Origin of the sequence: Hyphomicrobium denitrificans 1NES1, assembly GCF_000230975.2 — a bacterium.
In the GTDB taxonomy this organism is placed as follows: domain Bacteria; phylum Pseudomonadota; class Alphaproteobacteria; order Rhizobiales; family Hyphomicrobiaceae; genus Hyphomicrobium_B; species Hyphomicrobium_B denitrificans_A.
The window spans coordinates 805,934-861,168 of the sequence record NC_021172.1; the positions used below are offsets into that span (position 1 = coordinate 805,934).

The 55,235-nt window shown below is 59.1% G+C and carries 59 protein-coding genes and 1 pseudogene (1 of these 60 cut by a window edge); 30 read left to right on the forward strand and 30 right to left on the reverse strand.

Features of this window, described 5'->3' with window-relative positions:
• Positions 1-784 precede the first annotated feature (784 nt).
• From HYPDE_RS03725 to HYPDE_RS03750, 5 genes are all read right to left on the reverse strand, one after another.
• Entirely contained in the window at positions 785-1,417 is a 633-nt protein-coding gene (locus tag HYPDE_RS03725) for a tyrosine-type recombinase/integrase (protein WP_041319930.1), read from the reverse strand.
• A gap of 881 nt (positions 1,418-2,298) precedes the next feature.
• Entirely contained in the window at positions 2,299-3,600 is a 1,302-nt protein-coding gene (gene fabF, locus HYPDE_RS03735; protein ID WP_051111963.1) for a beta-ketoacyl-ACP synthase II, read from the reverse strand.
• Between the two features lie 84 nt (positions 3,601-3,684).
• Positions 3,685-4,140, reverse strand: a complete 456-nt coding sequence (locus HYPDE_RS03740; RefSeq protein WP_015597028.1) for a nuclear transport factor 2 family protein — start codon at positions 4,138-4,140, stop codon at positions 3,685-3,687.
• Positions 4,141-4,203: 63 nt separating this feature from the next.
• On the reverse strand, positions 4,204-4,869 hold the full coding sequence (locus HYPDE_RS03745) for a glutathione S-transferase family protein (RefSeq protein WP_081625078.1): 666 nt from the start codon (positions 4,867-4,869) through the stop codon (positions 4,204-4,206).
• Positions 4,870-4,918: 49 nt separating this feature from the next.
• Positions 4,919-5,482 (reverse strand): TetR/AcrR family transcriptional regulator, encoded by a 564-nt coding sequence (locus HYPDE_RS03750; RefSeq protein WP_210162344.1) that lies wholly within the window; start codon positions 5,480-5,482, stop codon positions 4,919-4,921.
• Between the two features lie 201 nt (positions 5,483-5,683).
• On the opposite strand from HYPDE_RS03750, the gene HYPDE_RS03755 reads away from it, so the two are divergent.
• Complete coding sequence (locus HYPDE_RS03755) at positions 5,684-5,893, forward strand: hypothetical protein (RefSeq protein WP_015597031.1); 210 nt, start codon at positions 5,684-5,686, stop codon at positions 5,891-5,893.
• Positions 5,894-5,961: 68 nt separating this feature from the next.
• Here HYPDE_RS03755 and HYPDE_RS03760 read toward each other — a convergent pair whose 3' ends face one another.
• The 3 genes from HYPDE_RS03760 to HYPDE_RS19285 all read right to left on the reverse strand — a co-directional run bounded on the left by HYPDE_RS03760 (position 5,962) and on the right by HYPDE_RS19285 (position 8,177).
• A complete protein-coding gene (locus HYPDE_RS03760) occupies positions 5,962-7,146 on the reverse strand; it encodes a thiolase family protein (protein ID WP_015597032.1) in 1,185 nt (394 codons plus the stop codon).
• 213 nt (positions 7,147-7,359) lie between these two features.
• Complete coding sequence (locus HYPDE_RS03765; protein ID WP_041319932.1) at positions 7,360-7,944, reverse strand: TetR/AcrR family transcriptional regulator; 585 nt, start codon at positions 7,942-7,944, stop codon at positions 7,360-7,362.
• Between the two features lie 83 nt (positions 7,945-8,027).
• Positions 8,028-8,177, reverse strand: a complete 150-nt coding sequence (locus HYPDE_RS19285) for a hypothetical protein (protein WP_187290861.1) — start codon at positions 8,175-8,177, stop codon at positions 8,028-8,030.
• A gap of 254 nt (positions 8,178-8,431) precedes the next feature.
• On the opposite strand from HYPDE_RS19285, the gene HYPDE_RS03770 reads away from it, so the two are divergent.
• From HYPDE_RS03770 to HYPDE_RS03850, 18 genes and pseudogenes are all read left to right on the forward strand, one after another.
• Positions 8,432-9,568 carry an efflux RND transporter periplasmic adaptor subunit gene (locus HYPDE_RS03770; protein WP_015597034.1) on the forward strand — a complete coding sequence of 379 codons (1,137 nt, stop codon included), beginning with the start codon at positions 8,432-8,434 and terminating at the stop codon, positions 9,566-9,568.
• The gene (locus HYPDE_RS03775; RefSeq protein ID WP_015597035.1) at positions 9,565-12,660 is read left to right on the forward strand and encodes an efflux RND transporter permease subunit; all 3,096 of its coding nucleotides are present in this window, start codon (positions 9,565-9,567) and stop codon (positions 12,658-12,660) included. The genes HYPDE_RS03770 and HYPDE_RS03775 overlap by 4 nt, the downstream gene beginning before the upstream one ends.
• A 29-nt stretch (positions 12,661-12,689) precedes the next feature.
• Entirely contained in the window at positions 12,690-13,535 is an 846-nt protein-coding gene (locus tag HYPDE_RS03780; RefSeq protein ID WP_015597036.1) for an alpha/beta fold hydrolase, read from the forward strand.
• Positions 13,536-13,864: 329 nt separating this feature from the next.
• A complete protein-coding gene (locus HYPDE_RS19790; protein WP_432263865.1) occupies positions 13,865-14,119 on the forward strand; it encodes a YdeI/OmpD-associated family protein in 255 nt (84 codons plus the stop codon).
• A 423-nt stretch (positions 14,120-14,542) separates the two neighbouring features.
• Positions 14,543-14,752 carry a DUF3489 domain-containing protein gene (locus HYPDE_RS19545; protein ID WP_244437770.1) on the forward strand — a complete coding sequence of 70 codons (210 nt, stop codon included), beginning with the start codon at positions 14,543-14,545 and terminating at the stop codon, positions 14,750-14,752.
• A gap of 1 nt (position 14,753) precedes the next feature.
• On the forward strand, positions 14,754-15,197 hold the full coding sequence (locus HYPDE_RS03790) for a DUF2924 domain-containing protein (RefSeq protein ID WP_015597038.1): 444 nt from the start codon (positions 14,754-14,756) through the stop codon (positions 15,195-15,197).
• Positions 15,194-15,602: pseudogene (locus HYPDE_RS03795) on the forward strand (recombinase family protein); the annotation flags it as partial. The gene HYPDE_RS03790 and the pseudogene HYPDE_RS03795, both read left to right, overlap by 4 nt.
• A 336-nt stretch (positions 15,603-15,938) precedes the next feature.
• On the forward strand, positions 15,939-16,484 hold the full coding sequence (locus HYPDE_RS03800; RefSeq protein WP_015597040.1) for a hypothetical protein: 546 nt from the start codon (positions 15,939-15,941) through the stop codon (positions 16,482-16,484).
• A gap of 305 nt (positions 16,485-16,789) precedes the next feature.
• Entirely contained in the window at positions 16,790-18,049 is a 1,260-nt protein-coding gene (locus HYPDE_RS03805; RefSeq protein ID WP_015597041.1) for a hypothetical protein, read from the forward strand.
• A gap of 419 nt (positions 18,050-18,468) precedes the next feature.
• A complete protein-coding gene (locus HYPDE_RS03810; RefSeq protein ID WP_015597043.1) occupies positions 18,469-18,723 on the forward strand; it encodes a hypothetical protein in 255 nt (84 codons plus the stop codon).
• 900 nt (positions 18,724-19,623) lie between these two features.
• Positions 19,624-20,853: a tyrosine-type recombinase/integrase gene (locus tag HYPDE_RS03815; RefSeq protein ID WP_041319937.1), complete on the forward strand. Its 1,230-nt coding sequence runs from the start codon at positions 19,624-19,626 to the stop codon at positions 20,851-20,853.
• Positions 20,854-21,193: 340 nt separating this feature from the next.
• Positions 21,194-21,490, forward strand: a complete 297-nt coding sequence (locus tag HYPDE_RS03820; protein ID WP_051111965.1) for a PepSY domain-containing protein — start codon at positions 21,194-21,196, stop codon at positions 21,488-21,490.
• Positions 21,490-22,056 (forward strand): cytochrome b/b6 domain-containing protein, encoded by a 567-nt coding sequence (locus tag HYPDE_RS03825; protein ID WP_015597047.1) that lies wholly within the window; start codon positions 21,490-21,492, stop codon positions 22,054-22,056. The genes HYPDE_RS03820 and HYPDE_RS03825 overlap by 1 nt, the downstream gene beginning before the upstream one ends.
• Positions 22,057-22,101: 45 nt before the next feature.
• The gene (locus HYPDE_RS03830; protein ID WP_015597048.1) at positions 22,102-22,803 is read left to right on the forward strand and encodes a VIT1/CCC1 transporter family protein; all 702 of its coding nucleotides are present in this window, start codon (positions 22,102-22,104) and stop codon (positions 22,801-22,803) included.
• A gap of 345 nt (positions 22,804-23,148) precedes the next feature.
• Positions 23,149-23,385, forward strand: a complete 237-nt coding sequence (locus HYPDE_RS19795; protein ID WP_432263866.1) for a helix-turn-helix transcriptional regulator — start codon at positions 23,149-23,151, stop codon at positions 23,383-23,385.
• Entirely contained in the window at positions 23,361-24,044 is a 684-nt protein-coding gene (locus HYPDE_RS03840) for a ParA family protein (protein ID WP_015597050.1), read from the forward strand. The genes HYPDE_RS19795 and HYPDE_RS03840 overlap by 25 nt, the downstream gene beginning before the upstream one ends.
• Positions 24,041-24,319, forward strand: coding sequence for a hypothetical protein (locus HYPDE_RS03845; protein WP_015597051.1), 279 nt, complete (start codon positions 24,041-24,043; stop codon positions 24,317-24,319). The genes HYPDE_RS03840 and HYPDE_RS03845 overlap by 4 nt, the downstream gene beginning before the upstream one ends.
• A gap of 4 nt (positions 24,320-24,323) precedes the next feature.
• Positions 24,324-25,460, forward strand: a complete 1,137-nt coding sequence (locus HYPDE_RS03850) for a hypothetical protein (protein WP_015597052.1) — start codon at positions 24,324-24,326, stop codon at positions 25,458-25,460.
• Positions 25,461-25,623: 163 nt separating this feature from the next.
• Here HYPDE_RS03850 and HYPDE_RS03855 read toward each other — a convergent pair whose 3' ends face one another.
• A complete protein-coding gene (locus tag HYPDE_RS03855) occupies positions 25,624-26,157 on the reverse strand; it encodes a hypothetical protein (protein ID WP_015597053.1) in 534 nt (177 codons plus the stop codon).
• A gap of 174 nt (positions 26,158-26,331) precedes the next feature.
• Here HYPDE_RS03855 and HYPDE_RS03860 point away from each other — a divergent pair, with 174 nt between their 5' ends.
• The 5 genes from HYPDE_RS03860 to HYPDE_RS03880 are packed head-to-tail and all read left to right on the forward strand — an operon-like array spanning position 26,332 to position 34,899.
• The gene (locus tag HYPDE_RS03860; protein WP_015597054.1) at positions 26,332-28,467 is read left to right on the forward strand and encodes a type I restriction-modification system subunit M; all 2,136 of its coding nucleotides are present in this window, start codon (positions 26,332-26,334) and stop codon (positions 28,465-28,467) included.
• 3 nt (positions 28,468-28,470) lie between these two features.
• Positions 28,471-30,267 carry a GmrSD restriction endonuclease domain-containing protein gene (locus HYPDE_RS03865; RefSeq protein WP_015597055.1) on the forward strand — a complete coding sequence of 599 codons (1,797 nt, stop codon included), beginning with the start codon at positions 28,471-28,473 and terminating at the stop codon, positions 30,265-30,267.
• Positions 30,249-31,679 carry a restriction endonuclease subunit S gene (locus HYPDE_RS18430; RefSeq protein ID WP_081625080.1) on the forward strand — a complete coding sequence of 477 codons (1,431 nt, stop codon included), beginning with the start codon at positions 30,249-30,251 and terminating at the stop codon, positions 31,677-31,679. The genes HYPDE_RS03865 and HYPDE_RS18430 overlap by 19 nt, the downstream gene beginning before the upstream one ends.
• Entirely contained in the window at positions 31,676-34,618 is a 2,943-nt protein-coding gene (locus tag HYPDE_RS03875; RefSeq protein ID WP_015597057.1) for a type I restriction endonuclease subunit R, read from the forward strand. The genes HYPDE_RS18430 and HYPDE_RS03875 overlap by 4 nt, the downstream gene beginning before the upstream one ends.
• Positions 34,619-34,623: 5 nt before the next feature.
• A complete protein-coding gene (locus HYPDE_RS03880; RefSeq protein ID WP_015597058.1) occupies positions 34,624-34,899 on the forward strand; it encodes a hypothetical protein in 276 nt (91 codons plus the stop codon).
• 143 nt (positions 34,900-35,042) lie between these two features.
• Here the strand turns inward: HYPDE_RS03880 and HYPDE_RS03885 are convergent, their stop codons facing one another.
• The gene (locus tag HYPDE_RS03885) at positions 35,043-37,772 is read right to left on the reverse strand and encodes a TrlF family AAA-like ATPase (RefSeq protein WP_144061178.1); all 2,730 of its coding nucleotides are present in this window, start codon (positions 37,770-37,772) and stop codon (positions 35,043-35,045) included.
• Positions 37,773-38,001: 229 nt separating this feature from the next.
• On the opposite strand from HYPDE_RS03885, the gene HYPDE_RS03890 reads away from it, so the two are divergent.
• A complete protein-coding gene (locus HYPDE_RS03890; protein WP_015597060.1) occupies positions 38,002-39,528 on the forward strand; it encodes a DUF2779 domain-containing protein in 1,527 nt (508 codons plus the stop codon).
• Between the two features lie 7 nt (positions 39,529-39,535).
• Here the strand turns inward: HYPDE_RS03890 and HYPDE_RS03895 are convergent, their stop codons facing one another.
• The 11 genes from HYPDE_RS03895 to HYPDE_RS03945 form a co-directional block, all read right to left on the reverse strand.
• A complete protein-coding gene (locus HYPDE_RS03895; protein ID WP_015597061.1) occupies positions 39,536-40,078 on the reverse strand; it encodes a hypothetical protein in 543 nt (180 codons plus the stop codon).
• Positions 40,079-40,505: 427 nt separating this feature from the next.
• Complete coding sequence (locus tag HYPDE_RS03900; RefSeq protein ID WP_015597063.1) at positions 40,506-41,111, reverse strand: CHC2 zinc finger domain-containing protein; 606 nt, start codon at positions 41,109-41,111, stop codon at positions 40,506-40,508.
• Between the two features lie 243 nt (positions 41,112-41,354).
• On the reverse strand, positions 41,355-42,266 hold the full coding sequence (locus HYPDE_RS03910; protein WP_015597064.1) for a replication-relaxation family protein: 912 nt from the start codon (positions 42,264-42,266) through the stop codon (positions 41,355-41,357).
• 82 nt (positions 42,267-42,348) lie between these two features.
• On the reverse strand, positions 42,349-42,672 hold the full coding sequence (locus HYPDE_RS03915; RefSeq protein WP_015597065.1) for a hypothetical protein: 324 nt from the start codon (positions 42,670-42,672) through the stop codon (positions 42,349-42,351).
• Positions 42,665-43,438, reverse strand: a complete 774-nt coding sequence (locus tag HYPDE_RS03920; protein WP_015597066.1) for a Mov34/MPN/PAD-1 family protein — start codon at positions 43,436-43,438, stop codon at positions 42,665-42,667. Before HYPDE_RS03920 ends, HYPDE_RS03915 begins: the two co-directional genes overlap by 8 nt.
• Before the next feature lie 10 nt (positions 43,439-43,448).
• Positions 43,449-43,841, reverse strand: a complete 393-nt coding sequence (locus HYPDE_RS03925) for a hypothetical protein (protein WP_015597067.1) — start codon at positions 43,839-43,841, stop codon at positions 43,449-43,451.
• Between the two features lie 88 nt (positions 43,842-43,929).
• A complete protein-coding gene (locus HYPDE_RS18435; RefSeq protein ID WP_015597068.1) occupies positions 43,930-44,904 on the reverse strand; it encodes a HesA/MoeB/ThiF family protein in 975 nt (324 codons plus the stop codon).
• A 4-nt stretch (positions 44,905-44,908) separates the two neighbouring features.
• Positions 44,909-45,058, reverse strand: a complete 150-nt coding sequence (locus tag HYPDE_RS19290) for a hypothetical protein (protein ID WP_187290862.1) — start codon at positions 45,056-45,058, stop codon at positions 44,909-44,911.
• Positions 45,059-45,158: 100 nt separating this feature from the next.
• Entirely contained in the window at positions 45,159-46,505 is a 1,347-nt protein-coding gene (locus HYPDE_RS03940; RefSeq protein WP_015597070.1) for a TraM recognition domain-containing protein, read from the reverse strand.
• A 13-nt stretch (positions 46,506-46,518) separates the two neighbouring features.
• On the reverse strand, positions 46,519-46,734 hold the full coding sequence (locus tag HYPDE_RS19035) for a hypothetical protein (RefSeq protein WP_015597071.1): 216 nt from the start codon (positions 46,732-46,734) through the stop codon (positions 46,519-46,521).
• Positions 46,731-47,213 (reverse strand): hypothetical protein, encoded by a 483-nt coding sequence (locus tag HYPDE_RS03945; protein WP_015597072.1) that lies wholly within the window; start codon positions 47,211-47,213, stop codon positions 46,731-46,733. Before HYPDE_RS03945 ends, HYPDE_RS19035 begins: the two co-directional genes overlap by 4 nt.
• Here HYPDE_RS03945 and HYPDE_RS19040 point away from each other — a divergent pair.
• Positions 47,197-47,379 (forward strand): hypothetical protein, encoded by a 183-nt coding sequence (locus HYPDE_RS19040; RefSeq protein WP_144061180.1) that lies wholly within the window; start codon positions 47,197-47,199, stop codon positions 47,377-47,379. The genes HYPDE_RS03945 and HYPDE_RS19040 overlap by 17 nt on opposite strands.
• Before the next feature lie 102 nt (positions 47,380-47,481).
• On the opposite strand, the gene HYPDE_RS19295 is transcribed toward HYPDE_RS19040, so the two are convergent.
• Positions 47,482-47,667: a hypothetical protein gene (locus HYPDE_RS19295; RefSeq protein WP_015597073.1), complete on the reverse strand. Its 186-nt coding sequence runs from the start codon at positions 47,665-47,667 to the stop codon at positions 47,482-47,484.
• Positions 47,668-48,057: 390 nt separating this feature from the next.
• On the opposite strand from HYPDE_RS19295, the gene HYPDE_RS03955 reads away from it, so the two are divergent.
• The gene (locus HYPDE_RS03955) at positions 48,058-48,363 is read left to right on the forward strand and encodes a hypothetical protein (RefSeq protein ID WP_015597075.1); all 306 of its coding nucleotides are present in this window, start codon (positions 48,058-48,060) and stop codon (positions 48,361-48,363) included.
• Positions 48,364-48,377: 14 nt separating this feature from the next.
• Here the strand turns inward: HYPDE_RS03955 and HYPDE_RS03960 are convergent, their stop codons facing one another.
• The 6 genes from HYPDE_RS03960 to HYPDE_RS03985 form a co-directional block, all read right to left on the reverse strand.
• Entirely contained in the window at positions 48,378-49,121 is a 744-nt protein-coding gene (locus HYPDE_RS03960; protein ID WP_015597076.1) for a hypothetical protein, read from the reverse strand.
• Positions 49,121-49,447 carry a PadR family transcriptional regulator gene (locus HYPDE_RS03965; protein ID WP_015597077.1) on the reverse strand — a complete coding sequence of 109 codons (327 nt, stop codon included), beginning with the start codon at positions 49,445-49,447 and terminating at the stop codon, positions 49,121-49,123. The genes HYPDE_RS03960 and HYPDE_RS03965 overlap by 1 nt, the downstream gene beginning before the upstream one ends.
• 120 nt (positions 49,448-49,567) lie before the next feature.
• The gene (locus tag HYPDE_RS03970; protein WP_015597078.1) at positions 49,568-49,909 is read right to left on the reverse strand and encodes a DUF6527 family protein; all 342 of its coding nucleotides are present in this window, start codon (positions 49,907-49,909) and stop codon (positions 49,568-49,570) included.
• The gene (locus HYPDE_RS03975) at positions 49,906-51,312 is read right to left on the reverse strand and encodes a HesA/MoeB/ThiF family protein (protein ID WP_015597079.1); all 1,407 of its coding nucleotides are present in this window, start codon (positions 51,310-51,312) and stop codon (positions 49,906-49,908) included. Before HYPDE_RS03975 ends, HYPDE_RS03970 begins: the two co-directional genes overlap by 4 nt.
• A complete protein-coding gene (locus HYPDE_RS03980) occupies positions 51,309-51,716 on the reverse strand; it encodes an E2/UBC family protein (protein ID WP_015597080.1) in 408 nt (135 codons plus the stop codon). Before HYPDE_RS03980 ends, HYPDE_RS03975 begins: the two co-directional genes overlap by 4 nt.
• Positions 51,713-51,970: a multiubiquitin domain-containing protein gene (locus HYPDE_RS03985; protein WP_041319950.1), complete on the reverse strand. Its 258-nt coding sequence runs from the start codon at positions 51,968-51,970 to the stop codon at positions 51,713-51,715. Before HYPDE_RS03985 ends, HYPDE_RS03980 begins: the two co-directional genes overlap by 4 nt.
• Positions 51,971-52,168: 198 nt before the next feature.
• Here HYPDE_RS03985 and HYPDE_RS03990 point away from each other — a divergent pair, with 198 nt between their 5' ends.
• Together HYPDE_RS03990 and HYPDE_RS03995 are read left to right on the forward strand one after the other, a co-directional pair.
• On the forward strand, positions 52,169-52,489 hold the full coding sequence (locus tag HYPDE_RS03990; protein WP_015597082.1) for a helix-turn-helix domain-containing protein: 321 nt from the start codon (positions 52,169-52,171) through the stop codon (positions 52,487-52,489).
• Positions 52,447-53,043, forward strand: a complete 597-nt coding sequence (locus tag HYPDE_RS03995) for an ImmA/IrrE family metallo-endopeptidase (protein ID WP_081625083.1) — start codon at positions 52,447-52,449, stop codon at positions 53,041-53,043. The genes HYPDE_RS03990 and HYPDE_RS03995 overlap by 43 nt, the downstream gene beginning before the upstream one ends.
• Before the next feature lie 123 nt (positions 53,044-53,166).
• Here the strand turns inward: HYPDE_RS03995 and HYPDE_RS04000 are convergent, their stop codons facing one another.
• The gene (locus tag HYPDE_RS04000; protein ID WP_144061181.1) at positions 53,167-53,412 is read right to left on the reverse strand and encodes a hypothetical protein; all 246 of its coding nucleotides are present in this window, start codon (positions 53,410-53,412) and stop codon (positions 53,167-53,169) included.
• A 13-nt stretch (positions 53,413-53,425) separates the two neighbouring features.
• Positions 53,426-53,905 carry a hypothetical protein gene (locus HYPDE_RS04005; RefSeq protein ID WP_144061182.1) on the reverse strand — a complete coding sequence of 160 codons (480 nt, stop codon included), beginning with the start codon at positions 53,903-53,905 and terminating at the stop codon, positions 53,426-53,428.
• 395 nt (positions 53,906-54,300) lie between these two features.
• Between HYPDE_RS04005 and HYPDE_RS04010 the strand changes: the two genes are divergently transcribed.
• Positions 54,301-55,235, forward strand: partial view of a hypothetical protein gene (locus HYPDE_RS04010; RefSeq protein WP_015597086.1) — the 5' portion only. The gene runs 277 nt beyond the window's last position; 935 of the gene's 1,212 nt are visible here — the first part of the coding sequence; it begins with the start codon at positions 54,301-54,303; its stop codon lies beyond the right edge, outside the window.

Genomic DNA, 55,235 nt, shown 5'->3' on the forward strand with positions numbered 1-55,235 from the left:
ATAACGCGAACACTAGTTAGCTTTAGAATTCGCCAGTCTAGTAATTGTAGGCTCCATGTCGCCAAATGTCCAATCATATTCTTGCTCTTACGCAGAACATAACGCGAGCATTGGCAGCAATTGGGGTGGTTATCTGAGGCTGACGGACAGAAAGTTAGGCCAGTTCCTATTCTCATGCCGGCCGTTGATTGTTGGCCCGCCGTTACGCCTCGTGCATGAATGGGTGGCCTGTATCGCCTCGATCCGAGGAAGTTTGCACGCATTCGCTACGCCGAACGAGGGCGGTACTAATCTACAGTCGGACAGGTAACCTTCGTGCGGTCCAAGAGAGCACAGCGCAGTATCTGGGAATCGAAGTCGACGATGCGATCGAGATCGCCGAGAAGATCGACATCTGATGGCGTCACGCTCTACCTCCGATTCCAGACGTGATCGGCGTCGCCGATTGCCAGTCAGCTGATGGCCGCTAATGGGATAACCGGCTTTGCTGCAAACGACGATGCTTCGGTCCGCATGCCTGTTTCTGGCCCTGAACGCCGCGAGCTGAACGGCCGCTAACTGATCATTTCGTCGATCGCGGTTCGGTACGGCTTCAGTTCTTGCCTGGACCTAGCCAGCAGCTTCTAAAATTGTTTCTTGGCGCAGTACGCTACCCGACTCCGGGACATGTTTCAAAATGATTCTATAGCAGATCAGTCCTATTAGCTGCCATGGTGTAGCAGAGATCGGCGACGCAGGGAGCGCCGCCGACCACGTCCGGTATCGGAGGCAGAGCGTTAGTCGCTCAGATATCGATCTTCTCCGCGATCTCGATCGCGTCGTCGACCTCGATGCCGAGATATCTGACCGTGCTTTCGATCTTGGAATGCCCGAGCAAGAGTTGGACGGCCTGGAGATTTCCTGTTCGCCGGTAGATGAGTACGGCCTTCGTCCGCCGCAGCGAATGCGTGCCAAATTTTGCCGGGTCGAGACCGATGCTAGCGATCCACTCTAGCACCAGCCGCGCGTATTGCCGCGTTGTCAGCCCACCTCTGTCGCCACGGCCGGCGAAAAGGAACTGGCCCGGCTTGCGCTCCGTCAGACGCAGGTATTCGTCGATGGCCTGTCGAGTCTGATCGGTCAGTTCGAAGCGAACCGGCCTGCCGGTTTTCTTTTGCCGAATGGTTGCTCGATCCATTGAGTATCCGCTTGGAGCAACGTCATCGACGCGCACGGTGACAATATCGCAGCCGCGAAGTTTGCTGTCGATCGCTAGGTTGAAGAGTGCAAGATCCCTCTTCTTGCCCTCGATTTGCAACTTGGTTCTAATCGACCAGACATGGCTCGGCCTCAGCGGCGGTTTTGCGCCGACAAGTTTCCCTTTGTTCCACGGCACGCGAACTGGCTTGATAAGCGAATTGGCATGTTCCTGTTCCATGGTCTGTCTCCTTTCTAGAGAGACGAACGACCATGCGCTCGCGACGGCCGCGCGGATCAATCTAATGGTCGCTATCGGCCCAATTCTTCCTTGGCTTGGTTAGCGGTCCACGATTTTGACCCAAATCGGACACGCATCGATGGCCATGCCGTGCGCGCGGAGAGTCATAAATCTCATTGCGGAAAATATCTGTGCCGGCAACGGTCCTTTACTTGGCAACCGCCAAGCACTCGACTAGCGTTCGAGTAGATTTGTTCTTACGGGGGTTGCAATGCAGGTTTTCAAGTTAGGCTTCGCGGCCGCGGTTATGGTGTGCGCACTTTCGGCGATGGCTCAGGCGGCCGATTGTACAAGGGTCGCAGCCATTGGCGATAACATCACCCACGATTTGGCGGTCCTGTTCTCCACAAACGCACTTAAGAATACGATCGCCGGGCGAGGGCTTATAGGGAAGGGGCCAGTGAAAACCAGCTGCAAATCGGCGTCGGCGATGATTGAGTGTTACTCCTCGCAGATGGCCTGCAAGGGCGGAACGCCCGCGACCTGCTTGGGCCCCTGGCTATGCTTCTGAACCCGGCACTAGACGTGCCCTCATCTTGAATCTGTTCTTGCGGCTCGAACCTCGCAGTTATGCCGGGCACCATCCGAAAAGATGCATCGGGCGCTTCTGGCCCGTAACGCCGCCCGCCCGACTGAAGCTAACGGATCGGTTCACCTCCGGGAAGCAGTAGCCAGGAGGCGTCGGCGTCTGGGCAGAGCCGACGGTCGGTCCCAAAAGCGGTCATTGACCCTGCCGGTTAGCGAGAGCAATCCACATCCTTAGAGTTGCGTGCTTTCAAGAGCAAAGCGGACGCAGTCCTGGCCACGCAGAGGCACGATGCTCACCCATGGGCACTTCGATCAGTCTCACGGGCGAGAGCGTCCGACCATCGGCGGAAGACGATGCTGGCATTGACGCCGCCGAAGCCGAAGCCGTTCGATATTGCGTGCTCCATTCGAAGGGATCGGGCCTGTTTGCCCACGAGATCTATGCCTTCAGCGGCCGGATCGGGATTTTCCAAGTTGAGCGTCGGCGGCGCGACCTGATCGCGCAGTGCAAGGATGGTGAATATTGCCTCGAGGCCTCCTGCTGCGCCGAGCAGGTGGCCCGTCGCCGACTTGGTAGCGCTGACGGCGATCTTTCCTTCCCGTCGAAATACGGCCTTGATGGCTTCGAGCTCACCCAAATCGCCGATCGGAGTCGATGTGGCATGAGCATTGAGGTGCTGGATGTCGAACGAACTGAGATCCGCTTGTCTAAGCGCGATCTCCATGGCCCGGCGAGCGCCTTCGCTATCCTCCGGCCCAGCTGTCATATGGTAGGCATCTGCCGTCGTGCCGTAACCGACGATTTCCGCAAGAGGCTTGGCCGCGCGAGCGTGTGCGTGCGCGAGGTTCTCGATCACCAGAATGCCCGCGCCTTCCCCCATGACGAAGCCGTCCCGGTCTCGATCATAAGGCCGTGACGCACGATCCGGCGTGCCATTGAACCCCGTGGAAAGCGCACGTGCAGCGGCAAAGCCGCCAAGGCTGACCAGATCAATGCAGGCTTCGGCACCGCCGCACACCGCCACGTCCGCTTCTCCGGATCTGATAAGACGCGCGGCATCCCCTATGGCCTGAACGCTTGCGGCACAGGCGGTCACCGGCGCACCGATTGGCCCCTTGTAGCCGTGGCGGATCGAGACATGGCCGGCCGCAAGGTTGGCCAGGAACGAGGGGACGGTGAAAGGTGAAAGGCGGCGGACGCCGCGGTGATCGGTGGTGCGCACTGCGTCGACGATAGCGGGAAATCCGCCGATGCCCGTTGCGATGACGGTTGCGGTCTTCTCAAGAGCTCGCGCATCGGCGGGCGTCCATCCCGCCTGCGCGATGGCCTCCGCCGCAGCGACAAGCGCGAACAGGATGAAGCGATCCATCTTCCGTTGGTCTTTGGCAGGTACGGCCAGGATCGCATCGAAGCCGCCGTTGGCATCCTCGTCTTTGCCCGGCACAATTCCGGCTACTCTTGCCGGGAGAGAGGCCGCCCATTCAGGCAATGCACGCAATCCGGACTGGCCGGCGAGAAGTCGCTTCCACGCGAGTTCTGCCCCACATCCCAAGGGCGACACTACTCCCAATCCCGTCACAACAACACGACGCATGCACACACCCTAGCCACTTTTGGTGACGAAACGTGTCCGAGGGCCAAGGGCCTTGATGGAGGCTAGCCCGCCTACCTGCTTCCGTCAGCTTTCAATCGGCTTTGCGGCAGCCTCTTGAAGGCCAGACGCCGCCTGAGCGGAAAGACCACGGGCCGCTTCCTGTGAATCCTGGAATTCCTCGAGCGCATAGAGTCTGCCCCACCGCAAAGTAAAAACGTGAAGACCACGGTTGATGTAGGGGCCGCCGTTGAGCAGCGTTGCGGTGGCGTCCCATTCGGCAAACGCGGTCGTATGCCAAGGCCAGCCTGTGATCCAAATATTGTTGACCTTAATACGTAGGTTGGGAAGAACGCGGCCTGCGCGCTCAAGCCAGAGCCGAAGTGCTTCTTTGCCACGTCGCTCGCCAGCAAGCGCGTGGGCGCCGGCAACACGGTGGTGAATATTCGGCGCGGCTGCTTTCACGGCCTCAGCCCAGCGATGGTTGTTCATGTCGTCGAAAGTCTGTCGGATATTTTTCTCTACGATATAGCTGTATAGCATCTGATGTCTCTCGCTGGTTTTGCTGTTTCCGGATTGGGTGGTCAGCTCGCATCAATGTTGCAATCAACACTTTGCCATTGCGCGGGAATGGGCGGGCCGGGCCCTGAGACCTTCGATCCAAGAGCGTATTGCGTCTCGCCCTTCGAGCAGACCGATATCCAGAGCCCACCCCATCATGGAACCGTTGAGAATGTCGGCTGCCGTAATTTTGTCGCCCAATAAGAAAGATCGCCCCGTCAGGTACCGCTCCATGAAAGCAGCGACATCATCAAAGGGTGTCAGCGAAGGTCCGACGCTTAGGATGGGTATTTTGCGAGCTCTGGCTTTCGCCACTCTCATCTGTTCCAATATGGCCGGCTCCAGCGTCCCAGCCGAGAACGCCATCCAGGTGCAATAGTCCGCCCTGCGCTTTTTATCCGCTAGCGGAGGCGCCAGATCTGCCTCTGGAAAGCGATCTGCAAGATAGAGAGAGATGCCCAGCGACTCGAAGATGATCGTTTGGTCGATTTCGAGGGCCGGCACCTTGCCGAGCGGATGAACAGCCAGGTAACGTTTTCTTTTGTGCTCGCCTAGCCAAAGACTGACAATGCTCAGCTGATAGGAAACGCCGATTTCTTCTAGCTGCCAACGCACTCTCGCCGCACGAGTGCCGGGCGCAAAATGCAGCCGGATGATGCCAGACTCAAATGTGGACGGCAATGAAGCTGGCGCTCGTCCTTTATCGCTCATCTCATCTGGCCCGATGCTGTTTCATTTGCATGCTCCGTGCGACGCTACGCTACTCCAGCTGGCCTGCACTGCGGCCCGCCGAAAGGATTTCTGCGCGAAGTTCTCCGCTGCCGACGGCGCGCGCCATAACGACCGTACCAACAAGGTTGATAAGAAGTGTGAGGGCTTTGGCTCTTTGCTCGGCGGGCACACCAGTTTGAGCCGCCGATAATTTCTCGATCAGACCTTGCGTTCCGTTTGCGAATACCTGCTGCAGGGATGCGTGCTCTCGCGCGATTTCGCTCCCGAGCGCCACCATCGGGCAGCCGATTTCAGGCTCCGCCACATGCGTTTCCGAAAGATAGTCGGTCACGTACGCCTCTACTGCCGACCTGGGTCCCCCACTCTGCAAAACCATTTCGAGACGGCTGAGGAGCTCGCCGTAGGCCTGTTCGGAGGCTTCGGCAATGAGAGCCTCCTTCGATGCAAAGTGACGGTAGAATCCTCCGTGCGCGAACCCCGCCGCTTGCATGATGTCGGCAACGCTCGTGCCGGAAATGCCGCGCTCGCGAAGGATCCGGGAACCGATCGCAACGATCTCCGCGTGATGTTCGGCCTTCGCCTCTCGTGACATGCGCATCTGAGCTGGTTCCATTTGGTTTGGGCTTCTTAATTTAGATTATATATAGCATCTTATCGTACGACACAATCGCCGCCGTCGAAATTTTGCAAACTCCGCGCTTGACGTTTTAGATTTCTATCAGCATCTATATGGATAGATGATTGTCATCATCTAATGTGAAGTATCCAACCTACGGTCAAATGGAGACACGCTATGAAAGCTCTGATTATCGCTGCCATGACCACTGCCGCGCTTTCGGCCGGCGCCATGAGCGCCCAGGCTCAGGATGAAACCGATCGAGCCATGCGCGCCGGCTCTTATGTCAATCCTACCGGACCTGCGAACGGAGCCTGGTCGAGTTCTGGGGCCACAATTCGCTACAGCGGTGCACTCGTCAGAAGTAAGAAGCACACGGCTCGCTGACCTCAGCGGCACCGACGCCGCTCGGTGGATTCAGGTTTGATAGAGGCAGGGCTAGCATGGCTCTTAATTCATAGTGCTTCTAGAGCCAATGCGATGCCCTGCCCGCCACCGATGCAAAGCGTTACGATACATTTGCGGAGATGATGCCTTCGCATTGCATGCGCGAGACGTGTGGTCAGTACCGCCCCTGTTGCGCCGATCGGATGTCCGTGGGCAATTGCGCCGCCTTCGGGGTTGATGATCTCCTCGGGGAGCTGAAGCTCTTGGGCGACGGCGAGTGGCACCGCAGCAAAAGCCTCATTGATCTCGATCCGATCGAGATCACCAATTGTCCAGCCTGCTCGTTCCAGAGCAATCCGCACCGCCGGGACCGGGCCAAGCCCGAACAGTCCTGGCTCAACCGCTGCAATGCCGTACGAGACCAGTCGCGCCCATGGCGAAATCCCGAGCTTTTCCGCACATGAACGGTCGGACACGATCATGGCTGCCGCGCCCGAATTGAGCCCCGGTGCGTTCCCCGCCGTGATCGTGCCGTCCTTTCGAAATGCCGGACGCAGTTTGGACAGCGCCTCGTAAGTCGTATCAACTCGATTGGCCTCGTCCTTCGCGAACAGCTCTTCCCCCTTCTTGCCCTTCACTTTTACTGCGACGATCTCGGCCTCTAGAACGCCCGCCGTTTGTGCGGCGGCAAAACGGGTTTGAGACCGCTCGGCCCAATGGTCCTGGCGCTCACGGGTGAGCTGCGTCTTCGTAACCAGATCTTCCGTGTGCCATCCAGAATGCTCGCCTGAAAACGCGTCGATCAGGCCATCCCGCAACATGCTGTCGTGGATTTCTGCCGGGCCCATGCGGTAGCCCCATCGGCCCCCATCGAGCAAGTAGGGTGCGCGATCCATGTTCTCCATGCCGCCAGCAATGGCGATTTGAACGTTGCCGGACACGATCTCTTGCGCTGCGGCTATAATGGCCTGGGCGCCGGATCCGCAGACGCGGTTGACCGTAAGGGCCGGCGTCGTCACGGGCAGACCGCCGCCGATTGCAGCTTGTCTTGCGGGGTTCATGCGATTGCCGGCCTGGATGACGTTCCCCATCGTCACCGACTGAACGTTTTGAGGATCGAGTTTGGCGCGGCGGACGACCTCCGCGATGACAATGGCACCGAGTTCAGTTGCAGCGGTGCCCTTGAGAGTTCCGTTAAAGGTGCCGATCGCCGTGCGAACGGGCTCAGCAATGATGATTTCTTGTCTCGGCATTTTTAATCCTTTCATTGCAACGGATGTGGAGTGGCCGTCCTTTGCCCGCATCTGACCGAGATCGCACTTGCAGCGCCTCAGGTTCTCGACGGCTACGAGGTCTTGAGAACCAGCGACGGGCCCACGACCAGATCCGTCGCAACAAAGCATCGCGAAGGACACCGAAACTGAGGCTGCAAGCGGCGCACGCAAAAAGGCACTCTCGCCTACAGCCTACCGGCGCGATTCCAGGAGTGTGTTCGCCCGTTTTCGAGCGGCGGCGATGATTTCAGACGATAGCTTCTGATCGTTGGCTGCCCGAGCCATCGAAACCGCTCCTGCGAGCAACGCCATGAGTTCTAGGGCTTTGCTTTGCCGCTCCGCTGATGGGCACGACAGCCCATCCATGATGAGTGACATGGTTGTCTTGAGCCCAGCTGTAAACGCGCCCCTTACGCCGGCTTGTTCCCGACTGATATCAGGGGCGAAGGATGGAATCGGACAGCCCAATTCCGGGTTCTTGATGTGCGCTAGCGTCAGGTACTCGGCGACATAAGCTTTGAGCGCGGCCTTTGGGCCCTCGGACTGGGATCGTTCCTCGAACCGCGAGTTGATTTCCGCGAAGATTCTCTCCGTGGCTTCCGCGACGAGTGTGTCCTTGGAATCGAAATGCTTGTAGAAGCCCCCATGCGTGAGGCCCACTGCCGCCATCAGGTCAGCAAGGCTTGTTCCTATGATGCCGCGTTGGCGCAACATCTTCGAAGTCTGGGAAATGATCTCGTCATGGCGCTTGGCCATGACCTCTCGTGACGCGCGCATTGCTCTACCTCTAGCGTCTCGTCGGGCTGATATTCCGGCTCAGCCCGGCGGATGATTGGAATTACTGGCTTCCGTGCCGACCGTTAATTTGCTCCGCTAAGCCCTTGAACCTCATCCTCCAGCAAGGAAACCCGGGCGTGCAGGTCCTCGATGGGGTCGTACTCCAGGGCCATCGCATATCGATCGAGCCATTGCCAAAAGCGAAACCAGACCGAGTTCTGAAGATGTTCCATGCTTCGGCTCCGGGATTTAGCTCTCCTTATAGATGCTATTAATCATCCAAAGAGTCAAGACCCCTCGCACGCGTTTAGAACTGTAAATCGCCCCTAAGCTGGCCCCGGAATGCTCTGCGATCGCGCTTTGCTGTGAGCCCCAGTGCCCCCGAGACATCTCACCGCAACTTCTTCTCTTGCACTTTTAGATGTCATATGTAATCTAATCGGCGAGATTGAGGATCTTCGTAACGCCATTGGGCAGTGAGGTCATAATGGAAACTCTGGAATGGAACGCCGGGCAATTCCGTTCAATCGGCACCCCGTGGCTGAAAACGTCGGTTGCTATGGCGGCTATAGCGGTTGTCTCGGCCGGCGTTGCCGGCTGCAAACCATCAGAGGCCGACCCGAGGACGAGCGCTTCTCTCGTCCGCATCGCCACGGCTCAGCCGGCAAGCGCGGCTGAACGCTCCTTTACGGGCGTCATCGCTGCGCGCGTTCAGAGCAACCTTGGCTTTCGCGTTTCGGGAAAGATCATCGAGCGTCTCGTCGACACCGGCCAGACCGTCAAAGCGGGACAATCCCTGATGAAGCTCGATCCGGCTGATCTGAAGCTCACAATTGATGCTCAAAACAATGCCATCAATGCGGCCCGCGCGACGGCCATTCAGGCGCGTGCCGATGCAGCGCGCTACAAAAAGCTTGTGGCCGATGGCTGGATTTCCCACCAGCGCTACGAGCAGGCGAAATCGGCGCTCGATAACGCCGAGGCGCAGCTCGCGGCCGCCCAGGCCAACGCCCAGCTTGCCCGCAACGCCCAGGACTATTCCGTTCTGGTCGCCGATGCCGATGGCGTCGTGATGGAGACCCTTTCGGAGCCCGGCCAAGTTGTCTCGGCAGGCCAGACTGTCGTTCGTCTCGCCCATGCGGGACCGCGTGAAGCGGCTGTCAATTTGCCCGAAACAGTGCGGCCCGCAGTCGGCTCAGAAGCAACGGCGACCCTTTATGGCGACCTCAAATCCCGCTCCGAGGCGCATCTCCGCCAACTCTCGGATGCGGCTGACCCGAGCACGAGAACGTACGAAGCGCGCTACGTCCTCGCGGGAGCCGCCGCAAATGCGCCGCTCGGCGCGACTGTGACGCTCCACATTCCGCAACTCAAAGCGAAGAATGTCGTCGAGGTGCCCGTCAGTGCCGTGATCGATAATGGCGCGTCCTCGGGCGTGTGGCTCCTCAATCAACAGAAAATGGTTGTCGACTTCCGGCCGGTCACGCTGGCGGGTGTCGGCGAAGAAACGGCGCTCATCAGCCAGGGCGTTCATGTTGGGGACCAGGTCGTTGCCCTTGGGGCGCGGCTTCTGCGCGATGGCGACAGCGTTCGCGTGAACGGCGAAGAAACGGCATCACAATGACAAACTTCAACCTCTCCGCCCTCGCGGTGCGCGAACGCGCCATCACGCTGTTTCTGATCATCGCCATTACCTTCGCGGGCGCTTACGCGTTCGCCAAGCTCGGCCGCGCCGAAGACCCTCCGTTCACCGTCAAGTCCTTGACGGTGACCGCCATGTGGCCCGGAGCAACGGCAAAGGAGATGCAAGATCTCGTTGCAGAACCGCTCGAAAAGCGGCTGCAAGAACTTCGCTGGTATGACCGCGTCGAGACGTTTACGCGCCCCGGCATGATGCTGATGAAGCTGGAACTCAGGGACCAAACGCCTCCCGCGGCAGTCCCGGAACAGTTCTACCAGGCGCGCAAGAAGCTCGGCGATGAGGCCCTCAAACTCCCGGCCGGCACCATAGGCCCGTTTATCAACGACGAATACGCCGACGTCACCTTCGCGCTTTATACGGTTGAGGGAGATCGGATGCCCCCGCGTCAGCTGACGCGAGAGGCCGAATCCCTGAGGCAACGCCTTCTCCATGTCGCGGGCGTCAAAAAAGTCGATATCCTTGGAGAGCGGCCCGAGCGCATCTTTGTTGAATTCTCTTACGCAAAACTCGCCACGCTTGGGATTAGCGCGAACTCGATTTTTGACGCGCTCAACCGGCAGAACGTCGTTACGCCGGCCGGATCCATCGACACAAACGGACCGCAGGTGTTCGTTCGCGTCGAAGGCGCGTACGACGATCTGCAAAAGATCGCCGACACGCCCATTGTGGCGGGCGGCCGCATTCTGAAGCTCTCCGACGTCGCGGAGGTGAAGCGCGGCTACGAGGATCCCGCCACCTTCCTCATCAGGCACAATGGCGAGCCCGCGATGGTGCTTGGCGTCGTCATGCAGGATGGCTGGAATGGACTCGATCTCGGCAAAGCGCTCGATGCGGAAGAAGCCAAGATCGCGAAGACTTTGCCGGCAGGCCTTTCATTCAAAAAAATCATCGACCAAGCCGAAAACATCCGCGAATCCGTCGACGAGTTCATGCTGAAGTTCTTGGTTGCCCTTGCGGTCGTCATGATCGTGAGTTTTGTCAGCCTCGGTTTCCGTGTCGGCATTGTGGTGGCTGCGGCGGTTCCCTTAACGCTCGCCGGCGTGTTCGTGATCATGATGTATACCGGTCGGAATTTCGACCGCATCACACTTGGCGCGCTTATCCTCGCGCTTGGACTCCTTGTCGATGACGCGATCATCGCCATCGAAATAATGGTGGTGAAGCTCGAGGAGGGCTATGAGCGCGCCAAAGCGGCGGCCTATGCCTGGAGCCATACGGCAGCTCCGATGCTGTCAGGAACTCTGGTGACCGTCATTGGTCTGATGCCCGTTGGCTTCGCAAAGTCCACGGCCGGAGAATACGCGGGCAATATCTTCTGGATCGTGGCGTTCGCGCTCATCACATCCTGGGTCGTTGCCGTCGCCTTCACGCCTTACCTGGGCGTGAAGCTCCTCCCCGACATTAAGCCCGTGGCAGGCGGCCATGCGGCCATCTACTCAACGCCCAATTACGAACGGTTTCGACGGCTGGTCAGTTGGTCCGTCCGGCATAAGTTTCTCGTCGCTGGCTTCGTGGCTCTGCTGTTCGCGGCGGCTGGCGGAGGAATGGCTGGTGTGAAGCAGCAATTCTTTCCGAGTTCTGATCGCCGCGAATTGCTCGTCGAGGTGCAGTTGCCTGAAGGAACAAGCATCGAGGTAACGAGCGCCGCTACTACCAAAGTGGAAGCCTGGCTCAAGCAGCAGCCGGAAGCCAAGAACGTCGTTTCCTTCATTGGCCAGGGCGCCGCTCGCTTTTTCCTCGCTTACAATCCGGAACTGCCGGATCCTTCGTTCGCGAAGATCATTGTGTTGACGCCGAGCTCGGAAGCTCGGGACGTCTTGAAATGGCGCCTACGCCAGAAAATCGCAGAAGGCCTGGCATCCGAGGCCCGCGTTCGCGCCACCCAATTTGTGTTTGGCCCGCCGTCTCCGTTCCCTGTCGCATTCCGGGTAATGGGACCCGATCTCGCCAAGCTGCGAGAGATCTCGCAGAAAGTGACAGAGATCATGCGCGCAAACCCGCACATGCGCGACGTGAACACGGATTGGACGGAGCGCACACCTTCTGTACGGTTCGCGCTGGATCAGGACCGATTGCGCTTGATTGGATTGTCGCCCAACGACGTCTCCCAACAGCTGCAATTCTTGCTGACGGGAGTGACTGTGACCGGCGTCCGCGAGGACATCCGTACGGTCCAGGTCATGGCGCGCAGCGCGGGACCTGACCGCCTCGATCCGACGAAACTCGGCAATCTTGTGCTGCAAAACAACAGCGGCCAATTGGTGCCTCTGAGCCAGATCGGACGCATCGAAGTCGTTCAGGAAGATCCGATCCTTAAACGGCGTGACCGCACACCGACGATCACAGTGCAGGGCGACATTGATGAAACCATGCAGCCGCCGCCGGTCTCGCTTGAGGTGCAGAAGGCTTTACAGCCTCTCATTGCATCGCTTCCGGATGGCTACCGCATCGAAATGGGAGGCAACATTGAGGAAGCCAGCAAGGCCAACGACGCGCTGGTTCCCGTATTCCCGCTCATGTTCGTCCTGACGCTGGTTGTGATCATTTTGCAGGTCAGATCATTTTCGGCGATGTGGCTCGTCGTTGCGACGGCTCCGCTCGGTCTGATCGGCGTGGTTCCGACCCTCCTGCTCTTCAATCAGCCGTTTGGCTTCAATGCCATTCTCGGTCTCATTGGATTGTCGGGCATTTTGATGCGCAACACCTTGATCTTGATTGAGCAGATCAAGAGCAACAAGAACGACGGCCTCGATGATTTTCACGCGGTCGTGGAAGCAACAGTGCAGCGGGCCCGACCCGTCGTCCTTACGGCGATGGCGGCGGTGCTCGCCTTCATCCCGCTGACGACTTCCGTCTTCTGGGACTCGATGGCTTACACGCTGATCGGCGGAACGGCAGTCGGCACGTTTTTGATCCTGCTCTTTCTGCCGGCATTGTACGCGATCTGGTTTCGGGTTCGTCCGACCGAGGCGCCACTTCGCTCTCATGTCGCGCGAGCTCTAGCGGCAATGTGAACGCACAACTCTCATAAGGAAAAAATCAAATGACCGTCGAGACACAATCTGCACCGAAACTCCTGAAGATCTCCGATACTCTGAGCATTCGGTATCAGACGACAGGGAACGGACCGCCGTTGGTGCTCATGCATACGATCCGGACGCAACTCGAATATCTGCGCGGCTTGGCGGCTCTCCTATCTCCATCGTACACCGTCTACGCCATCGATCTTCCTGGACATGGTCATTCCCCGATAGACCCCCGGGCAAGCTTCGATGAGCCGTACTTCAGGCAGGGAGTTATTGGCTTCATCGAGAAGCTCGATCTTTCTGACGTGACGCTCGTCGGCGAATCCATCGGGGGCGCCCTGGCGCTCACGGTGGCTGCCGCGATCCCGCAACGGGTAAAGCAAGTATTCGCGATCAACCCTTATGACTACGAAACCCGCTATGGTGATGGGATCCGGCGCGGCAACTGGTTTGCAAACTTCATCATCGGAAGTCTCCAAGTTCCACTCCTCGGTGCGTTCAATGCCTCGATGGAAAACAAGATGGTCCTGAATAAGATTATGTCAGGGGGATATCACGATCCACGCAAGCTTCCTCCCGACCTCCTCGAGGAGTTCGACAGGGTCGCACATCGACCAGGTTACAAGCGCGCCGCACGCAAGGTGCTGGCGGGCTGGCGATCTTGGAGCAAGGCGCGGGACCATTATCGAGAAATCACTGCGCCCGTCACACTGATCTATGGCGACAGCGATTGGTCCCGCCTCGATGAACGGGAGAGGACGCGCGCAGAGATCCCGCATGCTCGAATGTTCACGCTAAAAAACACTGGCCACTTTTCGGCAATCGAGAATCCGTCGGACTTGGCACGCACTATCCTAGGGTAGCGTTGACTGCCAATCGAATGAAAAGAAGGCGTCTTGTCCACGGCAGAGGATTGTGACTGCTATTGGCCCGTCGCATCATCTGTCAGTTGTCTGCTGTTAGAGGTCTTGCCGACGTGATGCGGGCGCGTCGGAACGGCATAAGCATTCGATGACGGGACGTCTGGTTTCTCGGCAAAGCAGCTATTGGTCAGCTGGGTATGGTGTGTTTGCTAAAGTCGCCTTTTTGGGATTTTCCTGTCGCGCGCGAGATCTGACAAAATCAATTTAAGCCAAGATTAGACTCGAAAGATCTGTGCGATCTGTTCCTCAAACACGGCGATGGAAGCTCTATCCTTGCCTACAATAAAGATAGCGTCAGGTTTGCTTCACAAGCTGCCGCGGGACCTCGGTCAAGACTTGCTTCAAATTCCCAGGCCTTGGAGGCTCGGGAAGACATTTCATCGGTCGCTCGGAATGAGTGGATCTACTGGATTGAGTCCGCCAAAAAGGTAGACACGAGAACCCGCCGCATTGAGCGGGCTATAGAGGATCTATCAAGGGGAAAGCGACGACCTTGTTGTTGGCCTGGCTGTCGACATCGCTGAAACTCGCAGGCGTTCTAATTCCGTTTTTCGCTCTGCGTATCAACGATACTATCGGCGTTCGCTCGTGCAATGCGTTGAACCCATATTAACTAGTTAACTAGCATTTTGAGATGAGCCTAAGCCGTAAAGTTAGGTCTGGACTTCGGCCGCAAAGGACGCATGGGTGTGGTGACGGCGGCGACTGAAATTGACGCCGACCAATTCGGGCGACCTCGCGATTTGCGGGGCTTTGGGTGGTGCGGGCGCCAATGAGGGCGCCGGTAATTTCCGACGGAGCCCAATATGATCGCAAGCGAAGTACGTGCCCAGGTTAAAGCCAAACGAACACTCCTATCGCCCGAAGCCGGCAAATCAAAATCCTCTAGGAAATCATCACCGTTGCGAGCCGCGACGGCCGCGGATGATGCGCTCCGGCCGGCACCGATGACAAAGCACGACCGCGTTCTAACGCTGCTCAGCCGCCGCGAGGGCGCGACCGTTCAGGAAATAATGGAAGCAACCAATTGGCAGCAGCACAGCGTGCGCGGCTTCTTCGCTGGCACGGTCAAGAAGAAGCTCGGTTTCACGCTGACGTCGAAAAAGGCAGACGGCGAGCTTCGTCGGTATCGCATCGAAGCAAAGCGCGGTCGTTAACGTGACGTCAGACGCGATCGACGTCGCGGCGGAGCTGACGCGTCTCGAGGTCCTGACGAACTTCGAACTGCGTAGCGAATGGCGGCGACTGCATGGGATGCAGCCGCCGAAGAGCCTCTCCCGCGATCTCCTGCTTCGCGGCATCACCTACAAAATTCAGGAGAGGGCGTTCGGCGGCCTCTCCAAATCTGTCCTTCGCAGGTTAAGTGGTGCGGTGCCGGACGTACCTCGGGGCGTTACTCGCAAAGCTACTCAGGCCCTCGTAAAACCGGGCACACGGCTTGTTCGCGAGTGGAATGGGCAGACGCATACCGTTCTTGTCCACACGGACGGTGTCGAGTGGCGCGGCAAGCGCTATAGGTCGCTCTCGGTCGTCGCGCGGGAAATCACCGGCGCACACTGGTCCGGGCCACGCTTCTTCGGTTTGGACGGGCGCTCCAAATGAAACGATCGAATTGTGCGATCTATACCCGCAAGTCCTCTGACGAGGGGCTTGAAAAGGAGTTCAACTCACTCGATTGTGCTGAGCCAGAAGCACGCCGGTTGGGTGTGCCTCCCCGATCTTTACGACGACGGTGGCCTGTCGGGCGGTACGATGGATCGACCGGCACTTCAACGGCTGCTGGGCGACATCAAAGTCGGCAAGGTCCAGATCGTGGTCGTCTATAAGGTCGACCGGCTGACACGGTCGCTCGCCGACTTTGCCAAGATCGTTGATGTGTTCGACGCGCACGGAGCCTCGTTCGTCTCGGTGACGCAGCAGTTCAATACCACGACGTCCATGGGCCGACTCACGCTCAATATGCTTCTGTCGTTCGCGCAGTTCGAGCGTGAGATCGTCAGTGCGAAACACGAGCACGATTATGGGGTTGCTCAACACGTCATCGTTGCGGAGCTCGCAGGCGCTCCAGATTCTTCAAGACCATTCGGTGAGGGCATCCAGGCGCAAGCCCAGAGGTTGAGGTAGGCCGCCTCCTTCGGCGTGAGGTAGGTCTTGCCCTGGAAAGTCCTGTCCCCCATTCCGTCCTCCTGGTGCGGCGGAGACTAAACAAAGCCGGGCCGCCCCGCTAGTGTCCGGCGCCGGGTGATTGAGGTTCCGACATGCGCGAGACCGTTGCCGAGTTAGACGCCGCCATCGAGCGGGACAAGGCTGCGTTCAACGCCAGCGGCGCCGCTGGGGCCCGCCATGCCGAAGCCGGAGGTCGAGGAGATCTTCATCGCCCTGGCATACGAGGTCGGCGTGGCGCGGACCCTGGAGGAAGCGGCGCGGGACGCGGCGTATTTCGACATCGCGCAACCGCTCGACGCGGCGATGGTCGCGAAGATCGATGACGCCCTCAAGGACGCGGACCGGATGCACAACGCCGTCATCGACAACGTCGCCCGCCGCGAGAGCATGCTGCTCAGGTCCGACCCCGCGCACAAACCGGCCTACTTCTGGGTGGGGTGGGAGTTCGGCATCGATCCGAAGATGCAGACCATGACATACAAGGACGCCGGCGAAGTGTGCGCCTTCATCCAGGAAGACAGCAGACCGCGCCGTCCTTCATCGCCACCCAAAGACCGGTCACACTTAACCTTTGGGAGCGCGCGATCGACTTCACCGACTGCCCCGAAGGAGAGTGGCGATTCTGGATCGGTGAAGGCGATCCCGAAAACACCACCGTCATCATGCTGCCCAGCGAATATTAATCCACCGATGAAGGACGGTGCTGTTCTAATTTCAGCCTGACATGACCAGGGGTGCACCAACTTCGCCGTGCGAGCCAAGTTTTTTAATAGCACACGGGCTATGCGAAATTTTCCCTTCAATGGATTTGGCGAACCGAAGGAGGTTGATTTCAGCCCGAGACCGGAGAGGTGTCACCGGATACATCGCGGCCAAAAAAATCCCCTGACGTTTGCTGCGCTCATTGCGCTGTTTTTCGCAGGTGCTTACCCGCAAACTAGAACAATACCGACAGGGTGTCTTCACTTGAATACTCACGGCGAGTATGCGATAAACGCCCATTCTTTATTCATTGCGTGGGGGATTGCATGTCGCTTATCCGCCTTGTGCTGCTTCTTTCCCTGTTCTCTTCGACTTTACTGCATACGAGCGAAGCCATTCACATCGAAGAAATTGATTGGGACAAGCCGCAGGGAGATAGCAGCTATGATGCCCTAATTGGCAGCCGCGCGGCGCCCAATCAGCTTACTTTCGTAGGAATTCGTGATTTTTATTATCAGCTCGTTGTTGAGCCGCATTGGAAACGCTCCGAGTGCTCTGCCTCTTCAAGTGGAATTTATAATTATCTCAATACAGTCATGACGGACGTGAGTTATATCTCTGACGTCTCTGAAGCAAACGACGAAGTCAAATCTATGCCGACATTGCTTATCGGTTTTGGCGTCGAGCCTGCCAACGGAAGCCGCCGATCGGGGTGTCATCTTAGATCATTTGCTCAGCAATGGACTCTCCGCCGCTATGGCGGTTCCGAAGTTGGATCTCGAAAAGAGCTCTTCAAAATCACCGTGACTGCGAGCCTTGCCTCGTCTTTCTTCAAGCCTTTAAGGGACGTCGCCGTCGCGGTGGCTGGCATACCGGCCGTCGCGGGCGCGATTCCACCTGGCTACGCTGCTGCAGTGACGACTCTTGTTGATGCTTTGGTTGCAGCTGGTGCAGGCAATCCGGTGGGCGTTTTTAGCAACGACGTATATGCGGCCGCTAATCCAAAGGCGGTGTCCAGGATCCAAATAGCCGCTGATAAAGCCGCAGGTTATACCGACATATATGTGCGCAGGATTGGCTCCCTCATTTTGGACCGGCTGGATCCCGTAGGGTCAGAAGATGTAATAACAATTTCTCTGAACAAGGCCGGCGATAAATTCCGAAAAAAATTTCTCGAAGCCAATAAGGACTACAAGCAGCGGATAGCGATAGAGAATCCCGCAAAAAGAAAGGACCTTTACACTCTCTGCCAAACAATTCGCAATTTCGTCGACGATGAATTGGCTCTTTCGACCATCGATGCGGCGTTGATTAGAAGAAGCTTTTTAATCTATCAGCAATACGACAAATTGCTTTCGGACGCTAATTGGACAAAGACCGTCACGGACGAACTCAGAGCCAGCAATCCCGAGCTACCCAGAACGCTGCAGGATGAGTGCTGGAACAATATCGACGAAGAATTTCTACGCAAAATTATTGTGACCAGGCTGAAGAAAAGAATGGATCCCTTTGGTAGCTACGCGGTTCAGCCGGCGTCCAGCGGACCGCCCACAAATCGCTTGCGCGCACCTTTCGCGGTGTACTGAACTCCCAATCCGCTGCGAGCGCATCATGGCTTCAGCAGTATGTCCACGGCAAGGGTGAACTGATGTTGATTTCCCGTCGCGCTGTGACCGTCGGGCTGGTCACGGCTTCCGTGATCGTACTAAGGGCTCCAGCATCGGCGCTCCGGAGCATGGATTCTACAAAGCAGATGGGTTCTTGCGCCCCGGGAACAGTGGTGGTCCGGTCTTCAACGAGGCCGGGCAGGTAGTCGCGCTCGTGCAAGGGGGCACACTGCCGGGGACCGAGAGCAACGACCTTATTCCGATTTCTCTTGCCACCAGTCTGCTGAAAAAAGGGGCGTTCAGATCGGGGTCGACGTCGCCCTCGCATACGAGAGCTCATGCTATTCGACATGTCGGCATGTATCTCACGGAGTCGAGGCCTGGACATCGGAGACACCGTGGGGCCCGGTCAACAGCGGATGGTTGGAGGCGGGCACAACCGAACGGACGAATACAATGCCTTGATCGCGGGGGCGCTCGCGGGCAGGGGCGATGCACAGATAGAACTCCTGCCTGGCGATCAAGGAAAATGGGAGGAGAACAAGAAGGATGTCTTCGGGCACGTCGAATACCGGTTTTTCTGCAAAGGCATCCTACGATCGGGTGCCGTATATGCCGATCGGCAGTCGGCCGCCTGTCCGTTGAAACAATGAATGTTCTGTGCCGGAGCATCCCATCGTCAGGTTGGACGTGCGAAATAAGGCAAGTGCGGGAACGCCTAACCGCCGGGTTCGATGGCAGTCCGCGTGTTGCCATGTGACCAGTAGTGGCCGTGGTGCCGCGTACACACACCCCATACTGTTTGTGTACGGAGTGATTAAACTAGCAGCATGGCATCTTGGCGCCAGGTGCCATGGCGTTTAACACTTGGCTCCATGCTCATCTCAATTGAATCAACGTCCGAGGGCGAGAAGCGCATCTACTGCACGCGTGGGCATTCGGTCGTCACCTACTTCACCGGCGCACATGCGGCTGACGTATCTCGCGCCCGACATTGTCCGCGCGCTCCTGTCCGGACGATATCCACCCGAGCTGACACCGACGCGCCTTGTCTCTCTTTGCAAAGATCTACCGCACGACTGGCAACTCCAACGCGCAGTCCTCGAGTTCGAGACGCGGTAGCGCCGACCAATACCTAAAAACGATGCGAGTCTGACCGGCCGAAAAAGGCCGACAGAGATAAAACGGCCTTTGAGGGCGGGGAAGTACCGTAGAGACGCGGCCAGTTGCGCGGGACATCGAACCGCCTGCTGATAAGACGCGGAATTCGCGCCTAAATTTTGCCTACGGAAATCGTATAATATGCAGAGATATCAGTGGCTTAGTCGCTGGCTGGGGGACTAGGATTCGAACCTAGACAGGCAGAGTCAGAGTGTACTCTGTCTATGTTTTCACCCATTCCGGCATGTGCCGGACAATTCATATATAAAGCTAGTAAAACCAGCATGTTAATCCGGCCCTCCGATGGTCACGACGGAACCTCACTGAACGCTGTAAAACATGCTTCTTGAGACACTGGCGAGACATCGATTTTCTATGCTAGGCAGGCAGACATGGTGTCTGTTGCGCCCAACGTACTGATGATCCGGCGGGCCCTGAATGGGCCACGGGCGACCTACAGCGTCGCCAAGCATCCGCGGCTTTTCCTGGCGACCAACGGAAAGGGGGGTGGTTCTTGGCGCATCCGGTTTCGACCGCATGCTGGCGCTCAGCAGTGCTGGCTGACGATCACGAATGATGCTCGCAATGTCGAGTTCGACAGCATCGTGAACAAGGCAAAGGAGCTGATCTCGAAGCTGGAGCTCGAAGGTGTCGACCCGCGCAGCGCCCGCCCTAAGACCGGGGCGAACTTCGACACCTTGTTCGCGCGCTGGCTTGAGGTGTACGCCAAGGTGCACAAGCGCAGCTGGGAGAGCGACGAGAAAATCTACCGTCGCCACATCAAACGGCGGCTTGGATCGAACCTCGTGCGCAGCATCGATCGTCTGCGGGTTATCGACGTCCTCGATGATATCGCTAAGGCGGCGACTCCGATTCAGGCGAACCGATGCCAGTCGGTGATCTCCGCGGTGTTCTCCTGGGCGCTCGACGAAGGCCTGGTGCGGTCGCATCCGGCGCTCCGTATCCGCCGTCGCGGTGAAGAACGCGTTCGCGAGTTCGTGATGACCGACGACCAGCTCCGGGCGTTCTGGGCCAAGCTCGACGGCATGTTTGAGAATGCAGCAATCGCGGTTCGGTTGCTGCTGATCACCGGCCAGCGGCTCGGCGAGGTGGTCGGAGCCAGCGCGGATGAGTTGAGCCTATCGGGTGATTCTCCGGAATGGGTCATCCCGGGCGCGCGCACGAAGAACGGGCTGCGCCACATCGTGCCGCTCACGGCGACTGCGGTCACGCTTTTTGAAAAGGCGCGCGATATCGCACGCAAGCCCGACAATCCGTTCGTCTTCCCGGCTCGACGCATGGAGCCTGAGGCGCTTAATGGCAACCAGGTGTCGCGCCAGTGCAAAGAGGTCTTCCGCGAGATCGGTGCCGGACACATGCGCCTGCACGATCTTCGCCACCAGGCGGCGACGGGCATGGCGCAATGCGGCGTTCCCCTCGACATCCGCCAGATGGTGCAGAACCAGATCACCGGCCGGACGCAGACGATCGGCGCGGTCTACGACCAATATGATTACGCGCCCGAAAAGCGACGCGCCTTGGAACTCTGGGAGCGGCGCTTGCTTGCCGTCGTCGCCGGCAAGGCGCCCCCGACCGAGCGCTATGGTTCGGCGACGATCTAAAGCCGCGACGGTTGACAGTTCCGGGGCGCCGATCGCCGCTTTAGCACCTCTGACGATCAATCGGCTCGCCGAAGTACGGTAGAAACTTGCTCGCAGGCCGCGAAGGTCCGCGCATCATCCTCGAAGACCAAGACGCAGAAGACAAATCTCGGAGCACGAAGAGACATTGGTCGTTGCGCTGAAACAAGGCTTAAAGCGAGATCGCTGCGTTAGCTTCGGATACCTGACGAGATGCTGACACCGCCCGTCAGGGTGCGATCAGGTGCATTCCGGCAGTCTCGGCCGCGTCGCCTAAGCGTGGCGACTGGACCGAGAACGAAGCACAAAAAGGACTACACCTATGAAAATAGCTCTAATTGCAGGCCTCGTTACCTTGAGTGTTGCTGGCGCAGCGCACGCGGGAAGCTATGGCAAACCCTGCACGACGCAGCCGCAAGAAAAATGGATGTCCATTCAGCAACTTGAAAAGATCGTCAATGATCACGGCTACAAGGTTGCCAAGTCGAAAATCAAAGGCGCTTGTTTCGAGGTCTATGCGCGAGATCCTCAGGGTCAGCGGATCGAGCTGTTCCTAGATCCTGTCACGGGCAATCCAGCCGATGCCGACTGGAGCAATCCAGCGAAGCAGGCAGGCTGATGCTCTCAGATGCTAACAATGTGAGCGAAGCCGGCGGCGCGATGCCGCCGGCAACCGTTCGGGTCTGGGATCCCTTCATCCGCATTTTCCATTGGTCACTTGTTGCCCTGTTCGCCATTGCTTTTCTGACCGGAGACGAGATCGAATGGCTGCACCTGTGGGCAGGATACGCAATTGCTTTGCTGGTAACATTGCGACTCTTGTGGGGCTTTGTTGGTCCTCGTTATGCACGGTTTTCCGACTTTGTCAGAGGGCCGACTGCCGTCTGGTCTTATCTCAGGAAAGCCTTGCGTCTCGATGCCCCGAGAACTCTTGGCCACAATCCGGCTGGAGGAGCAATGATACTTGCTCTCCTCGGCCTGCTGATTGGTCTCTGCTCAACCGGTATCCTAATGACGACCGACACCTTCTGGGGTTCAAAAATGCTGGAAGAAATTCATGAGGCGCTGGCCTACGCGACGCTTGCTCTCGTCGGGTTACACGTCGTCGGAGTCATCTTTGCGAGCATTGAGCACGGCGAAAATCTTGTTAAGTCGATGCTGACTGGCAGGAAGCGCCCGCTGTAGATATGAGGAGACGCAAAGCACATTTGGAACTGAGGGGCATCCTGCATGAGCCGCTTACATCTACATTCGGAGGAACATCTCGTCCATCGAATCGGCTGGCTGAGGGCGGCCGTGCTTGGCGCCAACGATGGCATCGTCTCAACCGCAAGCCTCATCGTTGGCGTGGCTTCGGCAGCCGCGAAATCTAACGACATTCTGGTGGCGGGTGTCGCGGGTTTGGTGGCGGGCGCCATGTCGATGGCGGCCGGCGAGTATGTTTCTGTCAGTTCTCAATCGGACACCGAGCGGGCCGATCTCGCAAGAGAGCGAAAAGAACTCTCGGAAAATATTGCGTTTGAGCGCGAGGAACTCGCAAACATCTATGTCCAGCGGGGCGTCGAGCACGACCTCGCTCTCAAAGTTGCCGACCAACTGATGGCAAAAGATGCACTGGGCGCGCACGCTCGGGACGAGCTCGGAATCTCGGAAATCACTACCGCCCGGCCGATGCAAGCAGCTCTGACGTCCGCGGCGACGTTTTCGGTGGGCGCGGCCCTGCCGATCCTGGTGGTTTTGCTTGCCCCTCCAGACAAGCTTGTACTCAGCGTTTCGATTGCATCCTTGGTCTTCCTCGGAGCGCTTGGCTGGGTTGGCGCGAAGGCCGGCGGCGCCAACCCCCTTACCGCAACGCTTCGTGTCACATTCTGGGGTGCCTTGGCGATGGCCCTGACGGCTGGGGTCGGAGCAATTTTTGGGACCGCCGTGTAGGCGATCAGCGCCCTGCGATGCAGTAAAAAATCAGCGGATAATTTCGTTCTTACCATATTCACCGAGCGTCGCGGCCTGGCGACGATCTAAAGCCGCGACGGGTGGCGACAGCCACAATTCTGCGCCCTGTCGCGGGTTGTCGCGTCCGGTCGCGCCCCGCCGCGGCAGTCGACATAAAATGTGATGTGCCGTGTCGCCCCGATGGGTTCGGTAATGCCCGTCGGCTAGCTTGCTAGCAACATAGAAATGGAGGTTTCTGCATTGACAGGTCGCGTGAATGCTGCAGATTTGGTGTGGGGGCATCTCGTTGCAAAGGAGAACGGAATGTCGTCGGACCTGCCACGTATGATCACGAAGCGGGAGTTGTGCCTTATTGTGCCGTACTCGCCGCAACACATTGGGCGGCTCGAGAAGCGGGGATTGTTCCCGAAGCGCGTCACCATCGGTTTGAGGCGCGTGGGGTGGTGGCTGCATGAGGTGCAGGAGTGGCTGAATACGCGCCCAGACCTCAAATGCCGGGCGCCCATCAAGAGCGACAAACCGAAGGCTGATACAACATGCCCGTCGTCGTCTCATTTGTGAGTCAGAAGGGCGGGGTGGGGAAGAGCACGCTGGCGCGTGCGCTCGCTGCCGTCGCAGGCCATGGTGGCGTGCGCCTGCTTCTGGCGGATCTCGATCCGCAGCAGCGCACGGTGTCGAAATGGCAAAAGCTGCGCGCGCAGAATGCGCTCGCGCCCGCGATCGAGGTAAAGGCGTTTCGTACGATAGACGATGCGTTTGCGGCAGGCGCGAAGCGCGATCTTGTTATCCTCGATACACCGGGCAGTGTTACGCGCGCGACGCTCGACATCGCGCGCAAGTCGCATCTGGTCGTACAGCCGACGGGTCCCAGCCTTGATGATCTCGAGCCGGCGGTCCTTCTCTTTCACGAGCTCGCGGATGCAGGAATCCCGCGCGAGCGGCTGTTGCTCGTGCTGTGCCGGACAGCGACGAAAGGGGAGGAGGCGGAGGCGCGCCGGTACATCGCACAGACGGGATACGCGGTCCTGCGCTCGTCGATCCCGGAGCGTGCCGTTTACCGCGCGGCGCAGAACCGCGGCCTCGGTCTCACCGAGACGAATGAGCGTGCGCTCAATCAACGTGCCGACATGGTGATTGCGGAGCTGCTGGCTCGGGTCAACGACGCGATCGCCGCGATGAAGCGCAAGCCGCGCAAGATGGGCAAGGAGGATGTCGCATGAGCGACGCAGCCAAGTTCGTGAAAAACATGTTTGCGCCGTCGAAACTCGGGAAGGCGCCGAACCCGGAGGAGGCGCTGCGCAATCTGCACGTTCCTGCGACCCAAGCGCCGGCGGAGCCCTCGGAGCCGATGGTGCAGGTCAACGTCCGCGTGCCGGCAAGCAAGAAGAAGCGGCTCCGGCTTCTCGCGGCGCGCGACGGCAAAGGCTTGGCCGATGTCATCCTAGAAGGACTCGAACTCTACGAAGAGCGTCACGGACGCGCGCCGAACGTGTGATCGCATGTGGCGGGTGTGGAGCGTCATCGGCATGCTGGTGTGGGGCGGCACGATCTTCGCCTCCGCGTCGATGAATTATTTAGCCGGCCAACAATTCGGCCACACGCCATCCGAGGCTCGCGTCTTTGCACTTCTCGGGCTCTCCGCTGATGTGTGGAAGGCGATCGGGCCGATCTTCATCCTGACACTATGGCGCGCCCGGCGGCCTGTGCCGGCGGGACTTGCCGCGTTTGTATGGATCTTTTGCTTCATCTTCGCCGTCTCGGCCGCGCTGGGCCTTGCCGCACGCAACCGAAGCGCGGTGATCGGGGAGCAGCAGGATCTCCGGCTAGCTTATCAGGACATCGAGAGCGAGCTCGCCGCCGTAGAAAAGGAGCGGAGCGCATTCGGGGTCGTGCCGTCGCCTGCCGAGAAGGAAGCGGCGATCGCAGCGGTGTTCGCGCAAGTTGTTCCGGGCGGCACGGTCGGTGCAGTATCTAAAGACTGTGCCAAGGACACGCCGAGGACACGAAATGCATGTGCGCACGTTGCTTTGTTGCGGCAAGACCTGGAAAGATCGAAAGATGCCGCCGAGCTCGAGCGGCGGGCATCTTTCCTTCGGCACAAGCGCGATGTTTACCGCGCGCGAGGTGCACGCCGCGAAGCCGATCCGCAGTCGCGCCTCATCGCATCGCTTTCCCGCGGTCTTGTTCCGGTCGAGGACGTGAGCCTCGTCCTCATCTTGGTTCTGGTCGTCGTGGTGGAGCTTGTGAGCGCCTTCGCGCCGGTCGTGGTGCACGAGTTCGTTCTGACGATGCGATCACCTGCTCAACCCGCACGCAGACGCCAAGTTGGCGGTCATCGCACGGAAACAGGTCCAGCTCGAACGTCTTTGAGCGCTGCAAAGACGGTAGCGGCGCTGGCGCCGAAGGTCGGCGCGCTCTACGATTATCTTGCTGAGCGCATCGAGCCGGACGAGACGGGTATTTTGGCCGTTAGCGACCTGTGGGGGGACTATCACTTGTGGTGTGGCAATCAAGGCTTCGCGGCTCTCACACGGCGCGCCTTCATCAGCGAACTCGATGCCATCGCGGCCGGCGATCTCCGCGACTGCATCTTTTGGCAGGGGAGCAATTACAGGGGATTGAGGTTTGTAAGCTGAACTTCTATCGTGTCAGAGTCTCGTCTCGAAGCCACGACGCCTATCACGCGGATTGGATGAAAAGCGCGCTGTGAGCGAATGCGGGAGGCATCACGGATTTTCGGAGGGGAAGCAGGAGTTAGCGGCTCTGCTGGGCCGAGTTCATGGCCATGACGGACGATGCTTAGCGCTTGGTCTTGAGGTCCCAAAGGGTGGGCAGCACGAATACGGCGGTGACTGCAAGAGCAAAGATGCTGAATGGGAAATAATTCCTGGAATCGGCAAAGCCAGCTATTAGGCATCCGATCGCGATCAGGAGGCAGATTGCTGCAGTGAAGAGTGCTGGTTCGTGGTCGCTCATAACCTTGCGCATCGTTTCCAGACGTTTGCTGGTGTGGGTCTCATCAGCCTTTTTGAGTGCGTCGACGCCGCGCGCGAGTGCGGCGATCGCGCTTTGTCCCCGGTGCTTGAGCGCCGTCACCTGATCCGCGACGTTCGCCACGAGGCCATAGGCGCCAGGTACTCCTTGCTTGTCGAGCCTGCGTGCGAGGGTGAGGAGTTCATCATAGAGTCGCCGCTCAGCTGGAGAAAGATTTGCGGGCGGTGCGTCGTGCTCCAGACCGTCATCATTGGCGGAGCTGGACTGCGGAAACGTAAAGACCTCCGCGGGCAATTGTCCGGACCCGGTCTTTCCCGATTTATCGCTGCGTCGCGCCATGCTTCTATCCCCCGCGTTGCGGGCGACGATACAATGAAATCGATGGGACTCAAGGTCGGTTGGATATAGTGGCAATGTTCGAAATGTGGAGAATTGGGGAGTTAGGAGATACGGCCCTGTTTTGCGTATAATGTGCGGCGTATGACGGGACAGGAATCTGCGGGGGGAACGAGGGTGGCGAACGGCGATTTTGGGTGGATAGCAAATTTTATATGGGGCATCGCGGACGACGTCCTACGTGACCTGTACGTCCGCGGCAAGTACCGCGACGTCATCCTTCCGATGACGGTCTTGCGGCGACTGGACGCCGTGCTCGAACCGACCAAGAAGGCCGTGCTCGACATGAACGACAAGCTCGATAAGGCGAAGGTCACCAACAAGGACCAGCCGCTTCGACAGGCCGCCGGGCAGGCTTTCTACAACACGTCGAAGTTCACGCTGCGGGATCTCAAGAACCGCTCGAGCCAGCAGCAGTTGCGCGCAGACTTCGAGGTGTACCTCGAAGGCTTCTCGCCGAACGTGCAGGTGATCATCGAGAACTTCGAGTTCCGTAATCAGATTCCGCGGCTCTCGAAGGCGGACGTACTGGGCACACTCATCGAAAAGTTCCTCGACCCGTCTATCAACTTGGGTCCGAACCCGGTGCTGAATGGCGACGGATCAGTGAAGCATAAGGGCCTCGACAATCATGCGATGGGCACGGTGTTCGAAGAGCTCGTCCGGCGCTTCAACGAAGAGAACAACGAGGAGGCCGGAGAGCACTGGACACCGCGCGACGGGGTGAAGCTTATGGCCGAGCTCATCTTCCGCCCGATCGCAGATAAGATCACGTCCGGCACGTATTTGCTCTACGACGGCGCGTGCGGCACTGGCGGCATGCTCACGGTTGCCGAGGAGACCCTGCAGCAGCTTGCCAAAGAGCATGGCAAGGAAGTTTCCACGCACCTTTACGGACAAGAGATCAATGCCGAGACCTACGCGATCTGCAAAGCCGATCTTCTCGTGAAGGGCGAGGGCGAGCAGGCGGACAATATCATCGGCGGTCCGGAGTATTCCACGCTGTCGAATGATGCGTTCCGGGCTCGCGAGTTCGACTTCATGTTGTCGAATCCCCCCTACGGCAAGAGCTGGAAGAGCGACCTTGAGCGCATGGGCGGGAAAGATGGCTTGAAAGACCCGCGCTTTGTAATCGAACATGACGCTGACAGTGAGTATTCGCTGGTTACGCGTACCAGCGACGGCCAGATGCTTTTCCTCGCGAACATGCTGTCGAAGATGAAGCATGGGTCCAAGCTCGGGAGCCGGATTGCCGAGGTTCATAACGGGTCATCGCTCTTCACCGGCGATGCCGGGCAAGGCGAGAGCAACATCCGGCGCTGGATCATCGAGAACGACTGGCTCGAAGCGATTATCGCCCTGCCTCTGAACATGTTCTACAACACCGGCATCGCGACCTACATCTGGGTGCTTTCCAACAAGAAGCCGGCGAACCGCAAGGACAAGGTACAGCTCATCGATGCGACGAGCTGGTACAAGCCCTTGCGCAAGAACCTCGGGAAGAAGAACTGCGAGCTGTCCGAGGACGATATCAAGCGGATTCTCGACACGTTTCTGGCCTTCGAAGAGACGGCGCAGTCGAAGATTTTCCCGAACAAGGCATTCGGGTACTGGAAGGTGACGGTCGAGCGGCCGCTTCGGCTCGCAGTCGATTTGGGTGAGACGAGGCGAAAACATTTTCGGGTTGCGTGCGTCGATGCGGGCGAAGAGCCGATGGCGAACCTCATGGACGCGCTCGCGAAGTCAATCGGTGTGGGACCGCATACGAATTTCAACGCATTCAAAAAGAAGCTCGAAGGACTCGCAGACGACAAGGGCGTGAAGCTCACGGCGAAGCGTGTGAAGCTGGTGCAGTCTGAACTCGCACAGCGCGACGAGACAGCTGAGCCAGTGATCAAGAAAATTCATAAGAAGGGCGAAGCCGATCCGTTGCACGGCCTTTGCGACGTCAAGCTCGATGCCAAGGCTGCCATCGTCGAATACGAGCCGGACACGGAACTACGCGACACTGAACAAGTGTCTCTGCTCGAAGAGGGAGGCATCCAAGCATTCATCGAAAGGGAAGTATTGCCGCACGCGAGCGACGCGTGGGTCGACAAGGACGCGACCAAGATCGGGTACGAGATCAGCTTCAATCGGTACTTCTACAAACCGCAGCCGCTGCGCACGCTCGATGCGATTCGGGCGGATATAGTCGCGCTCGAGAAGGAAACGGACGGACTCCTGGCCGAAATCATTGGAATGAAAAATTGAACCATGTCGACACAGCGATACACGGTCACACAGCTCCCGATAGAGACGCTTCTCACCTGGGTCAAGTCGGGAGAGATTGCGATTCCCGAGATCCAGCGGCCCTTCGTCTGGGAGCCGACGAAAGTCCGCAACCTTCTCGACTCGCTCTATAGTGGCTATCCGGTAGGTTATCTGATCGCATGGCGTAATCCGACCGTGCGGCTCAAGGACGGCACGCCATCTGCCGGCAAGCGCATCCTTATCGACGGACAGCAACGTGTTACGGCTCTCATGGCTTCGCTGCTTGGTCTCGAGGTGCTCACTCAAGACTATACGACGACGCGTATTCGCATCGCGTTCCATCCTCTCGAGGAGAAGTTCGAGGTCGCCAACCCTGCTATCGAGAAGAATGCAGCATGGCTGCCGGATATCGCAGAGCTTTTCTCTCCGAACGCCAAGCTGCTTCAAATCACGAAGGCTTACGCGGCAGCGAACAAGGGCGTCGACGCAGACGAGCTCTTTAACACGCTCGAGAAGTTAAAAAAGATCATCAACAATCCGGTCGGCGTCATCGAGCTTGCAGAGGATCTCGACATCGATACGGTCACGGAGATCTTCATCCGCGTCAATTCGGCAGGCAAGTCGCTTAGTCAAGCCGATTTCGCCATGTCGAAGATCGCTGCGAACGAAAGCTACGGCGGCAACGAGTTGCGCAAGGCCATCGATTACTTCTGCCACCTTGCGGTGGCGCCGGAGTTTCTCGCCCGCATCGAGAAGGGCGACCCGAAGTTCTCAAGCTCAGATCTCTTTCTGAAGATGCGTTGGCTCAAGGGTGCGGGCGAGCCGATCTATGATCCGTCCTACACTGACGTGCTGCGCGTAGCCTTCACCTCCGAATTCGTGCGCGGAAAGCTCCAAGACCTTGTGGCTCTTCTGTCCGGGCGCAATTTTGAAACCAAACAGTACGAGGATCAGATCGCCGAGCAGTCCTTCGCAGGCCTGAAGCGCGGTATCGAGAATTTCATCAGTGAGACGCACTTCAAGCGCTTCACGATGATCCTTCAGTCGGCTGGGTTCATCACGCGCGACTTGTTCGTCGGCCGCAACGCCGTTAACTTCGCATACATCGCGTACTTAAAGGGGCGCTCCGACAGCGTGGCGCCTGCCGACCTTGAGCGGATCGTCCGACGCTGGTACGCGCTGTCGCTGCTGACGGAGCGATACACGACCAGCCCTGAGACGGCTTTCGATCGCGATATCCGCGAGATCTCAAAGCGAGGATTGCTCGATTACGTCAATGGGACGATCGATGCCGAACTGCCGGACAATTACTGGACGAACCTGCTACCGAATCAACTCGAGACGTCATCGAGTACGAGCCCGTTCTTCTTCGCGTTCCAGGCAGCGCAGGTGAAGCTCGGCGATAAGGGATTTCTGTCACGCGACATCACCGTGCGCGATCTCCTCCTCAATCGTAGCGACGTCCATCACATCTTCCCACAGGAACATCTCAAGAAGCAGGGTATGAGTCGAGGGCGCTACAATCAGATCGCGAACTTCGCCATCGCTCAGAGCGAGATCAATATCGCCATCCGTGACAAGGCGCCGGACATCTACTTCGCGGAACTCGCCAAGCAATGCAACGGCGGGCAGGCGAGGTATGGCGGCATTAGCGATGAGGCTGAATTGCGAGACAATCTCGAGACGCATTGTCTGCCGGATGGGATGCTCGACGGCAAAGTGCCCAGCTACGATACCTTCCTCGAGTTTCGGCGCGGTCTCATGGCAAATAAAATCAAGGAATGGTTTCAATCGTTATGATCGAGGATCTCAAACCATATCCGGAGTACAAAGATTCAGGGGTGAAGTGGCTTGGGCCGGTACCTAAGCATTGGGCTCGCTCCAGAATTAAACATTATCTTCGCGAGACTGAAGAGCGAAGCCGTGATGGCACAGGCCTCCTTCTCTCACTGACCCGATCCAGAGGATTGATACCGCAACGCGAAGCATCGAAGAAGCTAGCGAGTGCTAGTGATCTCTCAAAATATAAAGTGTGTCATTCGGGGCAACTTGTTATGAACCGAATGCAGGCTTGGTCCGGTATGTTTGCCGTGGCGAAAGAGACCGGGCTGGTAAGTCCAGACTATAGCGTTTTCCGAAATATTTCGGATGGGGATGTGTTTTACCTAGATCGGCTTTTCAAAACGCCAATGCTGGTCGATCAGTTCTCGCAACGATCAAAAGGGATCGGTACAGGTTTTAATCGACTGTATTCACCGGACTTTGGCGCTATAGAGGTTGTGGTTCCGCCGCCGACCGAACAAGACGCTATCGTTCGCTTCCTCGATTATGCTGACCGGCAAATCCATCGCTACATCCGCGCGAAAAAGAAGCTCATCGCACTCCTCAACGAACAGAAGCAGGCCATCATTCATCGCGCGGTTACGCGCGGGCTTGATCCGAATGTAAAGCTAAAGCCGTCGGGGCTCGAGTGGATAGGCGACATGCCCGTGAACTGGACGGTACTTAAATTGTCTCAGCTGACATCTCGCATAGGAGATGGACTGCACGGAACGCCGAAGTATGTCGATGCATCGCCGTTTCATTTTATAAACGGGAACAACTTAGTCGACGGGTCCATTTCAATAAGGCCGACCACACGATGTGTTGGCGAAGCAGAGTATCTAAATCACAGGGTGGACCTAGATGAAACAACACTGCTGATGTCCATCAACGGGACTATCGGGAATGTTGCTTGCTATAATTATGAGAAAGTTATTTTGGGAAAAAGCGCGGCCTACATTAAGTGTAACAAGCGCATTTTGAGGTCATTTCTGTTTTACTACCTTCAGTCGCCTACCGTGACAGAACATTACAAGCTAGAAGTAACGGGCACTACAATTTTTAACCTGTCGCTCGATTCCATACGCGGAACGAAAGTCGCATTACCATCGGTTACAGAGCAGTTGGAGATAGCAAACTTTCTAGATGGGGAAACTCTTAGGTTCAAAAAGGCTGTTTCGCGAATAAGTCTTGAGATTGAATGCCTATCTGAATACCGCGCTCGCCTCATCGCCGATGTCGTCACCGGCAAGCTCGACGTACGCGAAGCGGCAGCGAAGCTTCCCGACTTTGCTGTCGAACCTGCTCTTCTGGACGAAGCGGATGATCTGTTGCAGGATGATTCGACGGCTGAGGAAGGCGAACCCGAAGCCGAAGATGAAGCCGCATGAAATCCGATACCAGCGAAAAAGGGCTCGAGACGCTCATCGTCGACCACATGACGTCGACGGGCTGGATTGCCGGAAAGCCTGCTGATTACGACCGTGCCTTCGCGATCGACCTTGCGCAGCTGATAGAGTTCGTCCGAGCCACGCAACCCAAGCTGATTGAGGCCCTAGACCTCGAAAATGATGACCCTACCCGGCGCTCGTTCCTCAGCCGACTGCAGGGAGAGATTACTAAGCGCGGGGTCATCGACGTCTTACGCAAGGGCGTGAAGCACGGTCAACACCACGTCGATCTCTTTTTTGGCACGCCCTCGCCCGGTAACCTGCATGCGACAGAGCGGTATGCCGCTAACCGCTTTATCGTTACCCGCCAGGTACGCTACAGCCAGAACGAAGAACAGAACGCGCTCGACGTCTGTCTGTTCATCAACGGTCTGCCGATTGCAACTTTCGAACTCAAGAATAGCCTGACGAAGCAGACCGTCGCGGATGCCGTCGAGCAGTATAAACGGGATCGCGATCCGAGAGAATTGCTGTTTCTGTTTGGGCGTTGCATCGCGCATTTTGCGGTTGATGATGCTGAAGTGAGATTCTGCCCCGAGCTAAAGGGGAAAGCTTCATGGTTCCTTCCATTCAACAAAGGTTGGAACGATGGAGCCGGAAATCCGCCAAATCCGCACGGCCTCAAGACCGACTACCTGTGGAAGGAGACGCTCACCAAGCATGGTCTCACCGAAATCCTGGAGCATTATGCCCAGATCGTCGAAGAGACGAATAAGAAGACCGGCAAGAAGAAGCGCGTCCAGATCTTTCCGCGATACCATCAGCTCGACGTGGTGCGGAAGCTCCTCGCACACGCTGCCCAGCACGGAGCAGGGAAGCGCTACCTCATCGAACACTCTGCTGGTAGTGGGAAGTCGAACTCCATTGCTTGGCTCGCGCACCAGCTCACATCCGTCGAAAAAGATGACAAGCAGGCATTCGACACCATCATCGTCGTCACGGACCGCACCATCCTGGACAGCCAGATTCGTGAGACGATCAAGCAATTCGACCATGTGGGGGCTACCGTCGGTGCGGTAACGGAAGGATCTAAGCAGCTGCGAGAGTTCATCGAGCAAGGGAAGCGCGTCATCATCTCGACGGTGCAGAAGTTCCCGTTCATTGTCGAGGACATCGGGATAGAGCACCGCGGACGTTCGTTCGCGATCATCATTGATGAGGCGCACTCGAGCCAGGGCGGCAAGACCTCGGCGGCGCTGAGTACAGCGCTTGCGGAGGCTGGGGCTGAGGAAGACGATGAGACTATCGAAGATACCATCAACCGCGTGATGGGGGCGAAAAAGCTGTTGCCGAATGCGAGCTACTTCGCATTTACCGCGACGCCGAAGAACAAGACACTTGAGATCTTCGGCGAGCCTTACCTTGATGGTGGGGAGACGAAGCACTGCCCATTCCACAGCTACACGATGAAGCAGGCAATCGAGGAAGGCTTCATCCTGGATGTGCTCAAGAACTACACGCCGGTCGACAGCTACTACAAGCTTGTGAAAACCGTGGAGGATGACCCGGAGTACGATACGAAGCGGGCAAAGAAGAAGCTGCGCCACTACGTCGAGAGCCACAGTCACGCGATCCGGCTTAAGGCCGAGATCATGGTCGACCATTTCCAGGAGCAGGTCATCGGTCTTAATAAGATCGGCGGGCAGGCGCGGGCAATGGTTGTGACGGGGAGCATCGAACGCGCGATCGACTATTTCCACGCGATCCGCGACTACCTGAAAGAGATCAAGAGCCCTTACCAAGCCATCGTGGCGTTCTCCGGCGAACCTGAGTATGGCGGGCACAAAGTTACTGAGGCCTCGCTCAACAAATTTCCGTCGAAGGAGATCGCTGACAGGATTCAGGAAGACCCGTACCGATTCCTCATCTGCGCAGACAAGTTCCAGACCGGCTACGATGAGCCGCTCTTGCATACCATGTACGTCGACAAGCCGCTCTCCGGCGTGAAGGCAGTGCAGACTCTGTCGCGGCTCAACCGTGCGCGGCCGCAAAAGTACGACACGTTTGTGCTCGACTTTCAGAACGACGTTGACACCATCCAGAAGGCGTTCGCTCCCTACTACCGCACGACAATCCTCTCGCAGGAGACCGACCCAAACAAGCTGCATGATCTGAAGGCGGCCCTGGACGGCTTCCAAGTATACTCGCAGGCACAGATCGATGATCTGGTCGCTAAGTATCTCAAGGGCGCGGGACGTGAGCAGCTGGACCCCATCTTGGATGCATGCGTCGCCACTTACATTGACGAACTTGATGAAGACCAGCAGGTCGAGTTCAAAGGCAAGGCTAAGGCATTCGTGCGCACATACGGCTTCTTGTCAGCCATCCTCCCATACACGAACGCGGAGTGGGAGAAGCTCTCCATCTTCCTCAACTTCTTGGTGTCGAAGTTGCCTGCACCGAAAGAGGAAGACCTGTCGAAGGGCATCCTCGAGGCGATCGACATGGATAGCTATCGCGTCGAGAAGAAGGCCGTCGTCCGCATCCAGTTGCCCGATCAGGACGTGGAGATCGAGCCGGTGCCGACGGATGCCGGTGGACGAAAATCGGAGCCGGAACTCGATCGCCTCTCGAACATCCTAAATGATTTTAATGAGCAGTTCGGAAATATCGAATGGCAGGACGGCGACCGCGTGCGACGGATGATCAGCGAAGAGATCCCTGCAAAGGTCGCCGCTGACAAGGCTTACCAGAACGCGATGCAAAACTCCGACAAGCAGAATGCGAAGATTGAGCACGAGAAGGCGTTGAAGCGAGTCATGACGGCCGTGCTGAATGACGACACGCAGCTGTTCAGCAAGTTCCAGGACGATCCCAGCTTCCGGAAGTGGCTGACGGACAAGATGTTTTCAATGACATATGAGAAGGCGGGGGAATAGGGGTTGTGGGCAATTCCAAATCATCAATCCTTCAACTCAACCTCCACCGCGAATTCTTCGAAGCGATCGCGAAGGGTACTAAGCATGGGGAGTATCGCGATCGCACCGACTATTGGAAAACGCGGCTCGAAGGCCGCGAGTATGACTTTATTCGCTTCCGTAACGGGTATGGCCCCAACGTTCCTGAGATGGACGTGCAGTGGAAGGGAGTCGAGAAGCGGCGGGGTTGCTATGCGATCCGGCTTGGCAAGATTCTAAGTCTGAAGCGATGGAATGGTTGAGGCTACTGCTCGACGCTCACGTGCTCGACACAAGTCCGTTCTGGAATCATCCATCGGCGTTAAAGCAATTGCGCTGCTTTAGAAGATCCTTCGAATTGACCCGCGCCGGGTGCTATGAGTGCCTCTTAAGGATCAAGGTAAATTCAAAAACCGTACTTTTGTTTGCGAAATTCAAACGCTTCCTGTCCGCCTTCAAGTAATTCTTTGACCAGCTCTTTGACTGTTGGTGTATCGATTGAACCGCAGAACTCGTCAGGGATCGTGGCGTGCTCGATACCACCCTCTACAACGGATATGAGACCAACGATCTGCTCTGCATCCCCCAGTACGGGGATGTTGGCGTTGTGAGTAGAAAAGATAAATTGGCGCTTGCGCTTTTCCTCCCGCATCGTCGGAACCACGGATTCAGCAATGAACCGGTTGTCGAGATCATCTTCAGGTTGATCGACCACGAGCGGAGCATCGGATTCAAGTAAAAGTAAAAGGAGGACCGCTGTTGCCTTTTGGCCGGTCGATAGTTGGTCCAGCTGTTTCCACGTCTGCGTTGTCTCATTGCCGACGTTCAGTTCCAAGACAGCCTCGGCAGCAAGCTCGCACTCTTCCAGTTCGAGTGCGAGGGCCGTGGCACCCTGTGCGATCCGTTCAGCTGAGACTTGCGAGAAACCGTACTTCTCGACGAGCGATGGTGCGCCTTCGATGAGGGCGGCAGCCAAGTCGGTCAGACTCAAATCGTCTGTGTTCCTCAATCGCTCCAGCGCTTGGCTTATGTTGCCGGAGCAATGCTTGCGTATGACCGCTTCCACTTGCCCGAGCGAAGCGCTCGGCCGCACTTGGACGCGAACGCGATCTTTAAGCCGCTTTGAGACCTTGCGTGCAGCTTTCTGCAATTCGCGAAAGTCTTCTGCTTTCGCCGCATCCCATTTCGCGAGCAACTCGCCTCGCTCCTTTTGAAGTTTAGCCAGGGACTTGTTGCGGGCTTTCAGCTCCGCCTCTTTGGGCTTTAGGCGCTCGAGCTGGTCCTTGTATGCCACGTATTTTGCGGCGTCGTGGCCCTCGGCCTTCAGTTGTTTCAGCGTCTTTTGGTACAGCTCTTCGGAAGCCTTCTGCTTCGGTTCCCATTCGGCCTTGACCGTTTCGAGCGCTGTAGTCGCCTCGGTTACAGCCGTTTGGATGCCCTGGCCAGCCACCTTCACTTTCTGCAGCAATTTCGATTGTACCGCGTCAAGTTTTGCGAGTATCGAAGCGTTGGGGAGCTCCTTGGCTTCTTCGCCGATTAGCGGCCCGTCGGTTGCGGCCTGGCCAAGTACGTGGGCTGCGAGTTCTGCAGCTTGCTGAATCATCCCTGCGGCCTGTTCGAAAAACCTGGCCTCCTTGTCGATGAGCGTCTTGTCCTTCAGCTTCGCATCGAGGCCCGCCGCAGCGAAGCGTTTGAGATGTTCCTTGAGCGTCGGCAGAGCTGTGAGCGCTTCCTCAACGTGCCCGATTTGGAGGATCTCGGCCGCAATCGTGACGCGTGAGCGTTCCAGCCGTTCTTTTAGGTGCCCCTTCGTAGCTGTGGTATCGGTCGTCGGTTCTGTAAAGCGGCGAAGAAGCTGCGCGAGCTTCTCCGGGAATCTCGTGAGCTCGGAGATCTCGTGCTGGCCATACACCTCGAGGCTTCCCAGTACAGAACGAGGAGTGACGTTATCTAGTAGGTTACCGCTTTGATCGCGTACGCGCGGCCGACCGCCGAAAATGCGCTGGATCAAATAATACTGAGGGGATGGAAGGGGCGAACGGATCAAGACAGTTATGGACGCACCTTGGCCGAGCACATTCTTTATCATGCTGTCGTGCGTGCGGCGGGCTTCGTCGCCCTTAGGCGGCAGTTCGAAAGCGTACCTCAAGCTTTCAATCAAAGTTGATTTGCCCGCGCCACGGCCACCGACAAGGACATTGAGGCACTCATTGAATCGAAGTCCCTGACCATCGAGAAGTCCGCCCGCCCATGAGACGGCTATCAGCTCAGTGTGCGCGGTGGAATTTGGATCGCTGTTTAGACGAATGCGCGACTCCCAATCGAGGAATGCTTGCCTTAGTCCTTCAATGGAAGGTGCTGCCATTTTTATCCAGGTTGTGCAGCTGGGGTCCGAAAGCACGGCAGGGTCGCTGACGTCGTTTGCGTTCAGCACCGCGAGCGCGCGAGGCCGCGCATACGCCGGATCCTTGTTGACGATGATGTCCCGAAATCCGTCTTGCGCAGCGGCTCTTGCCCCGGGCAAGGCAATGGCAAGCAAATCCGGGGATGACCAGACGCGCGCCCGCGTTTGACCTTTCAACGTCGCGAGGAGTCCACCCGCTGCGCATGCGTGAGCCGCAATGGTGATGCCTCCCAACTTGGGAATGGATTGGAGGAGCTGCTCGCACGTTTTGTCTGACTGCGGAGATTCCGCATTGAGGTCCGTCACGCCGCAGGCGCCGATCGCCCTTTCCAATTCATGTACTGTCGTTGAACTCGGAAAAAGGCAGAGGAGGTGGACGCCGTCGCTCGAAACGGCCTCGAAGCCCATAAGAACACGAATGCCGGCAGTGGTTAGGGCCTTTGCCAGACTTTCCGAGGCTGCGATGCGGAAATGGTCCGTTATGCCAACGACCTCGATTCCCTCCTCAAGACAAGCGGCAAGCATGGCCGCATTGTATTCACCCTCGGTCTTGTGGCTGTTCGCCTTCGAATGGCGTGTGCCGTATGCGAATGGGTTCACCTGAAGGGCGCACTTGTAGAACCGAGCTCCCGCCGGCCTCCGAACGGCGTTGGCGAGCCCTGTCGGCACGGCATCGTGCTCAATGAGACTAACAAGTTGGGGATCTAGTGGGTCGTCGACTACAGTGTTCATGTACGTATCTTACTCTCGACTTCGACGCCCGCACAAATCCTGTTGAGAAAAGTTTCCCCTGTCATAGAGGGGTAGGGACCCCCAGTGTCTGCAGTGCACTTTAGCGAGGAGGATCGATGAGGGTGTGGTGGACTGAAGCGAGCGTACGATTCCCGCAGGGTGATGGATGTGCGAGTCGGTGCGACGATACTGTTGAGGTCTGCAAATTTTTGGTACGCTGTAGCTCTCCATGCCCCTCATCTCCAAAACTACCTTCCTCGAGTTCCAGCTCTGCCCGCGCGATACCTGGCTCAAGCTCCACAAGCCTGAGCTCGTCGAGCAATTCACGCCCACGGCGTTCGAGCTGCACCTCATGGAAGAGGGCAATGCGATCGAGCACGTGGGGCGAGGCCTCTGGCCCGATGGCGTGCTCGTCACCGAAACGGGGGATGAGGCGTGCCGACGGACGGCCGAGCTGATGGCGGCAAGGACGCCGGCGATCTTCCAGGCGACGTTCGTCGTCGACGGCTTTATCGCCAAGTGCGACGTGCTCGCCTTCAACGTGGCGGCGGAAAGCTGGGACCTCTACGAGATCAAGGGTACCAACGACAAGAAGGAGGAGGGTGAGGATCGCGACCACATCTCCGATCTCGCGTTCCAGAAGAACGTCCTCGAGCGGGCCGGCGTGAAGCTTGGCCGGCTCTTCATCGTCCACCTCGACCGGGAGTACGTGCGCGACGGCGAACTCGACCTCGAGGCCCTGTTCGTCAAGGACGACAGCACCGAGCAGGTGGCCGCGATCGCGCAGGAGATCGGCGAGGAGATGATGGTGGCGCGCGGCGTGCTCGCCCGCGAGCGCGAGCCGAGCATTACGTGCGACTGCCACTTCAAGGGCCGCAGCCGGCACTGCCGCACCTTCGCCTACTCGCACCCGGAGATCCCCGAGTATTCGGTGCACGACCTGGTGCGCATCGGAACGAGCAAGAAGAAGCTCGCGTACTTCATGGACCATCGCATCTACACCCTCGACGAGGTCCCGGACGGCTTCGAGCTTGGCGACGCCCAGCAGAACCAGGTGCTGGCGCATAAGCGCCGGGCGCCGATCATCGACGAGCAGGGGATCGCCGCGGCGCTCGAGCGCTATCGCTATCCCTTGTACTTCTTCGACTACGAGACCTATGCCCCCGGCATTCCGACCTTCGCCGGCTTCTCGCCCTACCAGCGCATCCCGTTTCAGTTCTCGCTTCACATCCTGCGTCGGCCGGGCGACGCGCTCGAGCATCTCGAGTTCCTGCAGCCGGATCTTGCCGATCCGACGGAGGGCGTCGCGAAACTCTTGAGCGAGCACATCGATCCAAATGGAAGCGTGGTCGTCTGGTATGCGCCATTCGAGCGCGACGTCAACGCCGAGATCGGCAAACGGGCGCCGGCCTATCGCATGGCGCTCGAACGCCTCAACGGCCAGATCGTCGACCTGCGCGAGATCTTCGTCGACCAGCACCTCGTGCATCCGGAGTTCCGCGGCAGCACCTCGATCAAGGCGGTGCTGCCGGTGCTCGTACCGGAGCTCTCGTATAAGGATCTCGCCATCCAGGAGGGCGGCACCGCCTCGAAGGAGTGGTGGCGCATGGTGGCGGCCGAGACACCGCCGGCGGAGCGCCAGGCCATCGCCGCGGCGCTCAAGACCTACTGCGCCCGCGACACCTACGCGATGGTCGCGATCTGGCAGAAGCTGCATGAGCTGGCCGCAACAGGAGCATCACGGCAGTCCGCGTAAAGTCGTGTTAAGGCGGCGTCAGCGGCACGATGTCGGCTGCGAGGCAATTCTTGCCTCCGTACACGGCTCGGAAGCGCACCATGGTGCCGGGTTTGATACGCTTAACGTCTCTCTTGCGCACACTGTCAGGCGCGATATCTGCGAACCCGCCATCCTCGAGGTGGATGGAACCGGAGCATCTCTTGGCATCGAAGCTCTCGATGGTGCCGGTCTGCGTCTCGACGGCGTAGCCGTCGTATCTGATGCGCTGCTTGAGCGTGCGGTCACGGTAGCGCTTCTCGAGTTTGGCGATGACCGCATCGTCGCGCGCTCGCGCTTCGATCATGCGCACTTCCTTGAGCTTGTAAGTGACCCGGACTTCCTCCTCTGCCCAGAAATGAACGCGATCGCCGACCGTTGGGATGTTTTTGAAGCCGTCCAACCGCAGCTTGATCTCGTGAATCGTGATGCGTTCGCCGTCGTCGGTCAGGATGATACCGGTCCGGCCGTCCCACTCGGTAACGAGGCCTTGCATCGCACAGGCCGTGTAGGTGTCGTCCGCATCGCTCATGTCCGCGCCTCCGCCATACGCGGAAAGCGGCGGCCGATATCCGTCATGCGCGCGGTTACCCTTACATCGCCCCTAGCACTCGCGAGCACTGTGCGCGGCCGCTTTCCGGTTGCGAAGATTGCGCCCGATCCGGGCGCGAGTGCGGCGGATGCTGCGAAGAACAGAAGGCGAGGCGGCCCTCGATTCCGAGGTGCCGTAGGTAGTGGCACCGCGGCCGCGTAGATGTGATCGCGACAAGGCAATGGCGGGTGAAAACGCATTCACCCCACGCTCTGCGGCCTACTCCGCGCCAGCGATCGACGCCGGGACGGCCGAGACCGAGGGCTCGGCGTGCGAGAGCGCGGTCGCCAGAGGCGAGGCGCCCAGACCGATCCACCGCAATAAACAATGAAGCCCCGACCTATTCTGGTCAGGGCTCCACGCTTCCTCACTTGCGGGCGGCCTTCTTCGGCGGCTCCGGGTCCTGTTCCTCGTCCTCATAGGGGCGAAGAACGATCCGGGTCTGCACGGCGCCGTCGTAGATCGTCGGCACCGGCAGGGCATCGAGCTGGACGTTATGCGACCCGTCCTTGTTCTCGAAGGCGGTGCCGATCCGCGTCCACCAGCCTTTCTTGATTTCCCCGGTTTTGGGGTCCTTCCACTCACGGTCGGAGACCGTGAAGACCTTGAAGCTCGGACTTACCGCGCTCATCTTGCTTCTCCTTTCTGTCGTTGCAAGGTGCGGAGAGCTAACCGCGAACCACTGGGCGATCCGCACGGCCGCCTCGTGGACGTCGACCTTCTCGAGCTCGGCAACGAGCTCGAGCATCGCACCGCCGCGGCTGCAATTGCCGAAGCAGTGCCATGTCCCGTCGCGTGGATTGACGACGAACTGGCGCTTGTTGGTGCCGCTGTGGATGGGGCACGGTCCGCGCAGCTGCTGCCCGCTGCGCGTCAAGGTCTCGATGAGCCCGTAGCGGCTCAAGACCATCGTCAGCGAGACCAGGCGCCGGATCTGGGTGTAATCGACGGGGTACGATTTCGGGGCTGACAAAGAGCTCGCCTCCTTCCTGTGTGCCGTCGTCTCTCTGAATCCTAGACCCGGAGAATCTCCTGTCAAATCAGGGTCTTGCACTGTCATCCGAGGCCCCCAGCGTGGCGCAGGCCGGCGCTTCGAGCGTCAAGGGCGCGCGTCGCAAGGGAAGGCCATACCCGGCCCTCAGGCGCGCCCTGGACGCCGCGCCGCCCCGCGCCCGAGGGACGGCTATCTGTCTGCGGGGCCGAGGAAGGGGAGCGCTCATCCGGCCGCCTCAAGGTCAGACGCGAGCAGCGACACCTGCGCGCGACGGAGGTTGACCCAGATCGGCGCGAAGGGGCCCTCGTTGGCGAGCTGCGCGAGGGTGGTGAAGAGGAAGAGGCCGCTCGGCTTGCCAGTGATCTCGAGCGTGCGATCGATCATCGTCGTGATGCGCGCTTCGGCGCGCGTCACGAACAGGACGCGGAAGCGCTGGAAGCCCCAGCGACGCACGTGCTCCTCGGTGTGCCAGGCGTTCCAATAGACAAACACTTTCTTGGCGATCGACGAAGTGCCGGTCAGCTTCTTGCGTCTGACCGGCATATGGCCGGTGTCCTGCTCGAGGACGAAGTTGACGCGCGTCGTCGCGGAGTCCTGCAGCGAGAAGATGCGATCAGGCACCGCGGAGCGCGGCACGTCGTTGCGCGAGACCTTGCTCAGCGTGATCGCCATCGGGTTCGGCGCCGTGCGCGTCGCCTCCGGGAAATGCCGGAAGAGATCCTGGTAATCGATGAGCGGCATGCCGCGATGCGCCGCGTGAAGCTCGAACGCGAGCATCGTCTCGGCGATGTCGAGGGTGTGGGCGACGAGGTCGGTCGTGGCTTTGGCGTTCTTCTTCTTGAGCGCACGGCGATCCGGCGACACCCCGTCCTGGGCGACGAGCAGGTCGGCGCCGGCCTTGGCAAGCGCGAAGACGCGCGGCATGGTGACGAGGCGCAGCCGCGCCGTCTCGGTCGCTGGCTCGACGACGAGCCCGTGCAACGCCATCAGATGCAGGCGGCGCGACAGATGCTGCGCCGAGCCGCCATCGATGCGGGCGAGCTGCGATTGCGAGAGGAAACGGTAGCGGGCGAGAGCGCGAAGGATTTTGAGCTCTCGATCGCCGACCTCGAAGGCTGGCAAAGCCAGGCTCATGGCAACAGTGTACCCCAAAACTGAGGGAGCCGAAAAAACGCGCTTCGCTGTCCAGAGGCGATCGATATGCCTGGCCTTCTCATCATGCGGGCGGACCGGCGATAAATCGGCGCAGCAGATAGGCGATCGGGCGCAGAATCGGATCGATGACGAAGCGGACGAAGCTGGTCGCCAGCGCCATGATCGCTCGTCCGGCGAACGCGAGGACGGCGGCAATCAGATTGGCGACTTGCGTTGCAGTCCCCATGAGCGGCCGCAGAATAAAGAACTCGGCGGCGGCCTGGGCGGCACTCGGTCCACCGAGCATCATCGCAAAGCCGATCATGGTCATGGCCGCGGCGCCATAGAGGAGGGCGTAGATTAGGAAGGTGACGCCGATGTGCGCGAGAAGATCGGTTTCAGGCATGGGGTGGGCTCTGCAGCGGCGTCAGGATGGCCGATAAGGGATGGCGCGCTGCGAAGATGTCTCTGAGCTCCGCCGCCCGCATGCGAGAGAGCGCATCGATCATCTGCGCCCGTTGCGCCCGCGGTAGAGCGCGGGAGCGGGCGACGCGCTCGATTTCGATGGCGTAGCGCTGCAAGAGGTTGCGGACCATAACGACGCGCAGCTCGGCCGCAGCCAGGGCGTCCCGCGCCGGCACGACGACGGCCGTTGCTGCCGATTCAATGATCTCGACGGGGCATGCGCGCGGCGCAACTTCGCCGCGGGTCAATGTCCAACCATGAATGCGGTCGCTGCCATCGGCGGCAAACGTTGTGATCGGCGCCAGGAAGGTGTGCCAGTTGTGGTCGGGACTGTCGTCATTGGCGAGGCAGGCTGAGAAGAAGGCGATGTCGCCATAGGTATTCGCAAAGTCGCCGCAGGACGGCCGTGTCAGGCCGGGCGGATGCGAGTGCCAGACCCCCAAGATGAATTTGCCGTTCGGGCGCCACTCATGGTCGACGATCCAATTGAGGAGATCGGCATCGACGTTGATGTGCAAGGCGCTGGCATCGTAACGGCCGCTGGCGTCGCGGACCGGGGGGCAGAAGCGGAAATCGGTGACGAGATAGTCCTCGAGCCGGCCACCGAGGATGGCGAAGGTCTCCGGCGGATGCTTGGCGATGGTCTGGCGATAGCTGTCGTAGACCGCGCGGGTGATGCGGATCGTCGACGGCGATAGCTGTTGCATGATGCACTCCTTAGGAAAACGATGTGCCGTGGCGGATGTAGGCCGCCGTCTTCTCGCTCCAGTACACCGCCCATGACAGGGCATCCGGTACCGTGGTTGGCTGATATCGGTCGCCGATGCAGATGTACGGATGATCGGTGAGAACGCCGATGCGATGCGTCGAGTGCCCGTCAGTCGCGCGTCGGCCGTAGGATGGCTGGTGGAGGATGTAGATCCGGATCACTGCGCCGACACGTTTGAGGTCGAACGTGAAGGTGCACGAGCGATCGCGGGTCGTGTACGAGTACTCGCCGTAAGCATCGGGTGCCCATAACGAGAAATCGATGATCTCGCCGTTCCAGTCGAACGTTGTGCGCGTGCTTTGCGCGGGCGAGCGAAGTCCGAGAACGTCGAGCAGGCTCATAAAGATCTCCGGGTGCCCCGCCGCACGAGGCGGCGGGGCAGTTATGCTATCGAGCGCCGCCGGCGCTTATCGCCGGCGGCTCGTGGCGTTAGCGCAGGCCGCCGGTGACGACGGGGCCGCGCGGCAAGAGCGTCGGCTTCATTCGGTCCTCCTTTCTGTTTGGGCAGGGGGGAGAGCGAGGCTCCTCGCCTCGCATCTGCGGGACGCGGCCCGCGGTGCCGCAGTCGGGGCAGATCCAGGTGTCGGGCGTGTCGAGCGCCCACAATTTCGTCGTGAACAGCGACATCTCACGCGGCGCGTCGCTGAAGGGCTCGCCCGGTGCCGCGTAAAACAGCGGATCGAGACGGCTGATGAGGCACGGCGTTCGTGCGAACACCTCGGCGACGCGACCGATTGCAACGTCGGAGGCGGCGCGCTGATGCAAGCGCCCGATGACGATCAGAGCGATCAGGGTATTGAGGTATTCCGCTATGACCGCATGACTGCCGATCACCGCCGGGTTCTGATAGCCGCTCGCGTAATCGTCGTAGCGCGACTTGGTATGACAACGGTGGCAGCCACTGCCGGCCGCAACCGCCTCGGCGAAGGTGGCCGTGATCTCGACGCCGACAGCATCGGGATAGGAGATCGCGAACACGGCATCGGTATGGGTCTCGAGGGCCTGGCGATTGATGGCCGCCTGCGTCGCGAAACGATCGGTCATCGCGAGCACCATGTCGGACTGCCAGACGGACGGGTGAGCCGCCGCCGGCAGCGACTCGTAGGTGCCGTGGTAGGTCTCGACGATGATAGAGGGATCGATGTCCGTGAGACGGGTGGCCAAGGCCTCGACTTTGGGCCGACCGAGATCGGTGTAATCATGGTTCTGGGTCGTAGGGTTAGTCGCACTGACGATGTCGGGATCGACGAGCGTCAATTTCCCGACGCCGGAGCGGACCAGCAGGTTCGCGAGCCCGGCGGCGCCACCGACCCCGATGACGGCGACGTGAGACCCCGTCAAAAGCTGATGATCGAGCAGCCCACTATGGCGCGAGAAATCAGGAAACCGCGGAACGTTCGTCATCGGATCACTCCTGGTCACGGTTGAATGGCGGCCGCGGCCGCGTCGGTAGGTGCACGACGCGCGGGTCGGGTTCGGGCTGTGAGAAATCTGGTTCCTCGATCACGGGCGGTACGGTGATTGCGGCGAGCCGCTCGCGGATCTCCTGGTCGACCATCGCAGCCGGCTGCGCGTAGCGGGCGGTGCGTGCGATCTTGGCCAGGTAGAGGGGCAGGCATCGCGCCCGGAACGCCGCGGACCGGAATGCCGGTTCGAGGTCACGGGTGCGTGTGCGGACCGGCGCCTCGCTCTCGACCCGGATGACGCATTCGCGGCGCGGCAGAGCCATCAACTCCCAGGTACGCCGCGCGAGCTGCTCCTCGAGGCTGAACATTTGCGTCGGCAGGGTTCTCGTAGCGAGGCATGAATGCCTCGGCCTCGGAGACAGCGTCGCTGCTGCCGTCAACACGCACCTGGTTCCGGGTCTCGACGTTGGCCTCTCCCGACTGCGAGCCCGCGGCGCGGCTCCGGCCACGCGCGCCAGCGCGTGACGACGCCTGCCCATCGTTAATGCTGACGAGCGCATCAGGGCCGGTGAGCATCGTGCTGCCCCCCGAGACGACACTGCCCCAGCTTGACAAGAAGGTGTCGGTCGCGGTGGCAAAGCGGCTGATGGAGCGGGCGTGACCTTGAGCGCGTCCCAGGCCCTCAGCTTGGTGTCGGCCACGCGTACGGCCCTTGAGGATGACCTTATCGACGCCGACGACCGTCGGCCGGGCGCTGCCCGCTTTCCATTCCTCGAGGTCGATGTGCCCTGCAAAGAGCATCTCGGCCATGAAGCGGGCGCTTTCAGGCTCGAGCCCGCCGAAACAAACTTTGACGCCGCAGTTGGTGAACAGTGCATCGGCGATGAAGTCGCCGCGGGCGCGCAACTGTCCGAGCCGCTGCACACTCAGGGTAAGGAATAATCTGTGCTTGGCAACCTGATCGGCCGCCCGCGCGGTATCGATGGTGATGAGGCTTTCGGCTTCGTCGACGATGAGACGATGGGTGGCGCCATGAAGCGGCGTCCGGCGCCGCGCCGCCGCCACATACATCGAGGTCATGATGGTGCCGACCAGGGCGGCGTCTTGATAGGTGAGGGCCGACAGATCGGCGATGACAATCTCAGCGCCATCCATGACGGCGCGCGGCGAAAGGCCCCGCGTCTGCCCGAGCATGCGCCGTAGGCGGCGGTCGCCCAGCCAGCGGACGAGGCGGTTCTTGCAGCTCTCGACCAAGGTGATGAACTCGCGGACGTTGCGAACGGCCAGCAGGTGCAGGTCTTCAAGTTCGCGACGAATGATGTGATCGTCGAAATCTTCGATGAGGGCGGTGCGGAGATCTTCACCGCCGACCGTGAACAGCTCGAGCAGCTCGATGAGGGTGAGGCCGCGGCGGGCGCAAAGGTAGCCGCCAACGTAGAGCAAGCGCGACAGCCGCGGCGTCTCTTCCGGCGACGCCCCGAAGCGGCTCTCGATGGCCGAAGAAAGCGTGATGGCCGCCTCATGCCAGCCTTCGGGCGTATCGCTATGGGGCTCGAGCGGATTGAGGCCGACCGCCATATCGCTTGCAGCATCAATCACGTGGACAACACGATCATGCTGTCCATGCGCAGGGTTGGCGAGATATTCCATAACAGCGCGAGCAACTGCCGTGGGGATCGACGAGCGAGAGCGCCTCGTGACGCGGCGTTGCACGCGCGATAAGGTCCAGGAGTCCGCTCTTGCCACGCCGCGTGCCGCCCACAATCAGCACGTGATGATCGGCGAGCTGCGGCAGGGGATGCGGTGGTGTTGGCCGTCTCAGCGTCATCGGCGCGTCTCCTCGAGGTAGGCGTCGATGAGAGCTAGAAACTCAGCCCGGAACTGAGCATCGGCCTGCGGTAGGAGCTCGATCAGGTGCGCGAGATCTTGCCGAGCGAGAGAGGGCGCGTGCGGAATCGCCCGGGCAGGTGTTGGCTGCGGAGTGTTTTGGGCGATCATCGCCTCAAGCTCGGCTGAGGCCCGCAAGAGGGCGAGCGTCGCCTGCGCGTGACTCGTCTTCGCGCCGACCAATTCCGTCGTTGTTCGGGTTATCCGGAGATCATAAAGCAGGTGCTCGTGCGGCGGGGCGAAGCGGCTCGGCGGCCGCAGCACGGCGTCGACTTGCTCCGCTTGTGCCGATGACTCGGCCGGCGGCGCCGATGGCCGTGCCAGCTCTTCTGAGAGCAACGCGCACAGTCTCAGGACGAGCAGGATCACAAGGATGACAACCGCCGTCTGGGCGAGGGGGTCCATGTCCTCAAGCGGCATGGCGATCCTCTCTCAAGTGACGGGCGGCACCTTGCTTGAAAGAGTCCCAGTACCGAAGCTCATCTTCGAGATAGCGGCAGGCGGCAACGACGCGTCCGGCACCAACATCATCGCAAACGATACCGATGATCTCGTCGAAGTGCTGCGTGGCTCGCAATGCGCGTAACCGCGCGGCAAGTCGGCTCGCCAAATCAAGAAGACCAGGTTCGAGTTGCGGACTGCGATGGAAGGGTCGGATGGTTCCGCCGAGGGGCTTGGGCACGGACTTCTACTCCTGGTCGCTTCGAGGCCGCACTCCGATGCGCTCCAAGAACTTTTCGTATTGTTCGTCGGAGAGCTCGTGATGCTTCACGTTGAGACGGGGGCGCGGGCGTTTCCGCGGGCGTCCTCGGAGCATGTCTTCGATATCTCGGGGATCGACTTCGTACTCCGTAATCGTCAGTCTCTTTTTCATGGTTTCCTCGTGAGCTTACGATGGTGACCTCTCTGGAGCAGGTGCCGGTACATGATCCGTCTAGACACCTGTTCTGGGTCCTGCGGATCGCTTTCAAATGCGGCAAGCTCATCGGAGCCGATGTTCTCCCAAGGCCAAATCCCGTGACCGAGGAGAAGGAGTTCCGAAACCGTCAGTCTCCGCATTGGAGGACTGGGACGACTTCTGTCCGACCAGACACGTACTTTCGAGCCCATGAGTTGCTCCATGTATGTTAGTCATATCGTCAAATAGACAAAATGTAAGACTGATGGTAAAGTTATCGCGGTTGTTTGTCCGCGAGTCTCCCTTTGCTCTTGGGGCCCAGTTGCTGGGTTCGGCTGTTGGGTCTTGAGAGCAAAGGAGGAAAGCATGACCCCTCAAGACTATGCGGACATCCGGCGCAAGCACCGCTGGGAGGCTCTTTCGAGCTTGTCGATCTCGACCATCATTCTTGTGGCCATCGTCTACATGTTGTTGACGATCGACGATAATCGCTGGCCAGTGTACGGAATTTTCGCGCTGCTCGGCGCCGTGGTGGTAGCGGGCTTCGACAATTGGATCAGGCAGTCGCAGCTGTCGGACGCTGCCAATCCGGCCATGTACGAGGTCTATAAGCGGGAGCAGCCGGAGGGTCCGATCTTTGCGCTGCTGCAAAAGCGGTTCGGTGATCAGTAACGTAGGCGAGTCGATCATTGCTGGTCGGCTCGCTTTCTTGATTGCTCGAGACTTCTGTACTTGAGGGTCGCGGCCTCCCAGGCGACGACCAGTGTTTGCAAGCAACCGCGGATCAGGACGCCAGCGATCGCAGCGCGTGAGGCGTTGTGCGCGCGTAGCTCACTGGCCTCGAAAAGCGCCTCGGGGAAGGCCATGCGAGCCGCAGTCCACACATCCTTCCATGGGATCAACCGCCACAATAGCACGAGAGCAGCGAGCGCTGCCCAGAGGCAAGCGGATTTGGGCACAAGGGAGTTGCTTTTCGCTGTGCGCGTCGTGAACGTGCCCGCATACTCCAGACCACCGCCGTATGAGGGATAGTTCAAACCCTTCCACTCGTAGGAAGAGTCGCTGGGTCCGAGATTGTACGAACGATCACCACTGAAGTACCGGGATGCGCCGCCGAATGACGAGTCGGTACCGCCGAAGGATGAGTCGGTACCTCCGAATTTGGCGCCTTTATCGCGTTTTGAGATGCGACTGCCCCAGTCATAGGTATCGAGCCCGCCGACGTAGGTGTACGTGTCGAGGCCGCCCCCGACCTCGTTGTAGTCACTGGCACTGTGATTGGCCGTGGTATCGGGCATATATGTGTTGTTGTAGCTTGGGAAATAGGTCGCATCATAAGGCGGCACTGACTTCGATGGGGCCGCGATCGCGCACGACGGCGTGCTGAGCGCTAGCAAGATTAGCGGGGACCAGAGCTTCCAGGAGGTCATCACTGGCCCCCTCTCTGCGCACCCGCTACCTGGAGGCGTGACAGCTGCCGCCGGACATTCACCCCGACCGCATGCATCTGTTGCCCGAACCCAGTTATTTTGTAGAGCACGCGCCGCGGCCCAGGCTCGGGACGCTCGTCCCAGGTCTCATCTCGGGATGACAGGTACCCGCGCGCGACCATGCGCGCGAGAACGATATAGATGGTGTTCTTGCTAACGGTGTTTCCGGCCGCTCGCTGGATCTCAAGGCCGTACATTTCGCGCCTGGGGCGGACGATCATCACATCGAGAACGCTGTGTTCCTGTTCGCTCGGAAGCTTCTTCATCCTTAGGGGACCTCGACCAGTCTAACAGACAGACTATTTGTCCCTCTGTACCATATCCTGCCCACAGCGGCAAGCGCGTTCCGATCGCAGGTTCAAAGTTTGGAAGATGAAGCCCGCGACTTAGTCAGCGCACCACAGGATTGCACCCTTACGGATGAAGAAGTGGGCCCGACAGCTGCCAGTTTGCCAGATCGAAGGGTAGATACTCGCTCGGCGTAGCCAGTCCGTAGTTATCCGCCAGGACTTAGGCCCAGCCAAGGGTATCTGGATGTGCTCGCCGCAGCGCGGGCAAAGAAGGTGCGCCCACTTGGGATAACCGTCGCGCACCTCCTTGTAGATGATGCCGCGCTCAAGCTCATGTTCCTCCGGCCCCTCCGGAACGCTGCACACGCGGAACTCCCGTCTCGGAATGAGCGCGAACTGCTCCAAAAGCGACGCTATCCATTCCGGCATGATGATCATGGTGCGATATCCAGGAACGGCGTGCAGTCGCCTCTGCCATCGTAGATTCGGCGATCGCAGAGCTTGCAGCCCGGCCGGGATCTTCCGGCCGGGATGGTATCGGTGTCCTTGAGCTCATCGAAGCGTCGCACTCGCTCATATGCGTGGCCGTTCTCGCCGCGAAAACCGGTGAGGCGCTGGAAAAGTTCATTGACGGCCATCGTCGCGACCTCGGTCGTGAAGGTGACGACGGCGGGGTTCTGCTCGTTGAGCGATGGAACATAGCCGGCACGCCTGCGCTGCTCATAGAGTTGAGGGTTGGTCCGCATAAGCGATTCGGCGAAGAGCTTGTCGGTGCTGATCAGGCCCCTGCAAACCTGGCACGGAGCGCCAGGCTGGATGACCGTCACTCGACCGTCAAATACATCGTATCCGGAAGCGTCTTTCGAAGGCTCTATCAGAAGCCCGAGATCGATCACCGGTATCAGATAGAAATGGGCGATCCTGTTGAGGATATTCCGTCCCGAATGATCATCGGTGCAGCCGAGGACAATATCGCACGAGAGCAAAGCGTCGCGTGCGCGAGCGTCAGTGACATCATAGGGGATGCTCACGACCGAGGACTGGAGACCCATCTCGCCGAGCGCCTCGGCGATCACTTCGATCTTGCGGCGACGAACGATCGCGTCCGCTCGCGTTGAGAAGTGGACGCGATTCAAGTTGGTCTCCTCGATGCGGTCGAAATCAAACAGCGCGATATGCGCGACGCCAATGCGGGCCAGCAAAGCGACAACCGCCGAGCCGGTTCCGCCGCATCCAACGACGCCCACTCGTAGGCTCTGAAGGTCGGCAGTTGAATCGCGCCCAAAGGCGCGCTGTTGCCGGTCAAGGTGCCGAGCAGCCGCGGGGGCGGATGCTGGCCAGAAGCGCCAGCGGTCTCCGAACGACCGTATGAGATCGACGGGAACGGGAGAGAGGTCGGGTCCGTACGCACGCGCGACAAGATCCTCTTTTCCATTCATCACGATCGAGAGATGGGGCCGTTCGCTGTTGAGCCGGTCGAACGCAATACGGAACAACTCCTTTTCAGCGACGTCATCTTGCGCGGAGAAGGCGAGTGGCCCGCTTGGGTGGGAGTGCGCGACCGCGACGGCTAAGTCCTCGATCTCGGCGCGTTTGAGGCAATTAAAGAAAGGGGTGGTGGACCACGTCAGGCCCTCGGGCGACCGGCTGTGGAATGCGGACGGATCGACCTCGACGAGCTCCCGGACCAGGTAGCGCTCTTGGGGCAGGCCAGTCCAGGGATCCACGGTCCGAGAGCGGCCGCAGAATAGAAGAGCCGCGTACTCGTCTGCATCGCGCAGCAGGGTTTTCGCGAGCGCCGCCCGCTGATCCTCGCGCATTGTCAGGGTGTGACGGGTCATGCGCGCCTCAACTCGTTCCAAACGTAATTGAGGAAAGTGTGAAGGCCGTCGATATCCGGCCTCCAATCGCTGTTGTCGAGGTGACGCGACCAGAACTGCCATTGTCGGCCGAAGTGCGTCTCCTCTCCCGTCGCGCAGTTGGGAAAGGAATTGTCAGGCCGCCGCAGAACCGGCGAGGTGTAGAAGCTGTCGAGTTTCGTCGTCGCGTAACCGCTGGGAATGCGGATCAGCACGTCGCACGAGACGCAGCGAACGAGCTGACTTTGCTCGTTAGTGCAATAGAGATTACCCTCGAAGCTCAGACCTGGGAACACGATGCCCCGCTGCCCGCCTACATCCTTGAGTTCGTAGATGAGCGCTTTGCTTGAGAGGAACTCGACATCGTCATGTGGCAGGAAGGTCATGCTGCCCCCGGCGACGTCGTCGCCTTGCGCGTGGTGAACCTCTTGATCCCCTTCGGTTCCGACTGCTGGTCGAGGTCGACCTTCTGATCGTTGGAGATCTCAGGATCGCCGCCAGGGCCGGGAACGATCTCATTGACCACCCAGTCCGCCGGAGAGTTGGCGAGCACCTTGATCTCGGTTCCGGTGATCACGCGCTGAGGCCACTCGTACTCCTTCTTGTTAATGATGAGCTTGGACTCGTGTTTTTCAGCCATGGTTTTTCCTCGATCGAGTAACGCGGCGACCGGGGGGAGACTCGATCGCGACATGGTTAAGCGTACGGTCGGGCGCGCTCGATGTCAACTTTTGGTAAGTTTTCTAAAACGTCATCGTTATTGACAGTCATCACCATTTGACTTTTGACGACACGTCGACCAGGATGACGTGTAAGAGAAAAAAGCGAATCAGGCTGCATGAGACGGACGCGCGGAGATCAGAACCGACAATTCTACGCCGAGGTCGGCCGTCTCATTGCCAAGGCGCGCAACGGCAGAGCCACTCAGGATCACCTCGCCAAAAGAACGGGGCTGACCCGCACGTCGATCATCAACATCGAAAAGGGCAGACAGCAGGTCTATCTGCATACTCTGGTCGACATCGCGAGCGCGCTCGAGGTGCCGGTGTCGGAGCTCATACCGCCCTCGGACAAGATGGACGCGTTGCTACGCGACAAGCCACAGAATGCGGTTGAATGGATCAGGCTTTCGACAGCCTCAGAAGGCAAGAAAAAATAGGAAGGGCTATGGCGGTACGAAGAAAGCTCATCCGTGAGATGGTGGAAGCACTTCTTGCGAAGCATCGGATCAGCCATGGGGCTGTCCCCGTCGAGAAGATCGTCGAATCCTACGGAATCAAACTTTCCCTGGATGAAGTGGACGACGAGCTGTCAGGATTTCTCGTGCGAGAGCCAGGCAAGAATAAGCGTAGCGTTATCGGAGCCAACAAGGCCCATCACCCACATCGCCAGCGATTCACGATCGCTCATGAACTCGGCCATTTTCTCTTGCACAAAGGCGAGATGGTTCATCTCGATCAAGGCCGAGGCGCACTGGCGATCAACTTGAGGAATGAGCAATCCTCTCGAGGAGAGGATCAGGATGAGCGAGAGGCCAACCTTTTCGCAGCAGAGCTTCTAATGCCCGCTATTTTTCTCGCGAAGGACCTGGAGGGAGTCTCCCTGGATATATTGGGAGATAGTGGCGTCTTGGATCGCCTCGCGAAGAAATACAAAGTCAGCACTCAGGCCCTGACATTCCGTCTGGCAAACTTGGGCTATATCCAGCTTTAGGACGCATGACCATCCTTCGCGGAGTCAAGAGCTTAGCTCTGGGTGGATGGAGGGGGATGGTGGGTCAGTCCCTCCCGCGCCCCCTCGGACAACAGCGAGGGGGTGGGAGTGCCGGTCGAGTTATCAGCCCTCAGGATTGCATTCCCTGCATCCGTCCGCGCAGGCGTAGACGGCAAGCTCGGTCGTGCGGATGCGGCGCGACAGCGGGTCGAGCCAGCGCACCAGGTCGTCCTCCGGCGAGAACCAGTCGCGGCAGCCGTCGCAGAGGTAGAACGTCGGGAGCGGGTAGCCTAATCCCCAGAGGTCGGCCGCCGCGAACCAGCGCGTCGCCTCCTCCGCACAGCCGGCGACCGAGCAGAAGGCGGGCATGTGCGCAGTCATACTAGTATGACGCGACTATCGTGCACGCCTCGCCGGTCTCGCGCTCCATGCGCTCGCAGAGCGCCACGAAGTCCACGAACGAGAGCGCGGTCGCGGGGAGCATCCGCTCCGCGATGAGGCCCTCGGCCGTCTCGATGCTCTCGGGCTTGAGCGCCGCCGCGAAGTCCTCGTGCGTCTCGTCGCCGACTTCTTGCGTAAACACGGCCTGCAGCGCGTTCGGGAGCTCGTCGAGGTCGATGCGGCCCGGGTCTTTGCCGCCGCCATAGAGCCGGTGCTCGCGGTAGAGGTGCATGAGGACGGCCGTCGGCAAGCGCTCCCGCAGCGTCGCGGCCGCTATCGCGGCCGAGCCGCCGTCGAACGCCTCGGCGACGAGGTACTTCGTCACGTAGGGCCCGCCGTGGTAGGCCTCGCGCAGATAGCCGACGTTGCCGGCAGTCGCATCGAAGCCCGTGCACTGGGCGCTCTCCTCGGCTTTGGTCATCCCAGGCCACTCGGTGCGCACGGTTACTCCTCACCAGGTCATATTCGAGCGCACTGGCAGTGGTGGTTCGCTGACACCGGAGTTTATGCAGGTGTTTCGTTACGTCGCTCGCGGGATCCCCTTGAAAGAAGTACCAAAGGAATGACGGCAGCGGTGCGCTGCCTGAAACCGGCTATTAATTACCGGTCGGCGTGAGAAGCGCACCTTCTGATGGGGCCCGCGTCCGTTCTCTAGAGCCGATATTAGATTGAGGCGATTGACGAGATCGCCAACAGTTCGACGGATATCGCCGGCGGAAGTTTCTGCTCAAGATAGTGACGACGGGGTCAAGGAAATCACATTCGATGCTAATGCACTGCTGGGTTTTTGAAAGTCCATTCGAGTAAAATATCAGAATGAGCGAAGAGATGCACAGTTCCGCGCCGGGGATGGACCAGATCGGAGCGGCAGAGCCGATGCCCGGCCTGATAGCGGAAAATCTCGGAACGCCGATACAGCTGTCGAACGTAGAACTCGATGGTTTCGCCGTGGAAGCGGCGCGACCTGGCGAGACGATCAAGATCTGGACCCGCCTCTCGATCACCTCTGATGAACCATCATTTCACAAGATGGCCGGCGGGCTCGCGCGCACGATCCAACACTATAGTGCCTTAGCCGGGACACCGATTGATTTGCAGTGCGCGGCAACCGTACTGCTCATCATTAAGCGGGACAAATCTGCCGAACTTTGGGTCGACACTGCGGCCGTGGCCGTCAAGGTCCTGGCGAAGCGAGACTTCGATGCAGGTAGCCCTGTCCTCGAGAGCGACATTGTCGATATCGCAGAGATGGCGTTCCCATGCGTCAAGTTCGAGAAGGAAGACAAGGTCGTGGTCCTGTTTCGGCAGGATTGGCGTTTTGGGCTCTTCTTCGACTTTAATCCGGGCCGAGAGTTCTCCGAGGTCGCCATGAACCGATCCCTTGGCGCGCTGCTCCGCAACCTCAAGTATCGGCATATCTTCGACACGATAGACAACCAACAGGTAGTCGCGAGTTTGACCGGAGCTGGGTGGTTCCCCTTTGCGGAGATAATCACGAGCGAATTTCCGGCTATAGCCGAGGCATGTGAAGCAAAATTCAACCTCACTGACGTTGAAGCAAAAGTCCTGGCATCATTTGATCAGGCACGTCTCGATCGAATGTTTAAACGCTGGCTAAGCAGGCCTGCGTTGGCATCTCGAGAGGCTGTGCTTCGCTCCGCAATGAGGAGCTTCGTTGCGGACGATCCAATCGCGGTGATGAAGACGGTGCTGACCGAGATAGAAGGTGTCTTGAGGGAAGCATATCAGGC

Excerpts from the sequence above, each read along its gene's own strand:
- HYPDE_RS04000 (WP_144061181.1), bottom strand. The coding sequence starts at position 53,412 with ATGCCCGCCTTCTGCTCGGTCGCCGGCTGTGCGGAGGAGGCGACGCGC.
- HYPDE_RS03760 (WP_015597032.1), bottom strand. The coding sequence starts at position 7,146 with ATGCCGAGACAAGAAATCATCATTGCTGAGCCCGTTCGCACGGCGATC.
- HYPDE_RS03855 (WP_015597053.1), bottom strand. The coding sequence starts at position 26,157 with ATGGCGCGACGCAGCGATAAATCGGGAAAGACCGGGTCCGGACAATTG.
- HYPDE_RS03985 (WP_041319950.1), bottom strand. The coding sequence starts at position 51,970 with ATGGCTGAAAAACACGAGTCCAAGCTCATCATTAACAAGAAGGAGTAC.
- HYPDE_RS19285 (WP_187290861.1), bottom strand. The coding sequence starts at position 8,177 with ATGGAACATCTTCAGAACTCGGTCTGGTTTCGCTTTTGGCAATGGCTC.
- fabF (WP_051111963.1), bottom strand. The coding sequence starts at position 3,600 with ATGCGTCGTGTTGTTGTGACGGGATTGGGAGTAGTGTCGCCCTTGGGA.
- HYPDE_RS03830 (WP_015597048.1), top strand. The coding sequence starts at position 22,102 with ATGAGCCGCTTACATCTACATTCGGAGGAACATCTCGTCCATCGAATC.
- HYPDE_RS03890 (WP_015597060.1), top strand. The coding sequence starts at position 38,002 with ATGCCCCTCATCTCCAAAACTACCTTCCTCGAGTTCCAGCTCTGCCCG.
- HYPDE_RS03725 (WP_041319930.1), bottom strand. The coding sequence starts at position 1,417 with ATGGAACAGGAACATGCCAATTCGCTTATCAAGCCAGTTCGCGTGCCG.
- HYPDE_RS03755 (WP_015597031.1), top strand. The coding sequence starts at position 5,684 with ATGAAAGCTCTGATTATCGCTGCCATGACCACTGCCGCGCTTTCGGCC.
- HYPDE_RS03770 (WP_015597034.1), top strand. The coding sequence starts at position 8,432 with ATGGAAACTCTGGAATGGAACGCCGGGCAATTCCGTTCAATCGGCACC.
- HYPDE_RS03775 (WP_015597035.1), top strand. The coding sequence starts at position 9,565 with ATGACAAACTTCAACCTCTCCGCCCTCGCGGTGCGCGAACGCGCCATC.
- HYPDE_RS03925 (WP_015597067.1), bottom strand. The coding sequence starts at position 43,841 with ATGAGCCTGCTCGACGTTCTCGGACTTCGCTCGCCCGCGCAAAGCACG.
- HYPDE_RS19795 (WP_432263866.1), top strand. The coding sequence starts at position 23,149 with ATGATCACGAAGCGGGAGTTGTGCCTTATTGTGCCGTACTCGCCGCAA.
- HYPDE_RS04005 (WP_144061182.1), bottom strand. The coding sequence starts at position 53,905 with ATGACCAAAGCCGAGGAGAGCGCCCAGTGCACGGGCTTCGATGCGACT.
- HYPDE_RS18430 (WP_081625080.1), top strand. The coding sequence starts at position 30,249 with ATGGTTTCAATCGTTATGATCGAGGATCTCAAACCATATCCGGAGTAC.
- HYPDE_RS03865 (WP_015597055.1), top strand. The coding sequence starts at position 28,471 with ATGTCGACACAGCGATACACGGTCACACAGCTCCCGATAGAGACGCTT.
- HYPDE_RS03960 (WP_015597076.1), bottom strand. The coding sequence starts at position 49,121 with ATGACCTCCTGGAAGCTCTGGTCCCCGCTAATCTTGCTAGCGCTCAGC.
- HYPDE_RS03955 (WP_015597075.1), top strand. The coding sequence starts at position 48,058 with ATGACCCCTCAAGACTATGCGGACATCCGGCGCAAGCACCGCTGGGAG.
- HYPDE_RS03875 (WP_015597057.1), top strand. The coding sequence starts at position 31,676 with ATGAAATCCGATACCAGCGAAAAAGGGCTCGAGACGCTCATCGTCGAC.
- HYPDE_RS19040 (WP_144061180.1), top strand. The coding sequence starts at position 47,197 with ATGTCCTCAAGCGGCATGGCGATCCTCTCTCAAGTGACGGGCGGCACC.
- HYPDE_RS03990 (WP_015597082.1), top strand. The coding sequence starts at position 52,169 with ATGAGACGGACGCGCGGAGATCAGAACCGACAATTCTACGCCGAGGTC.
- HYPDE_RS03945 (WP_015597072.1), bottom strand. The coding sequence starts at position 47,213 with ATGCCGCTTGAGGACATGGACCCCCTCGCCCAGACGGCGGTTGTCATC.
- HYPDE_RS03920 (WP_015597066.1), bottom strand. The coding sequence starts at position 43,438 with ATGCAACAGCTATCGCCGTCGACGATCCGCATCACCCGCGCGGTCTAC.
- HYPDE_RS03820 (WP_051111965.1), top strand. The coding sequence starts at position 21,194 with ATGAAAATAGCTCTAATTGCAGGCCTCGTTACCTTGAGTGTTGCTGGC.
- HYPDE_RS19035 (WP_015597071.1), bottom strand. The coding sequence starts at position 46,734 with ATGACGCTGAGACGGCCAACACCACCGCATCCCCTGCCGCAGCTCGCC.
- HYPDE_RS03745 (WP_081625078.1), bottom strand. The coding sequence starts at position 4,869 with ATGAGCGATAAAGGACGAGCGCCAGCTTCATTGCCGTCCACATTTGAG.
- HYPDE_RS03825 (WP_015597047.1), top strand. The coding sequence starts at position 21,490 with ATGCTCTCAGATGCTAACAATGTGAGCGAAGCCGGCGGCGCGATGCCG.
- HYPDE_RS03995 (WP_081625083.1), top strand. The coding sequence starts at position 52,447 with ATGGATCAGGCTTTCGACAGCCTCAGAAGGCAAGAAAAAATAGGAAGG.
- HYPDE_RS03805 (WP_015597041.1), top strand. The coding sequence starts at position 16,790 with ATGTCGCTTATCCGCCTTGTGCTGCTTCTTTCCCTGTTCTCTTCGACT.
- HYPDE_RS03975 (WP_015597079.1), bottom strand. The coding sequence starts at position 51,312 with ATGACCCGTCACACCCTGACAATGCGCGAGGATCAGCGGGCGGCGCTC.
- HYPDE_RS03740 (WP_015597028.1), bottom strand. The coding sequence starts at position 4,140 with ATGCTATACAGCTATATCGTAGAGAAAAATATCCGACAGACTTTCGAC.
- HYPDE_RS03895 (WP_015597061.1), bottom strand. The coding sequence starts at position 40,078 with ATGAGCGATGCGGACGACACCTACACGGCCTGTGCGATGCAAGGCCTC.
- HYPDE_RS03765 (WP_041319932.1), bottom strand. The coding sequence starts at position 7,944 with ATGCGCGCGTCACGAGAGGTCATGGCCAAGCGCCATGACGAGATCATT.
- HYPDE_RS03850 (WP_015597052.1), top strand. The coding sequence starts at position 24,324 with ATGTGGCGGGTGTGGAGCGTCATCGGCATGCTGGTGTGGGGCGGCACG.
- HYPDE_RS03970 (WP_015597078.1), bottom strand. The coding sequence starts at position 49,909 with ATGATCATCATGCCGGAATGGATAGCGTCGCTTTTGGAGCAGTTCGCG.
- HYPDE_RS03750 (WP_210162344.1), bottom strand. The coding sequence starts at position 5,482 with ATGTCACGAGAGGCGAAGGCCGAACATCACGCGGAGATCGTTGCGATC.
- HYPDE_RS03780 (WP_015597036.1), top strand. The coding sequence starts at position 12,690 with ATGACCGTCGAGACACAATCTGCACCGAAACTCCTGAAGATCTCCGAT.
- HYPDE_RS03845 (WP_015597051.1), top strand. The coding sequence starts at position 24,041 with ATGAGCGACGCAGCCAAGTTCGTGAAAAACATGTTTGCGCCGTCGAAA.
- HYPDE_RS19545 (WP_244437770.1), top strand. The coding sequence starts at position 14,543 with ATGACAAAGCACGACCGCGTTCTAACGCTGCTCAGCCGCCGCGAGGGC.
- HYPDE_RS03915 (WP_015597065.1), bottom strand. The coding sequence starts at position 42,672 with ATGCCTGAAACCGATCTTCTCGCGCACATCGGCGTCACCTTCCTAATC.
- HYPDE_RS19295 (WP_015597073.1), bottom strand. The coding sequence starts at position 47,667 with ATGAAAAAGAGACTGACGATTACGGAGTACGAAGTCGATCCCCGAGAT.
- HYPDE_RS19290 (WP_187290862.1), bottom strand. The coding sequence starts at position 45,058 with ATGGTCGACCAGGAGATCCGCGAGCGGCTCGCCGCAATCACCGTACCG.
- HYPDE_RS03910 (WP_015597064.1), bottom strand. The coding sequence starts at position 42,266 with ATGAGCCTGGCTTTGCCAGCCTTCGAGGTCGGCGATCGAGAGCTCAAA.
- HYPDE_RS03800 (WP_015597040.1), top strand. The coding sequence starts at position 15,939 with ATGCCGAAGCCGGAGGTCGAGGAGATCTTCATCGCCCTGGCATACGAG.
- HYPDE_RS03815 (WP_041319937.1), top strand. The coding sequence starts at position 19,624 with ATGGTGTCTGTTGCGCCCAACGTACTGATGATCCGGCGGGCCCTGAAT.
- HYPDE_RS03965 (WP_015597077.1), bottom strand. The coding sequence starts at position 49,447 with ATGAAGAAGCTTCCGAGCGAACAGGAACACAGCGTTCTCGATGTGATG.
- HYPDE_RS03840 (WP_015597050.1), top strand. The coding sequence starts at position 23,361 with ATGCCCGTCGTCGTCTCATTTGTGAGTCAGAAGGGCGGGGTGGGGAAG.
- HYPDE_RS18435 (WP_015597068.1), bottom strand. The coding sequence starts at position 44,904 with ATGACGAACGTTCCGCGGTTTCCTGATTTCTCGCGCCATAGTGGGCTG.
- HYPDE_RS03980 (WP_015597080.1), bottom strand. The coding sequence starts at position 51,716 with ATGACCTTCCTGCCACATGACGATGTCGAGTTCCTCTCAAGCAAAGCG.
- HYPDE_RS03885 (WP_144061178.1), bottom strand. The coding sequence starts at position 37,772 with ATGAACACTGTAGTCGACGACCCACTAGATCCCCAACTTGTTAGTCTC.